Source organism: Nonomuraea longicatena, assembly GCF_039525605.1.
Classification (GTDB): Bacteria; Actinomycetota; Actinomycetes; order Streptosporangiales; family Streptosporangiaceae; genus Nonomuraea; species Nonomuraea longicatena.
In genome coordinates this window covers 117180-173922 of the sequence record NZ_BAAAHQ010000001.1, presented here as the reverse complement: position 1 = coordinate 173922, position 56743 = coordinate 117180, and the positions used below count along the sequence as shown (strand labels likewise).

Genomic DNA, 56743 nt, shown 5'->3' with positions numbered 1-56743 from the left:
GTCTGCAGGTCTCCTCGACGTCGGCGACCTGCACGTGGAAGATCGCGTGCGCCGGGAACCTGCCCCGGGTGTCGAACAGCCCGCCGGCGGGCCGCTCGGCACCTGGGTAGCCGATCAGGTGGTACCCCGTGCCCATGGCCGGTGCGGCGGCGAACGCCCAGCCGAACAGACCACCGTAGAACCGCTGCGCACGCCCGGGGTCGTCGGTGGCGATCTCGAACCAGGTGACGGTGTTGAGCACCACTTCTCCTCCTCATCTCTCGAACAAGGAGACGATAAAGGAGGCGACTGACAATTTTCGTCGCCCCGATCGAGAGGCTTGTCGAAAGCTCAGTCGACGGCCGTCTCTCGCATGATCATCTCGGGGACGTCGGCCGCGTAGCCCTCCAGCGGCCGGTCGGGCGCCCGCTCGCCGGTGGACTCGGCGGAGGCGATGCGGTCGAGCCGGAACACCCGCACGTCCTCGCGCAGCCTGCACCAGCCCACGAGGTACCAGAAGCCGCCGCGCCCGCCCAGGAACACGCCGGGCTCCACCGCGCGTGAGGTGGCCGCGCCCTTGCGGTCGACGTACTCAAGGCGCAGGACGCTGCGGCGCAGCAGCGCCTCCTCGATCGTGCGGGAGACCGCCGCTCCGCCGAGCGGCAGGGGCTGCCGCGGGGAGTCGCCGGGCAGCCGCATCCGCACCCGTCTGGCCAGCTCTCTGGCCAGTTCGCCCTCGGGGCCCGGCATGGCCGCCACGAGCTTGCGTAACGCGCTGCGCGCCTGCTCGGCGAAGGGCTGCTCGTCGCCCGCGCGGCTCAGCGCCAGCGCGATGGCCACGGCCTCGTGCGGGGTGAAACCGAGCGGCGGCAGGGACGGTGTCTCGTCGAGGGTGTAGCCGCCCTTGCGGCCGGGAGCGGCGCGGACGGGCACGCCGGACTCCTGCAAGGCCGAGACGTCGCGCTCGATGGTGCGGGCGCTCACCTCGAACCGCCTGGCCAGTTCGCGGGCGGACCGGCTCTTGGGGGCGGCGGCACGCAGTTCGTCGACGAGCGCGTGCAGCCGATCGGTCCGGTTCACGCCTTCGACGGTACGCTCCTGGACCGACAATCTCCCTAGCCGCGAGCGCCAGTGTCAGCGCGAGCCGGTCCACGCCAGCAGTTCCTCCACCGGCCAGGTGTTGACGACGCGCCCGGCCTCGATCCCGCACAGCGCCGCCCGCTCACAGCCGAGGCGCTGCCAGTCGAGTTGCCCCGGAGCGTGGGCGTCGGAGTCGATCGCGAACACGCACCCCCACTCGTAGGCCTGTCGCATGAGCCGTTTGGGCGGGTCCAGCCGGTCGGGCCGGGAGTTGATCTCGACGGCGACGCCGAAGCGGCGGCACGCCTCGAAGACGATCTCGGCGTCGAAGGCGGACTCCGGGCGCAACCCGCCCCTCTTGGTCCCGGCTTTGACGATCCGGCCGGTGCAGTGGCCCAGGACGTCCACGTTCGGGTCGGCGATGGCGGTGACCATCCGCCTGGTCATGTCCTCGGCGCCCATGCGCAGCCCCGAGTGCACGCTGGCGACGACCACGTCGAGCCGTTCGAGCAGCTCGGGCTCCTGGTCGAGGGTGCCGTCCGCGTTGACGTCCACCTCGATGCCGGTGAGGATCCGGAAGGGCGCGAGGTCGCGGTTGAGCCGTTCGACCAGGTCGAGCTGGTCGCGCAGCCGCTCCGCCGACAGCCCGCGTGCGACGGTGAGGCGGGGCGAGTGGTCGGTGAGGGCGAGGTAGTCGTGGCCGAGGGCGCGGGCCGCCGCCGCCATCTCCTCGACGGGCGAGCCGCCGTCCGACCAGTCCGAGTGGCTGTGCAGGTCGCCCTTGAGCGCCGCGCGCAGTTCCCCTGCCTCGGCGCCGAGGTCGGCGCCCGCCGTGGCCTGGAGGCGGCGCAGGTACGTCGGTGTCTGGCCGCCGAGCGCCTCGGTGACCGCCAGCGCGGTCACCTTTCCGATGCCGGGCAGGCCGGTCAGCCCGCCGGAGGCGGCGAGCCTGGTGAGTTCCTCGCGGGGCAGGTCGGCGACGACGGCCGCGGCCTTGCGGAAGGCCCGCACCCGGTAGGTGGGCTCGCCGGCCCGCTCCAGCAGGAAGGCGATGTCGCGCAGCGCCTGGTCGGGTTCCATGCTCAGAGGGATACCCAAGCAGCCGTCAAGTGATCGGCAAGTGGCTTCATGTACTGATTGTTCAGGACAAAAGCCACCGATAGGATGACCGGCCAGCACGACCCAGGAGCCCGATGAAGACCACCCCGCCCCCGAAGAAGATCAGCCGCACGGCCGTCTACAACATCGCGACGGTCGGGATCGTGGGCGCGCTCGTCGCGGGCTTCATCGCCGTGCAGTCGGACGACGAAGAGGTCACGGCGGACTGCGTCTACGCCGTCGAATCCGACCCCTTCGCCGACACCGGGCCCACCGCGCCCGCAGACGCACCCGTGGGCGTCGAGTCCGAGCGGCCCGCCGAGAACTCCTACGTGGTCGTGGACGACGACTACTGCGACGACGACGGCGGCAGCAGCAGTAGCGGCACCGGCGTCTACCGTGCCTACCACTGGTACTACGGCGGCGTCCGCAACGGCGGTCGCGTCAGCGGCGGAACCTCCGTACGCCCCTCCGGCGTCGAGATCAGCAGCCGCGACGGCAAGTCCATCCAGCGCGGCGGCTTCGGCAGGGGCTTCAGTGGCGGCGGATAGGGCGCGCTCGCGCGGAAGGACGGGACGACGCGGTGCGGCGTGAGACGGGGACACCCCGCGACGGCTGGGAGAAGACGGTCGAGGGCCAGGGGCTGGCCTTCCAGCGGGCGGTGCACCCGAAGGGGCTGCCCAGGCCGTACTGGGACGAGTCCGTCCACTACGTCTTCGGCATGGACGAGGTGCTCGCCCTGGAGGAGCAGGTCGAGGAGCTCCACTCGATGTGCCTGCGGGCGGTCCAGCACGTGGTCGAGACCGGCCGCTACGCCGACTTCGCCATCCCCGAGTGGGCGCGCGAGGACGTCGCCCGCTCGTGGGAGCGGCGCGACGGGCACCTCTACGGACGCTTCGACCTCAGGTACGACGGCACCGGCCCGGCCAAGCTGCTGGAGTACAACGCCGACACCCCGACCACGCTGGTCGAGGCGGCGATCGTGCAGTGGTTCTGGCTCCAGGACACCCACCCGGACGGCGACCAGTGGAACTCTCTGCACGAGCGGCTCATCGACCGCTGGCGCGCACTCGACCTGCCACCTGGCCCGACCCACTTCGCCTGGACGAGCGCGGACGAGAGCGGCGAGGACGCGACGACCCTCGCCTACCTCCAGGACACCGCCATGGAGGCCGGGCTGGCCACGACCGCCATCGCCATGGAGGACATCGGCTGGCACGAGGAGGACCGGCGCTTCGTCGACGTGGACGGCCGGTGGATCAGGTCGGTGTTCAAGCTGTACCCGTGGGAGTGGATGCTGGGCGACGCCTTCGGGCGCTCCGCCGTACGGCACGCGACCTGGATCGAGCCGCTGTGGAAGGCGCTGCTGTCGAACAAGGCGCTGCTCGCGGTCCTGTGGGAGCTGTATCCGGGGCACGACAACCTGCTGCCCGCCCACCTCGACGGCCCGCGCGGCATGTCCTCCTACATCGCCAAGCCGCTGCTGGGCCGTGAGGGTGCCTCCATGCGCATCGTCACCCCGTCCGGCACCCAGGAGACCCGAGGCTCCTACGGCGCCGAAGGCTACGTCTACCAGGGCTTCCAGGCCCTGCCCAGCTTCGACGGGCAGCGGCCGGTGCTGGGCGCGTGGGTGGTCGGCGACGAGTCGGCCGGCCTCGGCATCCGCGAGACCACCGGATACATCACCGACGACACCTCGTCGTTCGTTCCCCATCGAATAGAGCAACAATGAACCAGGCCCTCCTTGAGAACCTCGCCCGCGGCGCCGGATCCATCGCCTCCTACGCCGCTGTGGGGGTCGTCCTGATGGTCGTCGGCTTCTACGTCATCGACCTCGCCGTCCCCGGCAAGCTCAGCCACCTCATCAAGGCGGAGCGCAACCCCAACGCCACTCTGCTCGCCACCTCGGGACTCGCGGCGGTGAGCCTCATCGTGGCCGCCTCCATCTGGGGCTCCGGCGGCAGGCTCGCCGAAGGGCTCCTGGCCACGGCGGCGTTCGGGATCGTCGGCATCGCCGTACAGACCGCGGCGATGGTCGTCTTCGACCGCGTGGTCGGCATCTCGGTCCGCGACCTGGTCAAGGAGCCCGAGTTGCAGCCGGGCGCGCGCCTGCTGGCGGTCACCCACCTCGGCATCGGGCTCATCACCGCCGTCGCGGTCATCTGAGCCGACCTGGCACCCTAGAAGGGTGACCACCCGGGAAGACACGACACGGCGGCTCGAACGCGCGATGGGCGCGCTGGGCACCGCGGCCATGGCGCGCATGGACGAGCGGCTGCCCTGGTTCCGCGCGCTCAGCGCGGAGGACCGCTCCTGGGTGGGCCTGGTGGCGCAGGCGGGCATCGCGGCCTTCGTCGAGTGGTTCCAGCACGCCGACGAGAAGCGCCCGACGCCCAGCATCGAGTTCTTCGGCACCGCGCCGCGCGAGCTCAAGCGGGTCATCTCGCTGCAGCAGACCGTCGACATCATCCGCGCGGTCGTCGAGGTCGTCGAGACGCAGACCGACCAGCTCGCCGCACCGGGCGGCGAGGACCAGTTGCAGCAGGCCATGCTGCGCTACACCCGCGACGTCGCCTTCGCCGCCGCCCACGTCTACGCCCGCGAGGCCGAGGCGCGCGGCTCGTGGGACTCCCGGCTGGAGGCGCTGATCGTCGACGCGCTGGTGCGCGGCGAGGTCGACGACGGCCTGCACTCGTGGGCGGCGGCACTGGGCTGGACCTCCGCGCCCGTCGTGGTGATCGCCGGGCACGCCCCGGAGGGCGACCCGCGCGCCGTCATAGACGGGCTGCGCGAGAAGGGCCGCCGCATCGGCATGGACCTGCTGGCAGGGGTACAGGCCGACCGGCTGATCGTGATCGTCGGCGGCGCGGAGAGCGTCAACGACGCGGCCAAGCAGGTGGTCGCCCGCTTCGGCGAGGGCCCGATCGTGATCGGGCCCGAGGTGCCCGACCTGCACGCGGCCGCGCGTTCGGCGCGGGCCGCGCTCGCCGGGCTGAAGGCGGCCAACGGCTGGCCGGACGCGCCGCGCCCGGTCCACGCCGAGGATCTGCTGGCCGAGCGCGCCCTCGACGGCGACGACGACGCCCGGCGGCAGCTCGTCGAGAACGTCTACCTGCCGCTGGCCGGCACCCCCCTGCTCGACACGCTCGCGACCTACCTGGAGCAGGGCACCTCGCTGGAGGCCACCGCTCGGCTGCTGTTCGTCCACCCGAACACCGTTCGTTACCGGCTGAAGAAGATCACCGAGCTGACCGGCTACCAGCCCACGGAGGGGCGGTCGGCGTTCACGCTGCAGGTCGGGCTCATCCTCGGCAGGCTCACGGACAGCGCCGTCGAGTGGCGCGCTCTAACGTAACCGGCCCGAAACCATCATTGGAGGATTCCTACAAAGAGCCTAGGAAGAAGTTCGTACACATCTCCATCCGCGTGTGCAACCTCTACAGGGCATCGTGGAATTCGTGTTTGTACTCGTCGCGCCAGGCCAGGGCGCCCAGACTCCCGGCTTCCTGACACCGTGGCTTGAGCTGCCCGGTTTCGGCGAGCGCATGTCCGCGTGGTCCGACGTGGCCGGACTCGACCTGATCGCCTACGGCACCAAGGCCGGGGCCGACGAGATCCGCGACACCGCCGTCGCCCAGCCCCTGCTGGTGGCCGCCTCGCTGGCCGCCGCCGCGACGCTCGGCGACGGACGGCCCGACCTGCTGGCCGGTCACAGCGTCGGCGAGTTCGCCGCCGCAGCCCTGGCCGGGGTCCTGACCGACGAGCAGGCGCTGGCCCTCGTCCGCGAGCGCGCCCAGGCCATGGCCGAGGCCGCCGCCCTCACCCCGACCGGCATGACCGCCGTCCTCGGCGGCGTCGAGGACGACGTGCTCGCCGCCCTCGACAAGCACGGGCTCACCCCCGCCAACATCAACGGGGCGGGCCAGATCGTGGCGGGCGGCACCCTTGAGCAACTGGCCGCCTTCAAGGACGACGCGCCCGCGCGGGCCCGGCTCATCCCGCTTTCGGTCGCGGGCGCCTTCCACACCGCCCACATGGCCCCCGCCGTCGACCGCCTGCGCGCGGCGGCCGAGGCGATCACGCCCGCCGACCCGGCGACCAAGCTGCTGTCCAACGCCGACGGCCAGGTCGTGACCGGCGGCGCCGACTTCGTCGCCCGCCTGATCGCCCAGGTGAGCAACCCCGTCCGCTGGGACTCCTGCATGGCCGCCATGGCCGGGCTCGGCGTCACCCGCATGATCGAGTTGCTGCCCGGCGGCACCCTGACCGGTCTGGCCAAGCGCGGACTGCGCGGCGTCGAGACGGTCGCGCTCAAGACCCCGGACGACCTCGACGCTGCCAGGGAGTTGATGAAGTGAGGATCCCCGACGCCGCTCCCGGAGCGAAGGTGCTGGCCTTCGGCCACTACCAGCCCGCCAACGTCGTCACCAACGACGACCTGTCCAAGAACATGGACACCAACGACGAGTGGATCCAGTCGCGGGTGGGCATCAAGGAGCGCCGCGTCGCGCCCGCCACCGAGACGCTTGAGGACATGGCCGTCCAGGCGGGCGGCAAGGCCCTGGCCGCCAGCGGCCTGTCCCCCGCCGACGTCGACCTGGTGATCGTCGCCACCTGCACACTCGAGTCGCAGATCCCCAACGCCGCCGCCATCGTCGCCAACCGCCTCGGCATCCAGTCGCCCGGCGCCTTCGACGTCAACGCCGCGTGCGCGGGCTTCTGCTACGCGCTGGCCACCGCGAGCGCCGCCGTACGCGGTGGGGCCGCCAGGCACGTGCTCGTCATCGGCGCGGAGAAGCTGTCGCAGTGGGTCGACTGGACCGACCGCGCCACCGCCGTCATCTTCGCCGACGGCGCGGGCGCCGCGGTCGTCGGCCCCTCCGACGAGCCGCGCATCGGCCCCGTGGTGTGGGGCAGCTCGGGCGACAAGTCCGACGCGATCATCATCGACGACCGCCACAGCCACCTGCGCCAGGAGGGCCAGACGGTCTTCCGCTGGGCCACCACCGCCCTGCACCCGGTGGCCAGGGAGGCGTGCGAGCGCGCCGGGGTCGATCCCGCCGACCTGGCGGCCTTCGTCCCCCACCAGGCCAACCTGCGCATCATCGAGGCCATCGCCCGCAAGATCGGTGCCGACCAGGCGGTGGTCGCCCGTGACATCGTGCTGGCGGGCAACACCTCCGCCGCCTCGATCCCGCTCGCGCTCTCGCGCATGATCGAGCGCGGCGAGGTCCGCTCCGGTGGGCTGGCGCTGCTGCTCGGCTTCGGCGCCGGCCTCACCTACGCGGGTCAAGTGATCGAGATCCCGTAGGGTTCGGTACGGCTGCCGCCGTACCCCACAGCTTGTACGGCGCAAGCCGTGCAGATTCCAGAAGAAATCTTAAGGAGAAATACCGACATGGCGACCGAGCAGGAGATCCTCAGCGGCCTCGGCAAGATCATCAACGAGGTGACCGGCATTCCGGCCTCCGAGGTGACTCCCGAGAAGAGCTTCGTCGACGACCTCGACATCGACTCCCTGTCCATGGTCGAGATCGCCGTGGCAGCTCAGGACGAGTTCGGCGTGGAGATTCCCGACGACCAGCTCAAGAACCTGAAGACGGTCAAGGACGTCCTGGGCTTCATCCAGGGCTGATCTCCACCGCATCTGATCGACAAGGAGTGTGAACACGTGAGTGCGAACCGGGTACGTGTCGTCGTCACCGGGCTCGGCGCGACGACGCCCGTCGGTGGGGACGTCACCTCGACCTGGTCGGCGCTCCTCGCCGGTCAGTCTGGTGTGACGCCGCTCACCGAGGACTGGGTCGACGCGGTCCCCGTGAAGTTCGCGGGCCAGGCCGCCGTCGACCCGGTCGAGGTGCTGCCCAGACCGGAGTCCCGCCGCCTCGACCGCAGCGAGCAGTTCGCGCTGGTCGCCGCCCGCGAGGCATGGCAGGACGCCGGCGCCCCCGACATCGCGCCCGAGCGGCTCGGTGTCGTGGTCTCCAGCGGCATCGGCGGCATCAGCACCACGCTGTCCGCCTACGACACCTGGCGGGAGAAGGGCTGGAACCGGCTCTCCCCGTTCACCGTCCCGATGCTGATGCCCAACGGGCCCGCCGCCTGGATCGGGCTCGACCTCAAGGCTCAGGCGGGCGTGCACGCGACCGTCTCCGCCTGCGCGTCGGGTGCCGAGGCGATCGGCTACGCGATGGACATGATCAGGGCCGGCCGCGCCGACGTCGTCGTGGCCGGAGGCACCGAGGCCGCCATCCACGGCCTCAACATGGCGGCCTTCGCGGCCGCCCGTGCGATGTCCACCCGCAACGACGACCCACAGGGCGCCTCGCGGCCGTGGGACCGCTCCCGTGACGGCTTCGTGCTCGGCGAGGGCGCCGGCGTCGTCGTCCTGGAGTCCGAGGAGCACGCCCGCGCCCGTGGCGCGCGCGTCTACGCCTACGCGGCAGGGGTCGGCTACTCCGCCGACGGCCACCACATCACCCAGCCGGAGCCCGAGGGGCGCGGCATCATCATGGCGATGACGCAGGCGCTCAACGACTCCGGTGTCGGGGGAATCGACGTCAGGCACGTCAACGCCCACGCCACCTCGACGCCCGCGGGCGACGTCGGCGAGGCTCAGGCCATCGCCAAGGCGATCGGCACGCACCCGCTGGTCACCTCGACCAAGTCCATGACCGGGCACCTGCTCGGCGGGGCGGGCGGTATCGAGTCGGTCTTCACGATCAAGGCCATGCACCACCGGATCGTCCCGGCCACGATCAACCTCGACGACCTCGACGACGGCATCGACGTGGACATCGTCCACGGCGGCAACCGGACGCTCCCTGAGGGCGACCTCGCCGCGGTCAACAACTCCTTCGGGTTCGGCGGCCACAACGTGAGCGTCGTCTTCACCTCGCACTGAGAGCACCGAGGTCAGAGCCGGGCGCGGCAACCGCGTCCGGCTACAGTGCTGCGCTGTGGCCGTCTCACCGGTCAGCAGGAGGGCGCCCCAGTGGGCAACCGCCGCCACGATCTCAGGACCGCCCCGACCCACGCTTCGCGGCGGCACCGTCGGTGGCGCCGGACGTGGAACAGGAGCAGGCGGGCTGATCAGGCGCCTGTGATCAGGCGCCGTTCCAGGTCGATGATGGGCCCGAGGTTCTGCAGGTCGTAGTTGCACAGGACGACGGCCGTCCAGTCCATGTCAAGGTAGAGGGACCAACTGGTCGAGATGCCGCCCGCGCCGCCTCCGTGGGTGATGATGCGCTGGTTGTTGTAGACGGTGGCCACCGGCCCGTATGCCTGGAAGGTCTCCCCTCGAACCGGGCTGCCGGAGGTGTCCTCCCGCAGCGGTCTGGCGGAGATCTTCCCGTTCACGTACAACTCGGTGTGGGGCCGGGAGGCGAGTTTGCCACCTTGCAGGGCGAATGCGAATCGGACGAGGTCGGGGGCAGTGGAGAAGCCGTTGCCGCCACCGGTGCCCATCCATCCCCGGGCGGAGTTGCTGCCCTGGCCGGCGTCGCCGTAGACGGAGCCCTTGTCGAGGTTGCGGACGGCGTCGACCCGTGTACCGTCCTTCTGGTACATGTACGGATGGGCGATGCGCTCGTCGGCCAGCCACTGGCGGCGGTCGTAGTAGGCGGAGCTCCTCATACCGGCCGGAACGAAGATGTTCTGGCGGACGTAGTCCTGGAACGACATGCCGGAGACCCTCGCCACCAGTTCGCCGAGCAGGTTGTAGCCCATGCTGCTGTAGGCCTTCCTGGTCCCGGGGGCAAACTCCAGGTCGAAGGTCTTCAGGTTCGCCCAGAAGTCCGCCATCTGCTCCTCGTAGCTATTGTGGATCTTGTCTGGCGGCGGCTTCTCTCCCGGACGCCGGGCGTCGCCCAGGCCGCTGGTGTGTGTCAGAAGATGGTGGACGGTGATGTGCTGGGCCATCTGCGTGGGCAGGCCGTCCAGGTGCTTGCTCACCAGGTCGTAGAACCTGAGCTTGCCCTGCTGGGCGAGTTGCGTGACGGCCAGGCCGGTGAACAGCTTGGAGGTGGAGGCCAGGGCGTAGATGGTGTCGGTCTTGTTCGGCACCTTGTTCTCCCTGTCCGCCCAGCCGTACGCGCGGGCCAGGACCGGACGGCCGCGGTAGGCGACCATCACGGTCCCGGAGAACTCATCGTCGTCCGCCAATCCTTTGATGTGCCGGTCGAAGGCGCCTCCGGGGCGCAGGTCCTTCGGGACCGGGCTCGCCTCGGCGGTTCCCTGCACGGCTGCGAGACCACCGGCCGCCAGGGGGAGGGCACCCAGCACCCCGAGGGCCGAACGGCGGGAAGGGGCGTGGTCAGGTTTCGGCAACGCCATGGAGACTCCTGTCACGGGGAACGATTCAGCTGCGATGCCATCAGGGCATCTGTTTCCGTGACATAAAGAAGGCATCCCGCCGAACCACGCGGCCGCGCCGACAGGGTTGGCAAAGGCCCTTCCGGTCCGGCCGGAAGGGCCCGATCGCATGAGCAGGGCGAAAAGCGCCCGCGCGGTCAGACGGCGGCGTGGAGCCAGCGGACGGGCGCGCCGTCCCCCGCGTAGCGGAAGGGCTCCAGTTCCTCGTCCCACGGCCGTCCCAGCAGCAGGTCAAGCTCCTCCTCCAGGGAGCACCTGCCGGAGGCGGACTTCATCATGGCGGCCCGCAGCCGATCCTCGGGGATCATGATGTCGCCGGAGGCGCCGATCACGGCCGTGAAGGCGCCGAGCGTCGGCGTGTAGGCGTGGCGGGAGCCGTCCACACCCGGCGACGGGTCCTCGGTGATCTCGAAGCGCAGCCGCTGCCAGCCCATGAGCGAGGAGGCGATGGCCGCCGCGATGCCCGGGTGACCCTCCCATTCGGCCTGGGAGCGCACGACATTGGGCGCGGCGGATTGCGGCGTCCACGTCAGGTCTACGGGCACGCCGAGGACACCCGCGACCGCCCATTCGATATGTGGGCACAGCGCGGGCTGAGCCGAGTGGACGTACAGCACGCCACGAGCAGACACCGGACCTCCCGTTTCGGTACGAGGTGCGCCTTCCCCAACGGCCTCGCCCCAGGATGATCACAAGTGACTAGGGAGAGACTACCGTCGGTCGTCATCCGGCACCAGTGGGGGGCCATACCAATTCGCCTCGGCGATGTTGCCGATGTGGCACATGGTGAGCCCCAGGTCATGAAAAGGTAACGGCCCATGAATATGGAACCCGCTTCTGGAGCACTCATCCGGCCAGGTCAGCTGCTCGTCGACCGTGGCGCGGTGTCGGCCGCCGCCCGCTGGACCCAGGCGGTCGCCGAGGCCGACGGGGTCTGCGCGATCCGGCTGTCCCCGGGGGTGGACCCCTGCGAGCTCGCGACCGAGTTGCGCGAGCGGGGCCACCGCGCCTCCCCCAACCACGTCTTCACCGGGCAGCCGCTGTTCTTCGGCGGCCCGGCCTCTCGCCCGTTCCCCGCCGGACCCGTCCCCTATCGCGGCGGGCACGCTCGCTCGCCGGTGACGGTCGGGCTGCTCGACACCGGCGTGGCCGAGCATCCGTGGTGGAAGGACAGCGAGTGGTACGCGGAGCAGAGCGGGGACGGCGACGACGCCGCACGGGGCCATCAGGCGGGCCACGGCACGTTCATCGCGGGCCTGCTGGTACGGCACGCGCCCGGCGTGTCGGTGCGGGCCGTTCGGGTACTCGACGGCGAGGGCGTGGGCGACGAGGCCGGCATCGCGCGGGCCCTGCACCGGTTGCGCGAGCGGCCCGTCCAGGTGCTCAACCTGTCGTTCGGCGGCCACACCTTCGACGACGGTCCGCCGATGATGCTGGCCGACGCGCTGGGCGCGCTGAAGGACCGGGCGGGCACCGCGGTCGTCGCCTGCGCGGGCAACACCGCGGGCTCGCGGCCGGTCTGGCCGGCCGCGCTGCCGTCGGTGGTCGGGGTGGGGGCACTGGATGCCGCGCAGGAGCGCCGGGCGGCCTTCTCCGCCCATGGCCCCTGGGTGGACGCCTGCGCGCGGGGCGAGTGGCTGGAGAGCAGTTTCCCCGTGCGCGGCGACTTCGCCGGGTACGCCACCTGGAGCGGCACCTCCTTCGCGGCCGCTCTGGTCGCGGCGGCCGTGGCCGACCGGGCAAAGGATCTGCCCGTGGAGGAGGCGGTGCGGCAAGTCCTCTCCGGGGACAGGCAAATTCCCGATCTGGGCGTCGTGGTTCCCGCGAGCTTGTAGAGTTCACCTAATGTTCTCGGACAGTCACACGGAGCGACGTACCTGTTTCCCGTGTGGAGCGTTCTAACAGACGCGGCGAGCCCCGTCGCCTTGGACCACCGCCATATGCCACCAGGGCGGTCACCCCTAGATGAGAAGCTTGGGAGGGCGTGTGGCGGCAGATTCCGATCTGGTCCGCGCCGCGGCCGGCGGTGACCGGTCCGCATGGGATCGCCTCGAAACCCTGTACGGCCCCCGCATGTGGTCGGTCGCGCGCGCCTGCGGGCTGTCGTCCGACGACGCCGCGGATGCCGTGCAGGGGGCGTGGCTGCGGCTTCTCGAACGGATCACCACCATCAAGGACACGGAGCGCGTCGGCGCGTGGCTGGCGACCACGACACGGCGCGAGGCGCTGCTGATCCAGCGTAAGTCGCAGGTCCCTGCGCTGCCGGCCCCGGTGGAGGTGGCCGACCCCGCCGCGGCCTATCTGGAGAGCGAGCACCACACGTTGCTGTGGGAGGCGGTCTCCGCGTTGCGCGAGCCCTGCCGTTCCATCCTGCGCCTGGCCGCGGCCGCCGTCGGCAACCAGCAGGTGGCCACGCGGCTGGGCATCCCCGTGGGCAGTGTGGGGCCCACCCGGTCCCGGTGCCTGGACAAACTGCGCACCCGAATCCCGGAGGAGGCGGTGCTGTGAACGACGACGCCTATCTCATCGCGGCGCTGAGACTGGCCTCTGGCGACGATCCGATCCCCGCCCGGGTCAGCAGGGCCGCGCGCGAGCTGTACTCGCTGCGGGTCCCCGACGTGGTGACGGCCGACGACGTGGACACCACCGTCACGTGGAAGGTGCGCAGCGTCTCAGGGGACGACGGCATGCGGCTGCTGCGGTTCGCGGCGAAGGAGTACGTCCTCGACCTGGAGGTCAGCGCGGACGACGGGCTCATCAACGTCGCCGGACAGGTCACCCCGCACCCCGGTGCGGGCAGCCTGGTCGACGTCCGCACCCCGTCGGCGACCGCCAGCCGGGGGCTGAGCGCCACCGGGCAGTTCGCCTGCGCCGGGCTGCCGCCGGGCTGGGTGCACGTGATCTGCTATCGGCCAGGTCAGCCGCCGTTGGCGACAAGGTGGTTGCGCGTAAGACCGTGACCCGTACTCAGCCGAGGGTGGTACACACCGGCGACGTCGCTCACAATGTTCTCCGTTCACGTCAGCGGAGCCGGAGGACGAATCACGTGATCTGGTTCGACATTCGAGTGGTTCCTTCCCTGTCTCGATCACGCCTGGCCCACCGTTCCGGACCTGGCCGGAACCTGGCTGCTTCCCCAGCCCGTCCGGGACCGGGGGCGCACCGTTCGGCGTGACGGCGCGGCCGTACCGGGGCGGTGCCCCGGAGGGCGACCGGTGGAAGCGGAGAGCGCGGACGTACCTGGGAGGTGCCCGCCGGGCGGCCGGTGGAGGCGGAGGGCGCGACATGGGCGGCAGAGCAGGCCGGAGGCGGCGCGGCACACCACGCGTACCAGCTCGGATCAGGGAAGGACGGCCGGGGCGGCGCGGGTGCCCGGCGCAGGACGGATCCCGGCCGGTGTGAGCAGGGCCAGTCAAAGCAGAGGCGGTCAGGGCGACGACCAGTACGGCGGCAGCGACCGTGGCGTCGACCGTGACGGCGGTCATCGCCGGCCGGCAGGGCCGGCGGAGAGGCGGAGTGCGGCGATGGAGTTCGAGGTCAACGGGGCGAGCACACTGGTCCACGCGGCCGAGGAGGCGGTGGCCAGGTCCGTGGTCGATCCCGCCGGAGCGCTCGCGACGGGCCGGAGGCTGTTTCGCGCCGCCAAACGCGCCAGGACACCGGAGGCGGCCACCGTGGCGCTGCGGGCGATGGGGCTGGCCGCCCGCGAGCTGGGGGACCTGTCGGCCGCCGAGGTCCACCTCCGCCAGGCCATCACCCTGCCGGGTGCCCCCGGCGACCGGGTGGCGCAGGCGCGGCTGTCGCTGGTCACCGTGCGAACCGAGCGCGGCTACCCGCTGCAGGCGCTGCGGGTGGCGGCGCTGGCCTGGGCGTATCTGAGCCCGCTCGACCGGGCCAAGCTCGACACCCAGCGCGCGGTGGCGCTCGCCCGTCTGGGCCGCTACCAGGAGGCGATCGCGGCCTGCGACCGCTCGCTGGAGAAGTTGTCGGAGTCGCCGGGCACGCTCGACGACCGCCGGTTCCTGGCGGGCGGGCTGCTCAACCGGGGGCTGGCGCTGGCCTACCGGGGCGACTGGGTGCGGGCCGTCGAGGACCTCACCGCCTGCCAGGAGATCGCGCGCGGCGCGGGTCTGTCCCACCTGCACCGGCTGGCCGCCGCGAACCTGCCCTTCCTCGCCGTCCGGCGCGGCGACCTGGCCGCCGCCTTCGCCCACTACCGGGCCGCGCAGGAGACGCTGTTCGGCTTCCCTGAACGCCTGGCCACCATGCGGGCCGACTTCGCCGGCGCGCTCCTGGCCGCGCATCTGCCCGGTGAGGCGCGCGAGTTGCTCAGCCTGGCCGTACCGGAGCTGGAGTCAGCCGGGGCGCAGGTGGCGCTGGCGGAGGCGCGGCTGCGGCTGGCGCAGGTGGAGCTGCTGACCGGCGACCCGCGTGAGGCCGACGCGGTCGCGCGCCGCGCGGCCGAGGAACTGGTGGCGCAGGAGCGGGCGTCCTGGCTGCCGCTGGCCAGGGAGGTGGTGCTGCGGTCGCGGCTGGCGCTGGGGACGGCCGACGCGGACCTGGTCGCCGACCTGATCGCGTGCGCCGACGAGCTGGAGCGCGGGGCGGCCTCGCCGGAGGGGGCCGCGGACCTGCGGCTGGCGGCGGCGGAGGCGGCGCTGGCGATCGACGACCATCCGACGGCCTCGGCCCAGCTCGGCTGTCTGACGGCGCCGACTGGGCGGGTGAAGGCGGGCTGCGGAGTGCCGCTGGCGTCGGAGGCGCAGGCCGCCCATCTGGGGCGGGGTTCGCGGGTGCCGACGCTGGTGCGCCAGCACGCGCTGGCGCTGGAGGCGGCGCTGCAGGAGGACCTGCCGGCCGCGACGCAGGCGATCCGCGACGGGCTGGCCGAGGTGGGCGGGCAGGTGGAGGTGTTCGAGGACCCCGCGCTGCGGGCGCACGCGGCGCAGGCGGGCGAGCGGCTGGCGACGCTCGGGCTGTCACTGGCGGTGCGCGACGGGCGGGCCGAGGAGATCTTCGAGTGGGCGGAGCGCTGGCGGGCCGTCACCGAGCGCACCCCGCCGGCCGGGCGGGCCGCGCCGGAGGCGGCGCTGGCCGCGGTCCGGGCGGCGCTGGGCGAGGCCGCGCTGGTGGAGTACGTGGTCGAGGGCGACGGCATCCTGGCGCTGGTGGTGACGGGCGAGCGGATCGCGGTCCGCAGGCTCGGCGGAACGGCTCAGGTCGCGGAGGCGGTCGTCCGGCTGCGGTATGCGATGCGGCGGGCGGCGCTCGGCGACGGTCAGGGGGTCGGCGGCGAGGTGGGCGCGTGTGCGGAGGAGCTGGACCGGCTGCTGCTGCGCGGCCTCGCCGGGTGGCTGGGCGACCGGCCGCTGGTGCTGGTGCCCGCCGGGCCGCTCTACACGCTGCCGTGGGCGGCGTTGCCGTACCTTCGGGAGCGTCCGTTCACGGTGGCGGCGGGGGCGGCCTCGTGGCTGGCGGCACGCGAGCGGGCGGCGCTGCGGCGTCCGGCGCCCAGCGTGGCGGTGGCGGCGGGGCCCGGACTCGAACACGCGCCCACCGAGGTGGAGCGGGTTGCGGGCTGCCACGCGGGGGCGCTGCGGGTGCGGGGGCGGGTGCGGCCGGTGCTGGAGGCGCTCGGCCAGGTGGACGTCTTCCACCTGGCGGCGCACGGCATCTTCCACTCGCGCAGCCCGCTGCTGTCGAGCATCATGCTCGACGACGGCCCGCTGATGGCCTACGACCTGCTCGGCCTGCGGCGGAGCGCCGGGCTCGTCGTGCTTTCGTCGTGTGAGTCCGGTATGGCGCGCACGCCGTGCGACGGCGCCCCGCTCGGCCTGGCGGGCACCTTCCTCGCCAGGGGCACCGGGTGCGTGGTCGCCGGTCTCGTCCCCGTGCGCGACGACGAGACCGTGGCGATGATGGCGTCCTTCCACGAACTGCTGGCCTCGGGCCACAGCCCGGCGCGGGCGCTCGCGGACGCCTCCGCGAAGGCGGGGGTGTTCGGGTTCGCCTGCTTCGGCGCCGGTGATCAGCCGGTGGCGACGGGGCGGGAGGGGTCGGCCACCCAGTTGGACCACGAGCCGACGTAGAGCGCGGCGGGCACGCCCGCGAGTTCCAAGGCGAGCACCTCGTGGGCGGCGGTCACGCCGGAGCCGCAGTAGGCGCCCACGGCGACCCCGTCGCGGGCGCCCAGGGCGGCGAAGCGCGCGCGCAGGTCGGCCGGCGGGCGGAAGCGGCCGTCGGGGTCGACGTTGTCGGTGGTGGGGGCGCTGACCGCGCCGGGTACGTGTCCCGCCACCGGGTCGATCGGCTCGACTTCGCCCCGGTAGCGCGCGGCGGCGCGGGCGTCCAGCAGTACGCCGGAGGCGGCCAGCGCGGCCGCCTCGTCGGCGTCGAGCACCGGCAGTCCGCCGGGCACCGCCACGAAGTCGCCGGGGGCGGCCGAGGACTCCTCCTTGACGACCGGCAGACCGAGGTCCCGCCAGGCGGGCAGCCCGCCGTCGAGGACGCGCACGTCGGGGTGGCCGTGGTAGCGCAGGAGCCACCAGGCGCGGGCGGCGATGGTCGAACCGGCGTCGTCGTACACGACCACCGGGCGTCCGGCGGAGACGCCGAGGCGGCGCATGGCGGCCTGGAAGTGCGCGGCGGACGGCAGCGGGTGGCGGCCCTCGGGCCCAGGGGCGGCCGCCAGGTCGGCGTCGAGGTCGCAGAACAGCGCGCCGGGCAGGTGGCCTTCGGCGTACAGGACGCTGCCGGGCGGGCCGGTGATGCCGCCGCGCACGTCGAGGAGGGTGACCTCGCCGAGGTCCGCCAGTTCGGCCGGGGTGATGAGCGGGCTCATCGGGTGCTCGCCTCCAGGAGTGGGATGTGTTGTTCGGCCGAGGTGAGCGAGCCGTGGAAGCCGACGAAGAGGACCTCCGCCTTGATGCTCGACTGGATGATCACCACGTCGGAGTACGGCACGGCGACGACCTCGCCGATGCGCGGCAACCATCGGGCCTGCACCGTCGGGCCGAACCAGCCGGATTCGACCGCTTCCTGCCGGGACACCACCCAGGCCAGCCCGTCGAGTCTCTCGCGCCAGGCGTCGAGCACCGCCCGCGACGCGCCGGGACGGGTGTAGACGTGCCTGGCCCTGGCGTCGCCGCCGAGCAGGGCGACGCCCTCGCTGAGCGCGGGGTCGGTCTCGGCGTCGACGCGCTCGCCGGCGTTGATCATGCCGTGGTCGGCGACCACGTACAGCGCCGAGCCGGGTGGCAGGGCCTCGGCCAGCCGTTCGGCCAGGCCGTCGGCGACGGCGAGTTGGTCGAGCCACTCGGGGCTGCCCCAGCCGGTGAGGTGACCGGCCGCGTCGAGGTCGCCGAAGTAGACGGTGACGTGGGCGCGTGGCTCGGCCAGGGCGGTCTTGGCGGCGGCCACACGCTCGTCCACGGTGTCGGCGCCGTAATAGCGCAGGCCCCGGTGGACGGCGCCGGTCAGGCCCGTGTGCTCGAACAGCGAAGGGCCGACGTGCGCGCCCGCCACACCCCCGGCGGCGGCCCGCTCGTAGACGGTCGCGGCGGGCTGCCAGGTCAGCGGGTCGACGACCAGGCCGCCGGGGTGCGTCCAGCTCAGGCAGTTGAACAGCTCGTCGCTGCCGGGGACGGCCAGCAGCATGCCGAGCAGGCCGTGCTCGCCCGGCGTCAGGCCGGTGCCGAGGCTGCCCAGGCTCGTCACGGTGCTGGAGGGGAAGCCCGCCGTCAGCACCCGGCCGGACAGGCTCGACAGGAAGGGCGCGCGGTCGGCGTGGGCGCGCAGCAGCTCGTCGCCGAGGCCGTCCACGAGGAGGACGCAGACGCGTTCGGCGGGGCGCAGGCCCAGCGGGTTCGGCCCGTCGAGGCCGAGGGCGGCAAGGAGGGAGCCGGGCAGGTCGGCCAGCGACGATCCTCCGTACGAGGGCACTAACGGGGCGGTCATCCGCACTTCCTCACAGGGTCAGGTGGCTGAGCGGGCGGTCGCCTCCGACAGGGCCTTGGCGAAGGCGAGTACGTGGGTGACGGCCTCCGGGCCGTCCGCGGCCTCGCTGACGCGCAGCGACAGGTCGTCGGCCGTGATCGCGCCGGTGTAGCCGTGGTCGGCTTCGCAGTTCTCGTCGCCGCAGGTGGCGGGTTCGAGGTCGACGTGGGAGATCGCGCCCCAGCCGATCGTGAGGGTGACCTCGGTGGGGGGCACGCCGGGGGCGTAGGAGGCGGGGTCGGGGACGACCCGGGTGACGGCGACCGACTGGACGCGGCTCAGGCGCACGGCCTCGGTGGTGGTGGAGGCGTGGGCGGTGGAGACGCCTTCGACGGCGGGATGCTCGTCGGTGTGGCACACCAGCAGCCTCGTCGCGGACAGCACCAGGACGGTGACGTGCCTGCGGACCTCCATCGCCGGGTCGAACGTGGCCTCGTGGTGGACCACGAAGGCGGTCACGGCCTCCTTGCCCAGTGCGGACTCGACCGCATCCGTGACGAGGTCGGGGTAGTAGCCGCTGCGCTCTATGGCCTCGCGCAGCCCCGCAACGGAGACTCGGGTATCCCTCATGCCCCCATCCTGCCAGTGCCCACCCCTTTATCGGCACCACCCGATTCCCCGCTCGTGGTTCCGGCGTTCTTCGGGGAGCCGTCGCGCGCGGATTTCCAGCCTTCACGGCGAAGCCCGCCCACCGCCACCCGCCGTCGCCCCTCACGGCCTCCGGGCACGCTCCTCCTCTGCCGCACTCCCCGCCGTGACGCCGCCCTGTCGCCCGTATCCCGTGGCCCACCTGGCCTTCCGTGCCAGGGCGCCGAGCTCCGGGCGCCCCCCGTCCCGCCGCCCCGGCGCCCGGACCGTGCGGCTTCGCCCACGGCCGGTCGCCCGGGACTCCCCGCGAGTTCACGCCATGGGCCCCGAGATCCGGTGTTCGCCGAGAGCCCATCGATCACCCGTGTTCGCGGCGGGCGGGTCAGTACAGGCGGCGGGGGCCGGCGTCGAGCCTGGGCAGGGCCGGGGTGCGGAGGGTGGCGCGGGCCGACAGGACGAAGACCTCCGACTCGCCCACCAGAACTTGGTCGAGGGAGAGACGGGCCAGTTCCGGCAGGTCGTCGGACAGGCGGCCGACGCGGACCAGGAGGTCCTGGAGCGCGGCCACGGCGACGGGCGGGTAACCGTACTCGCCGAACAGCAGCGGTGCCGCCCGCACCGAGCGGATCAGCCCCGCCGCGTCCTCCGCCGTGAGCGGCGCGAGGCGGAAACCCTCGTCCTGGAGCAGTCGCGCGGTGACCTCGCCCAGCCCGAACGAGACGACCGGGCCGAAGCCGGGATCCTCCCTGACGCCCACCACGGTGGGGACGGCGGGCTGCGGCACCATGCGCTGCACGGCCAGTTCGACGTCGTCGCCGTACTGGGCAGTCAGCTCGGCGTGGGCGTGGCGGACGCTGTCGGGGCCGGTCAGCCCGAGCCGTACGGTCCCCGCCCGGCGGGCCGCCTCGGCACCCGCGACCTTGAGCACCACCGGCCAGCCCAGCGACTCGGCCACGGCGACCGCCTCGTCCGCGCAGGACACGGGGGGCGCGGGCCACACGGTGAGGCCGTAGCAGGCGAGCAGGGCGGCGGCGTCGGCCGCGACGGGCGGGCCCGCCTCGAAGCCGCGCGGATCCTCCTGGACGGCCGCCGCGAGTGTGTCCTCGACGAGGGCGCGGGCGGCCTCGGTGTCGATGCCGTGGACCTCGGCCTGCGGCGCGGGCGGATGCCGCAGCCAGGCCGCGTGGCGGACCACGTGGGCCAGCGCGCGCACGGCCTCCTCCGGCGCCGCGTAGGAGGGGATCGAACCGCGCTCGGGCGGGGACAGGACCGGCCGGGTGCCGCGCGGATCCGGGACGCGGGCGGGCGGTGAGAGCACGCGCAGGGCCGGGTGCATGCCGAGGTGGCCCTCGAACGTGGCCAGGACCGGCTTGGCGGAGCCCGCCGAGACCCGTACCAGCTCGGCCGCCACCCCCTCGGCGTCGCCGGGGATGGGCGGGGTGTAGACGACCACGGCGGCGTCCACCTCGGCGGTGGCCAGGACGTCGGCCAGCGCGGGGCCGTACTCGGCGGGCCCGGCGGAGGGGCCGAGGTTGACCGGCGGGCGCGGGGAGAGCCCGGCTGCCTCGCAGGCGCGGACGGCCAGCAGGCCGAGCGCGTCGGAGTTCGTGACCAGGCCGACCCTCGGCCCTGCGGGCAGCGGCTGGTAGGCGAGCAGCTGGCCCACGTCGAAGAGCTGGATGAGGTCGTCCACCCGGATCAGCCCGGCCTGCTCGAACAGCGACGACAGCGCCGTGTCCGGCAGCCGCAGTTCCTCGGCGGAGTGCCCGGCGGGGGTGCCGCCGCTCTTGACCACGACGATGGGTTTGCGGCGGGCGATGCGCCTGGCCAGGCGGGCGAACTTGCGCGGGTTCCCGAGCGATTCGAGGTACAGCAGGATGACCTCGGTGGCCTCGTCCTCCTCCCAGTACTGGAGCAGGTCGTTGCCGGAGACGTCGGCGCGGTTGCCCGCGGAGACGAAGCTGGAGATGCCCATGCCCCGCTGCGCCACCCGCTGGAGCAGGGCGGTGCCGAGCGCGCCCGACTGGCTGAAGAAGCCGACCCGCCCCCGGCCGGGGAGCGTGGCGGCGAGGGTGGCGTTCAGCCGGACGGCCGGATCGGTGTTGGCGATGCCGAGGCAGTTGGGGCCGACCACGCGCAGGCCGTACGAGCGGGCCAGCCTGGCCAGTTCGTCCTGGCGGGAGCGCCCGTCCGCGCCGGTCTCGCCGAACCCGGAGGAGACGACGACCAGCCCGTGCACGCCCTTGCGCGCGCACTCCTCGACCACGTCGAGCACGCCCCCGGCGGGGACGGCGACGACGGCGAGGTCCACGTCGCCGTCGATGGCGGCGAGGCTCGGGTAGGCGCGCACGCCCGCGACGGCCCGCACCTCGCGGTGGACCGGGTAGACGGGGCCGGTGAAGTCGGCGCCGAGCAGGTTGCGCAGCACGGTCTGGCCGACGCCGCCGGGCTCGCGCGAGGCGCCGATGACCGCGACCGAGCCCGGCGTGAGGAGGCGCGCGATCGAGCGGGACTCGGCGCGGTGCTCGCGGGCGGCCGTCACCTCCGCCGAGGTGTCGGTGGGGGTGAGGTCGAGGGTCATGCGGACGACGCCGTCGGCGAAGCGGCTCTGCGCGGTGTACCCGGCCTGGCGCAGCACGCCCATCATCTTCATGTTGGCGGGCAGGACGTCGGCGACGAAGTGCTCGATGCCGCGTTCGCGGGCGGTGGCGGCGAGGTGTTCGAGGAGGACGGAGGCGACGCCCCTGCCCTGGTGGGCGTCCTCGACGAGGAAGGCGACCTCGGCCTCTCCGGGGCCGGAGCGGTCGTAGCGGATCACGGCCACCATCTCGGCGCCGATGGTGGCGATCAGGGCGACCCGGTCGGTGTAGTCCACGTTGGTGAACCGTTCGACCTCCTTGTCGCTCAGCCGGGGGCGGGGGCCGAAGAAACGGAAGTAGATCGACTCGTCGGACAGGCGGGAGTAGAAGGCGCGCAGCCGGTCGGCGTCGGCCGGACGAATCGGGCGCACGTGCGCCGTTCCGCCGTCGGCGAGCACGACGTCGGCCTCCCAATGCGCCGGATACTGTCCCATAGCAGACTGACTCCCCTCCACAGTCCCGAGGGTAGACCTCTGTCCCAGATGCCAGGTGCATTGGGCAACGCTTGTGCATCGACTGACACCGGTGTCCGGTGTACGCCCCACGAGCAGGCTCGAAGCTGTTAGTTTTGCCGACGGCAGGCTCTTCGAGAACGCAGCAAGGTGGTGGCATCATGACGCGGGTCGTCGTGGTGGGCGATCTCATGACCGACGCGGTGGCGCGCGCCCGTTATGCGCTCGCCCGGGCCAGCGACACCCCGGCGATCGTGACGATGCACGGCGGCGGGTCCGGGGCCAACATCGCCTCATGGCTGGCGGTCGAAGGCGGCGAGGTGGCCTTCATCGGCCGCAGAGGCGCCGACATCACCGGCCGCAACCGCGACATGGAGCTCATGGGCTACGGCGTCGACGCCCGCCTGGTGATGGACCCTGAGCGGCCCACCGGCACCTGCGTCGTCCTGGTCACGCACAAGGGCGAGCGCACCATGCTGTCCGACCCCGGCGCCAACGCCGCCCTCTCCCCCGAGGACCTGCCCCGCGACCTGTTCGTCGGCGGCACCCATCTGCACCTGTCCGGCTACACGCTGATCAACGAGGGTTCCCGCGACGCGGGCCTGGCCGCCCTCGACATGGCCCGCCGGGCCGGGATGTCGATCTCGGTCGACTGCTCGTCGTCGGCGCCGCTGGAGCGCACCGGCGCCGAGCCGTTCCTCGAATGGACGGGCGGCGCCAAGCTGCTGTTCGCCAACACCGACCAGGCGCGGCTGCTGACCGGGCGCGAGGACGCCGAGGCCGCCGTCAAGGTGCTGACCGCGTGGTTCCCGCAGGTCGTCATCAAGATGAACGCCGACGGCGCGCTCTGGTACACCAACGGCCGCCCCGACCCGGTCCACGCCGAGGCCGACCCGGTCGACCGCATCATCGACGGCACCGGAGCGGGCGACGCGTTCTGCGCGGGCTTCCTGCCTCCGTGGCTGGAGGGCAAGCCCCCGGCCGAGGCGCTGGCCTCGGGCAACCGTCTGGCCGCCAAGGCCATCTCCCACCTGGGTGCCCGTCCGCGCCTCTAGGGTTCGTCACGGCGAGAGCGCCCCCACCCGCAGGAGCGTCTCCCTGGAGGCCGTCGGCCCCGTGCGGCGGGTGGGGTGAGGTGGGCTTCGCCGTGACCTCTACGAGCTGACCGCGAGCGCGAGCGGCAGCACGGCGGGCGCGCCCGCGTGGCGCACCAGTGCGGCGCCCAGCGTCATCGTCCAGCCCGTGTCGATCCGGTCGTCCACCAGCAGCACCGGACCGCCGCACGCGGCCACCGCCGCACCCAGCTCCGCCGGCATCGCCAGTGTCCCCCTGATCGCCTGCACCCGCTGCGCGCTGTTGAACTGGCTGCCCGGCGAGCCCGTCCGGTAGCCCAGCTCGCCCAGGTACGTCAGCCGCCCCACCTGGGCCAGCCGCTCGGCGAAGCCCCGCACCAGCCCCGGGCGCGAGCCCGAGGGCACGTTGACCACCGCCACCGGCCGCTCCCGCCACTCCCACGCGGCCAGCACCCTGATCACGGCCTTGAACATCTCGTCGGACACCTCGGCGTCGCCGCCCGTGAACAGCTCGCGCAGCCGGTTGCCCCACCCGATGTCGGTCAGCCGCCCCAGCGCCCGCCCCGGCTCGGCCCCGAGTTCCGGCTTGATCCGCCCGGACAGGTCGGCGAGCCCGGTCGGCCACTGCCTGCGGGCCTCGACCTCCACGCCCGGCCGGTCGAGCCGGGCGCGGGCGTCCGCGACGGCCTGCTCGGCGATCTCGGGCGAGCGGTGCCGCCCCGTGCAGTTGTCGCAGCGGCCGCACGGCCGCGCGGCCTCGTCGTCGAGCAGGCGCCGCAGGAACTCCTCGCGGCAGTCGCCGGTGCTCTGGTAGGCGAGCATGGCGTCCTGCTCGGCCTTGCGTTCGGCGGCGATACGGGCATAGCGCTCGGCGTCGTAGGCCCACGGCTCGCCGGTCGCCGTCCAGCCGCCCTTGACGCGGCGGACCGCGCCGTCGACGTCGAGGACCTTGAGCATCATCTCCAGCCTGCTGCGGCTGAGGTCGACCCGGCTCTCCAGCGCGGGGGTGGACAGCACACCGCCCTCTTCCAGCGCCCGCAGCGTCGTCTGGACGACGGGCTCGGGCGGGAAGGCGAGGGAGGCGAAGTACGCCCAGATGTCGCGGTCCTCGGTGCCGGGCAGCAGGATCACCTCGGCCCGCTCGACACCGCGCCCGGCCCGGCCGACCTGCTGGTAGTAGGCGACCGGCGACTGCGGGGCACCCACGTGGATGACGAAGCCGAGGTCGGGCTTGTCGAAGCCCATGCCGAGCGCGCTCGTGGCCACCAGCGCCTTGATCTTGTTGTTGAGCAGGGCGTCCTCGGCCGCCAGCCGCTCCGCCGGGTCGGTCTGACCGGAGTAGGCGGCGACCTCGAAGCCCTGCTCGCGCAGGTGCCCGGCGATCTCGTGGGCGGCGGCAACCGTGAGCGTGTAGACGATGCCGGAGCCGGGCAGCTCGGCGAGCTGCTGGGTCAGCCAGGCCAGCCGCTGCTCGGCCGACGGCAGCCGGACGACGCTCAGGTGCAGGCTCTCGCGTTCGAGCGGGCCGCGCAGCACCAGGGTGTCCTCGCCCATCTGCTCGGCGACGTCGCGGGTGACGCGGGCGTTGGCGGTGGCGGTCGTGGCGAGCACCGGGATGCCGGGCGGCAGCTCCTCGAACAGCCTGGCCAGCCGCCGGTAGTCGGGCCGGAAGTCGTGGCCCCAGTCGGAGATGCAGTGGGCCTCGTCCACGACCACGAGCCCGGCGCTCTCGGCGAGTTCGGGCAGGACGTTGTCGCGGAAGTCGGGGTTGTTGAGCCGCTCGGGGCTGACGAGGAGCACGTCGACCAGGCCGTCGGCGACGCGCTCGTAGACGTGGGCCCAGTCCTCCGGGTTCGCGGAGTTGATGGTGACGGCCCTGATGCCGGCGCGCTCGGCGGCGGCGATCTGGTTGCGCATCAGCGCCAGCAGCGGGGAGACGATGACGGTCGGCCCCTCGCCGAGGTCGCGCAGCAGGCCGGTGGCCACGAAGTACACGGCCGACTTGCCCCAGCCGGTGCGCTGCACGACGAGCACGCGGCTCCGCTGGACCACGAGCGCCTCGATCGCCGACCACTGGTCGTCACGCAGTCGCGCGTGCTCGCCCGCCAGTGCCCGCAGCCGCTCCTCTGCCTCGCCGCGCAGGGCCTCTACATCGAACATCCCCCTTTCATACCAGGTGTCGGAGGGGCAGGAGACGATCGAGGATCTCGTCTTCGGCCCGGTCGTCCTCCTCGCCCGGCGGCGGCGCGGTCCATCGGGTGATGTCCCGCGTCGCGTGCCCGGCGCGCACCGGAGGCGGCGCCGGGGCGACCGGGGTCCGCGGTGCGCCCTCCCGGCCGGGCCGTCAGAACTGGGCGCGCAGCCGCGTCTTGGCCTCCTCGCTCGCGCCGATCCGGTCCAGGGCGCTCAGCGCTGCGCCGACGATCGGCGGCTGCTCGGCCACGACCGGCTTGGCCTGGGGCGTACGGGTGCCGAAGCGCTCGTCGAGCAGCGCGGTCAGCAGCGGCTCCCTGGCGCGCAGGATGCCGCCGCCGAGCACCACCTCGGTCGGCACCTCCATGAGGCCGAGCCTGCGCAGGCAGACCTCCGCCATGACGACGACCTCGTCGGCCATCTGGGTCACCAGATCCAGCGCCACCCGGTCGCCCTCTGCGGCCTGCTCGAACAGGCCGACGGTCAGCTCCAGCAGCCTGCCCCGGTCCAGGCGGCCGAAGTGCAGGTCGAGCACGACCTCCTCGACGGTGTCCCTGCCGAAGTGCGTGGCGACCAGCCCGGCCAGGGCGGTCGGGCCGCCTCTGCCGTCCTCGGCCCTGATGGCGTGCCAGAGCGTCTCGTCGCCGAGGTCGAGGCCGCCGCCCCAGTCGCCGCTGATCTTGCCGAGAGACGGGAAGCGGGCCACCTGGCCGGTCGGCGAGACCCCCACCGCGTTGACGCCGGCGCCGCAGACGACGGCGACGCCCCAGGGCCCGGACGCTCCGGCGCGCAGCAGCGCGAAGGTGTCGTTGGCGACGACGACCTCGCCCGCGAGGTCCCTGGCCGCGAACTCGGCCGCCAGGGCTTCCTCCTCTGCGGGCAGGTCGGCCCCGGCGACGTAGGCGACGAGCAGGTCGGCGTACGGCGCCGCCGCCTCGGCGCCGAGCGCGTCCCTGACGCCCGCCTCGACGGTGTCGGCGGCGTGGCCGACGCCCGTGCTCTGCGGCGTGAACGGGCCGCTCCTGCCTCTGGCCAGGATGGTTCCGTCGACCGACAGCAGCAGCACGTCGGTCTTGCTGTTGCCGCCGTCCACGGCGACCACGGTGTCCACGGCGGCGCTCACCACGGCAGGTGAGCCGCGTTGGCCTCGATCAGCAGCCGGGTGAGATCGGCTGCGATCGCCTCCTGCCCGATGAGCGGATGGGCCAGCAGCGCGTTGCGCACCCGGTCCTCGCCGCCGTGCAGCGCGGCCTCCAGCGCGAGGGTCTCGTAGGCGGAGACGTTGGCGATCAGACCGGCGAACAGCGGCTCGACCGGCGCCACCGGCAGCGCCCGCGCGCCCTCGGCGGTGATGGTCGCGGGTACCTCGATGACGGCCTCGTCGGGCAGGAACGGCAGCGTGCCCTCGTTGCGCAGGTTGACGATCTGGGTGTCGCCCCGGTCGCCGAGCAGGGAGGCGATGAGCGCGACCGCCGCCTCCGAGTAGTAGGCGCCGCCGCGCTTGTCGAGGAGGTCGGGCTTGGTGTCGACGGCCGGGTCGGCGTACATCTCCAGCAGCCGGGTCTCCATCGCGGCGACCTCTTCGGCGCGCGAGGGCTTGGTGCGCTGCTCGGCCACGACGATGTCGTGTGCGTAGAAGTAGCGCAGGTAGTACGACGGGACGACGCCGAGCCGCCGGATGAGGTCCACAGGCAGGCCGGTCGCGTCGGCGAGCTCTTCGCCGCCCTCGGCGATGATCCGGGGAAGGACGTCCTCGCCGTCGAGGTAGGCGGCCCGCTCCCAGGTCAGGTGGTTGAGTCCGACGTGCCCGAGCGTGAGCCGGTCGGGGGTGACGCCGAGGGCCTTGGCCCAGCGGCGCTGGAAGCCGATGGCGACGTTGCACAGGCCGATCGCGCGGTGGCCGGCGTCGAGCAGGGCCCTGGTCACGATGCCGACGGGGTTGGTGAAGTCGACGATCCAGGCGTCGGGGGCGTGGGTGCGCACCTTTTCGGCCAGGTCGAGGACGACGGGGACCGTACGGAGGGCCTTGGCCAGGCCGCCCGCGCCCGTCGTCTCCTGGCCGACGCAGCCGCACTGCAGCGGCAGCGTCTCGTCCACCTCGCGTGCGGCCTGCCCGCCGACCCGCAGTTGGAAGAGCACGGCGTCCGCTCCCGCGACACCTTCCTCGACCGAGGCGGTGGCCAGCACCCGCGCCGGGTGACCGGCGCGGGCCAGCATGCGGCGGGAGACGCCCGCTACGAGGTCGAGGCGCTGCGCGCTGGGGTCGATGAGCGCGATCTCGGTCAGCGGGAGCTCGTCGCGCAATCTCGCGAAACCGTCGATCAGTTCCGGCGTGTACGTCGAGCCGCCCCCGACAACGGCGAGTTTCAACCTGCACTCCCAAGTGAGTTAGGAAAGTTTCCTAATTCACCTTAGAGTCAATCCCGGTGTTGAGGGAAGGCGTTGATGGTGACCCGATGCATCCTGCGCCTTTCCGTGTAGTCGGCCACCGCGTAGTGCTGGGTGGGGCGGTTGTCCCAGAACGCCATCGTGCCCGGCCGCCATTTGAGCCGCACCTGGAACTCGGGTGAGCGGATGTGGTCGTTCAGAAGGGGCAGGAGCGCCTCGTTCTCCCGGTCCGACAGCCCGACGAGCCGGGTGGTGGAGGCCCGGTTGACGAACAGGGCCCGCCTGCCGGTCTCGGGATGGACGCGGACGACCGGGCGTTCGAGGGGCGGCCACCTGGCCTGGACCTCCTCCAGGTCGAACGGGTGGCCCTTGGCGATGGCCTTCTTCATGGAGGAGGTGATGTCGTGGACGGCGGTCAGGTCGTCGCACAGCCGCCGCAGCGACGGCGAGAGCGTCTCGTAGGCGAGGTAGGTGTTGGCCCAGCAGGTGTCGCCGCCGACGTCGGGCAGTTGCACGCAGCGCAGCAGCGAGCCCATGGGCGGGGTGGGCTCGAAGGTGTTGTCGCTGTGCCACTCGTCGCCGCCCTCACCCTTGGGCGAGGTCTGGTCGAGGACGTGGATGGGGCTGGCGCCGTCCTTCTTGAAGGCGGGGTGGTTGAGGGTGCCGAAGCCGAGGGCGAAGCGCAGATGCTGCTCGTCGTCGAGGTGCTGATCGCGAAAGAACAGCACGAGATGGGTCAGCCAGCCCTGCCTCAGCGTGGCGACCTGTTCGGGTGACAGTGGTTCGCGCAGGTCGACCCCGGTCACCTCGGCGCCGATGTGCTTGGTCACAGGGTGGAACTCAATCATGAGCCGAACGTATGCGCCAAGCAATTGCTTGGTCAAGACACACTGTGGCCAACAGGTCGCGGACACCCCTGTGCGTCCGCCAAAATGTTCGACATGGCCCGACGTACCACAGCAGCCCCTCCAGAGGACTTCGAGGAGCGGATCGTCGACATCGACGTCTCCTCCGAGATGCGCACCAGCTTCCTCGAGTACGCCTACTCGGTGATCTACCAGCGCGCGCTGCCCGACGCGCGCGACGGTTTGAAGCCCGTGCAGCGCCGCATCCTCTACTCGATGAGCGAGATGGGGCTGCGCCCCGACCGGGGGCATGTCAAGTCCTCCCGCGTGGTCGGCGACGTCATGGGCAAGCTCCACCCCCACGGCGACACCGCCATCTACGACGCGCTGGTGCGCATGGCCCAGCCCTTCGCGATGCGGCTGCCCCTCGTCGACGGCCACGGCAACTTCGGCTCGCCCGACGACATGCCCGCCGCCATGCGCTACACCGAGGCGCGCCTGGCACCGGCCGCCATGCTCATGGTCGAGTCCCTCGACGAGGACACCGTCGACTTCAAGCCCAACTACGACGGCCAGGAGACCGAGCCGACGGTCATGCCGTCGGCCTTCCCCAACCTCCTGGTCAACGGCACCACCGGCATCGCCGTCGGCATGGCCACCAACATGGCCCCCCACAACCTCGGCGAGGTCGTCGCCGCCGCCCGCCTGCTGATCCGCAAGCCGAACGCCTCGCTCGACGAGTTGATGCGCCACATCCCCGGCCCCGACCTGCCCACCGGCGGCACGATCATCGGCCTGCAGGGCATCCGCGACGCCTACGAGAGCGGCCGGGGCACCTTCCGCATGCGGGCCCGCTGCACGATCGAGCAGATCACCCCCCGGCGCAAGGGCATCATCGTCACCGAACTCCCCTACGCCGTCGGCCCCGAGCGCGTGGTCACCAAGATCAAGGACCTGGTCACCAGCAAGAAGCTCCAGGGCATCGCCGACCTCAAGGACCTCACCGACCGGCACAAGGGCCTGCGCCTGGTCATCGAGATCAAGAACGGCTTCGTGCCCGAGGCCGTCCTCGACGAGCTCTACCGGCTCACGCCGATGGAGGAGACCTTCGGCATCAACAACGTCGCCCTGGTCGAGGGCGAGCCGCGCACGCTCGGTCTGCGCGAACTGCTCAAGGTCTACGTCGACCACCGCCTGGAGGTCGTGCGCCGCCGCTCGGAGTTCCGCCGCCGCAAGCGCGAGGAGCGCCTGCACCTGGTCGAGGGCCTCATCGTCGCCCTGCTCAACATCGACGAGGTCATCCAGGTCATCCGCTCCTCCGACGACTCCGCCCAGGCCCGCAGCCGCCTGATGGAGGTCTTCGACCTCACCGACATCCAGGCCGCCTACATCCTCGACACCCCGCTACGCCGCCTCACCCGCTTCGACAAGCTCGAACTCGACCGCGAGAAGCAGCAGCTCAGCGACGAGATCGCGGAGCTGACCGCGATCCTCGCCTCGCCCGAGCGCATGCGCCAGGTCGTCTCCGCCGAACTCGCCGAGGTCGCCAAGAAGTACGGCACGCCGCGCCGCACGATCCTCCTGGAGGCCTCCGGCACCCCCCGCACCGCCCCGACCTCGCTCATGATCGCCGACGACCCCTGCCTGGTTCTGCTGTCGTCCACCGGCCTGCTCGCCCGCACCACCGACGGCACCCCGCTGCCCGGCGAAGGCGAACGCGCCGCCCACGACGTGCTCACAGGGGCGGTGCGCACGACGGCGCGAGCCGAGGTCGGCCTGGTCACCTCGCACGGGCGGGCGATCCGCGTCTCCGTGGTCGACCTGCCCATCCTGCCGCCCTCCGCCAACCCGCCGTCGCTGTCCGGCGGACATCCGATCAGCGAGTTCGTCACGCTCAGCCCCGGTGAGAACGTGGTCGGCCTGTGCTCGCTGTCCCCCGACGCGCTGGGGCTGGCGATCGGCACCGCGCAGGGTGTGGTCAAGCGGGTGGTCCCCGACTATCCGCCCAACCGCGACGACTACGAGGTCATCGCGCTCAAGGACGGCGACACCGTCGTGGGCGCGGTCGAGCTCGAATCCGACGCCCACGACCTGGTGTTCGTCACCTCCGACGCGCAACTCCTGCGCTTCCCCGCCGCCAGCGTGCGCCCGCAGGGACGGCCCGCGGGCGGCATGGCGGGCATCCGGCTCGACGACGGCGCCCGGGTGATCTTCTTCGGCACCGTCGATCCGGCCCTGCCCGCGCAGGTCGTCACCGTCGCCGGATCGGCCACCGCGCTGCCCGGCACCCAGGTCGGCGGCGGCAAGGTCTCCGACTACACCGACTTCCCGCCGAAGGGCCGGGCGACCGGCGGCGTGCGCGCGCAGCGGTTCCTGAAGGGCGAGGACACCCTGCTGCTGGCCTGGGCGGGCCCTGCCCCCGCCAAGGCGGTCTCGGCGGCGGGCAAGCCGATTCCGCTGCCCGAGGAGATCAGCCGCCGCGACGCCTCCGGCCTGCGGCTGACCCACACCGTCGGCGCCGTCGGCGGCGCCCAGGGCACCGCCGAGCCCCCGGAGCGCCCCATGGTCGCCGAGCCGGAGGAGCCCGCCTGATCCTCGGTCCTGTCCCGCCCGGGGAACTCTCCCCGGGCGGGACAGGGGTTGCCAAATCCACCCAGTGGTCGATGATCGAGCGAGAGCGCTCTCACGCACCTGGGAGGCAGCACCCGTGTCCCGCACCCCGTTATGGGCGGCAGCCGCACTCCTCGCCTCGCTGTTCGCCGTACCGTCCGCGCAGGCGGCGGCCGCCCCGCTGACCGTCGCCGACTTCGAATCCGCCACCGTCCCCGCCGGGGTGTACCCCTGGGGGTCCGACTCCGCCTCGACCCCGCGACTGGACATCACGCCCGCCCCCGACCGGCCCGAGGCCCCTGCGGGCAACCGGGCGCTGCGCGCCGAGTACACCGTCGGCCAGTGGGGCGGCTGGTCGCACGACCTGAGCGCCGCCCAGGACTGGTCGGCGCACGAAGGGCTGTCCTTCTGGGTCCTCGGCGCCGCCACGGGCCGGCGAGTGTACTTCGAGGTCAGGGACGGCGGTGGCGGCGCGGGCAGCGCCGAGCTGTTCGAGTCCTCCTTCGTCGACGACACGGCCGGGTGGCGGCAGGTCCGTACCCCCTTCGCGGCCTTCGTCCGGCGCGCGGACTACCAGCCCGCAGGCGCCCCCACCGACGGCGAACTGGACCTGGTCGAGATGTGGGGGTACGCGCTCCGCTTCCCGGCCGCCTCGGGCACGCTGGGCTTCGACGACGTCCAGGTGTACGGCACCGCCCCCGCCCGGCCGGTGCGATTGTCCACCGACCGGCCGGTGTACGCCGTGGACGAGCGCGGCAGCGCCCGCGTCGCCGTCACGGTGACCACCGCCGACGGCCGGCCGCTGCCCGCCGACACCCGCGTCTCGTACGCGACGGGCACCGGCACGGCCACTCCCGGCGCCGACTACGTGCCGGTCGCAGGGACGCTCACCTTCCGCGCGGGCACCCCGTCCGGCGGCTCGCAGGCGTTCACGGTGAGGACCCTGCGCGACCGGGACGCGGAGGTCGCCGAGACCGTCCCGGTGGTGCTGTCCGGTGAGGGCGTCCGGCCGCCGGCCGACGAGCCCGCGATCGTGGTGAACGCCCACGGGCTGCCGTACCTCGACCGGTCCCGGCCCGTCCGCGACCGGGTCCGCGACCTGCTGTCGCGGATGACCGTCGCCGAGAAGGTCGGCCAGATGACGCAGGCCGAGCGTTCGGCGCTCGGCACCCCCGACGACCTGGCGACGTACCTGCTGGGCTCGGTGCTGTCCGGCGGCGGCTCGGCCCCGGCGGACAACACCCCGAAGGCGTGGGCCGACATGGTGGACGGCTTCCAGCTCAGGACGCGCCAGACCCGGCTGCAGATCCCGATCGTCTACGGCGTCGACGCCGTCCACGGCCACAACAACGTGGCCGGGGCGACGATCTTCCCGCACAACGTCGGCCTCGGCGCCACCCGCGACCCCGCACTCGTCAGGCGCATCGGCGCGGCCACCGCGAAGGAGGTCAAGGCGACCGGCATCCCGTGGAACTTCTCCCCCTGCCTGTGCGTGTCGCGCGACGAGCGGTGGGGCCGCGCCTACGAGTCCTTCGGCGAGGACCCCGCGCTGGTCGGCCGCATGAGCACGATCATCGACGGGCTCCAGGACCACGGGGTCCTGGCCACCGCCAAGCACTACGTCGCCGACGGCGGCACCGACTACGGCAGCTCCGGCACCGCGGACTACACGATCGACCAGGGCGTCTTCACCGGCTCCCGCGAGGAACTGGAGGCGGTGCACCTGGCGCCCTTCGCCCAGGCCGTACGGCGGGGCGTCGGCAGCGTGATGCCGTCCTTCTCCAGTGTCGGCCCCACCAAGATGCACGCCCACCGCGAACTGCTCACCGACGTGCTCAAGGGCCGGCTCGGCTTCACCGGCCTGGTCGTCAGCGACTGGCAGGCGATCGACCAGATCCCCGGCGACCACACCACCGACGTGCGCACCTCGATCAACGCCGGACTCGACATGATCATGGTGCCGTACGCGTTCCAGACCTTCGTCTCGACGCTGACCGCCGAGATCGAGGCCGGACGGGTCTCCATGGCACGCGTCGACGACGCGGTCAGCCGGATCCTGACGGCGAAGTTCCGGCTCGGCCTGTTCGAGCGGCCCTATGCCGACCGGTCCGGGCTGAGCACGGTCGGCTCGGCCCCGCACCGGGCACTGGCCAGGACCGCCGCCGCCCGCTCGCAGGTCCTGCTGAAGAACAGCGGGTCCGTGGTGCCGCTGCGGCCGTCCGCGCGCGTGTACGTGGCCGGGTCGAACGCCGACGACATCGGCAACCAGTCCGGCGGGTGGACGATCACCTGGCAGGGCTCGTCGGGGCCGATCACGCAGGGGACGACGATCCTGTCCGGGATCAGGGGGCGGGCGGCGTCCGTCACCCACTCGCCCGACGCCTCGGCGCCGACCGCCGGACACGACGTGGGGGTGGTCGTCGTGGGCGAGCGACCGTACGCCGAAGGCCAGGGCGACGTCGGACGGCAGGGCCGCACGATGGAGCTGTCGCCACAGGACCGGGCGGCGGTCGAGACCGTGTGCGGGGCGCTCGACTGCGTGGTGGTCGTCGTGTCCGGGCGGCCGCTGCTGCTGGGCGACCTGTCGCAGGTCGAGGCTGTGGTGGCGGCGTGGCTGCCGGGCAGTGAGGGCGCCGGGGTGTCCGATCCACTGTTCGGCGCGGTGCCGTACACGGGACGGCTGCCGTACACGTGGCCGCGCTCGATGGAGCAGTTGCCGATCAACGTGGGTGACGCCGCCTACGACCCGCTCTACCCATACGGATGGGGACTTTCCACGAAATCTGCCCCTAAGTCGGGAAATCTCATGACGGAGGCCCGGCGGCTGGAGCAGGCCGGAGGCGACACCTGGGCGGCGGCGGACGCTCTCGTCTCCTCGGCCCGTGAGCAGGCGCGGCGGACCGGGGTATCGGCCGCACGCTGGGCGCTGGCCGACCAGGCGCTCGCCTCCGGGGCGTACACGCGGGCGGTGGAGCTGCTGATCCGCTAGTCCACGACCAGGCAGAACGGGTGACCGGCCGGGTCGAGGAACACGCGGAAACCGTCGTCCTCGCCCGGCTGGTGCTCGTGCTTGCGCGCGCCCAGCGCCACCACCTGCGCCTCGGCCGCGTCGAGGTCGTCGACGGTGAGATCGAGGTGCAACTGCTGGGGACGGTCGGGGCGCGGCCATTCGGGCGCGTGGTAGTCGTCGGCCTTGTTGAACGCCAGCCGTCTCGGCGACCCGCCGTCGGAGACCACGACCCAGGTGTCCTCCTGGGTCACGATGGGCCAGTCGAGCACCTGGGAGTAGAAGCGGGCCAGCTCAAGCGGGTCGGGGCAGTCGAAGACCGTGGTGCGATAGCGCGCGATAGCCGTCATAGGAGATTTCTACCGCTTCAACCAGACATCAGCCTCAACCGCTGGAACCGACGGCGCCATGGACCCGCCCGCGCCGTCACGACCGCCCTCGCCGTTTAGGGCGGCCCTGCTGCTCAGCCCACCCTGCCGCCGAGGCCGACCCGCTCGGTGCGACCCTCGCCGTTACAGACGGCCGCCCTCAGTACGGCCCTCGCCGCCACGACCACCTGCCTTCAGCGCAGCCCTCACCATCACGGCCGGCCGCCCCACCCCCGCCCACCGTCACGCGCGGGCGGCCTCCAGGGGCACGCTCCTCGCCGCACCACGCCCCGCCGCGACGCCGCACGGTCACGGTCACGGATGAGGGGCCAGCACGCCGGGCAGGGCGAGCAGCAGTTCGTGAGGCTCGCCGCCCGCCCACATCCTGATCAGCCGGTCCCCCTTCTCGCCGGGGTCGAAGTCGTCGCAGCCGTGCGGACCGAAGCACCCCGACTTCTCCAGCCCGCACAGCAGCGGATCGTCATCGGGGAGGCTGGCGGCATAGGACGCGGCGTCGAGCAGCGCCAGTGCGCTCCGGGCGTTCCTGCCCTCGTCGTTGGACTCCACCCTGTCGAGCCGACGGCGCGCATGGGAACGCAGGTAGGCGGCGAGCGATTCTGACCTACTCACAGGCACCTTCTTCGATAACATACCGAGGGCAACGACATCATCACTCATTGTGAACGATGATGGTCGCACGTCGCCAGAAGTCCGCAACTGGACACCCCGAAAATCCTGATCATCCGGATATGGGGAATCATCTGTGGCATGAGTGAATTCGACGACCTGCTGACCGCCAACGCGCAGTATGCCGACGGCTTCACCGGCTCAGACCTCACCGGCCGAGCGGCCCGAGGTCTAGCCGTCGTCACGTGCATGGACTCCCGGATCGACCCTCTCGGACTCCTCGGACTCCAACCCGGCGACGCGAAAATCCTCCGCAACGCCGGGGCCAGGGTCACCGACGACGTGCTCCGTACGCTGGTGCTCGCCGTCTACCTCCTCGGCGTGGAACGCGTCATGGTCATGCCGCACACCGACTGCGGCATGGCCAAGGTCAGTGACCAGGATGTCCACGAGCTCACCCAGCGCCACGGGGTCGACACCCGCAGCCTGGAGTTCCATACCGTCCCCGACCAGGATGCCGCCCTGCGGCACGACCTCACCCGGATCCGCACCACCCCGTTCCTGCCCGAGGGGCTGCCTGTGGGCGGCGCCATCTACGACGTACGCACCGGGCGACTGCTGCCCATAGAGCTCTGACCCCAGCCCATCCCTCCCCCGGTGGCCGCGCGCCAGGCCGCCGGGCCCACCGCCCCACTGCACCGCACCGCCCTATCGCACGCACCACCGCGCCGCGCCGCACCATCGGACACATCCCCGCAACCCCGCAACCCCGCAACCCCGCAACCCCGCAACCCCGCAACCCCGCAACCCCGCAACCCCGCAACCCCGCAACCCCGCAACCCCGCAACAGCGTGCCGCTCTCCGCGCCCCACGGCCCTGCTGATGCGGCGTCCCGCACCGCCCTACCTTCTCCGCCTCACTCCACCGCGCTGCCGCTGCGGCGTGCCGTGACGGCCTGGCCGGGGGGATGCAGTGCAATAGGGATCATGTTCGACGCCGATCCCGTCATCATCGCGCACCGGGGTGCGCCCCAGCTCGCGCCGGAGAACACGCTGGCGGCCGTCCACGCCGCCTACGCGGCCGGTGCGGACATGTACGAGCTCGACGTCCACCAGACCAAGGACGGCCATCTCGTCGTCCTGCACGACTCCTCCCTGGCCAGGACCACCGACGCCGAGGACGTGTACCCCGGCCGGGCCCCGTGGCGGGTGCGCGACTTCACGCTGGCCGAGATCGACCGGCTGGACGCCGGGAGCTGGTTCGGCGCCGAGTACGCGGGAGAGCGGATACCCACCCTCAGCAGCGTCTTCCAGGCCATGAAGGGCGACCCCGGGCTGCTGCTGGAGGTCAAACACCCGTCCCGCTCCCCGGGGATCGCCGACCGGGTCTCCGAGCTGATGGCGCAGGCCCCGCCCACGACGATCGTGCACAGCTTCGACTGGGGGTTCATCAAGCAGTTGCGCTACCGGGGCACGCGGGCCGTGCTCGGCACCCCGCGACCGGCCGAACTGGGGGAGATAGCGACATACGCCAAGTACGTCAGCGTCAAGCATCGGCGGCTCGACACCGCCTACGTCCGCCGCGCCCACCGCCTGGGCCTCAAGGTCTTCGCCTACACGGTCGACACCCCTGCCGCCATGCGCCGCACCCTGCTGGCCGGAGTGGACGGTTTCATCACCAACCGCCCCCGCTTCCTGCGCCAGGCCCTCGACGCCAACCCTTGTTTCGGCTCGTCGCCGACTCTTTCCACCTTCCTGCAGACCACCAGGTTCCTGGACGGCGGCTCGGTCTGCCCTCCTTCGGCCTTCTCCCCCGCCCCGCGTCTGCCCGCCGCCGGAGGCTTGCTCCACTCCCCCACCGACCCGGCGCCGCCACCGGCCCAGACGCCCTCGCCACCCGGCGATCCGCAGCAGCTGTGACCGCTGCTTCCGCATGGCCAGCGGCGGTGACTCACCTGCGGCGGCGACATCACCGAGACCTACTTGCTCTCGCAGGCCGAAGCCACCGACTGACAGTGATGACGGAGATGAGCGCTTCCCGCCAGGGTTTGCCCACCGACTGTCTGACCTCCCGTTTCCGCCCGTGGTCCGGTCAGGTCAACTCACCGCCGGCCCGAACAGGCGGTCCAGTCGGTACTCGATGATCTCGATGGCGGCCTCGTGAGTGCGCTGCCGGCTGAGGACGCTGGAGGTCAGGCCGTTGGCGAGAGCCAGGAGGCCGGCGACCTCGATACGCGGGTCACAATCGGGAGCGATGTCGCCCGCCTCCTGTGCGGCGGTCAAGCGTGCGGTGAGGAAGTCCTCCAGCGCGTTGGGCAGGGTGAGCCCGACCTCGGCGAGCGCCGGGTCGGTGAGGGCGGCGGTGTAGTAGGCGGTCCAGGCCATGGAGTCCAGCCTGCTCTGCTCGTCGGAAGGCACGATCACGCCGAGGACGGCGGCGAAGACACCACGCGGTGTCAGCTTCCCCGCCGCAGTGGCGACCCGTTGCCTGACCCGTCGGTCCATACGGACGCCCAGCTCGTTGAGGCCGGACTCCAGCAGTGCCTGCTTGTTCGTGAAGTAGTACTGGACCACGCGCAGCGACACCTCCGCCTCGGCGGCGATCTCACGCATCGACACCGCCTGCAGGCCGCGGGTGCCGGCGATGCGCAGCAGCGCCTCGGTAAGCAGGTGCCGTCGCTCATCATGATCCACCGGTCGGGGCATGCTGCTTCCTAACTGTTGCCGGTGCTGTGCTTCGGCGTGGTCTGGCCGGGAAAGGCGAGGATCCGCTCGGCCACCAGTTCCGGAGCCTCGACGGGCAGCGAGTGCCCGGTGCCGGGCACGATCTCCACTCGCCATGAGGGCACGATGTCGGCCAGCCGGGCGGCCACCGCTTGCGCATCCAGCAACCTGCTTCGGGCGCCCAGCAGCACCTGCACGGGCACGGACAGCTCGCGTATCTGCTCGTCGGTGTAAGGGGGCGGGATGAGCACGCGCCGACGGAAGGACCACCCGGCCCGCATCAGCCTCACCAGCCGATCCTCGCGCAGCACCCCGTTGTCCACGACGTCGGCCATGCGGTGCCGCAACGGACGCGGGAGCATGGAGGCGACGGCTCCGGCGGCCGCCCACCGGACGAACCGGCCGGTTATCGGCGCGAATCCGCCCGGATCCACCAGCGTCAGCGCCGCGACGAGGCCGCCCTCACCGAACCGCTGTCCTGCCACGGCCCACACCGCGGTCCAGCCGCCAGCGGAGAAGCCGGCAACGTGCGCGCGCTCGGCGCCGACTACGGCCAGGACGTCGGTGAGCCAGCCGCCCACCTCGGCGCCGGTCGTGAGCGTGCGCCTCTGAACCGAGCGCCCCGGCTCGCCGAGCGGGTCGACGGCGAGAACCGGGCGAGTGCGCGCCAGCGGTTCGATGTAGCGGTACCAGCTCAGCGCGTTCCCTCCGGCACCGGCCACAAGGACCACGGGATCCCCCTTGGCGGGTCCGGCCCGGTGGATCCGCACGCTGCCGGCGCGGGTCTCCACGTCAACGGCGTCCACCGGTACGGGCCACAGTTCGCTGAGCACTCGGTCGTAGACGGCGTAGTACTTGTCGCGGGCGGAGTCACTGGTGAAGGCGGACGGCCGGTCAGGAATGCGCACGGTGACCCCCATCTCCTGAATGGATACAACTGTATCCTAACTGGCGACGGGCGAGTCCGTAAGCTCGGCGACGGAACGCGTTCCCGATCCGAGCGACTATCACCACCTCTCAGCGGATGGCGGCGCACGCCAGCCTGGCACGGGCCGAACAACCTCGATCTCTCCGGCGAAGAGGACCTGGGCCGTATCATCGCGAGGAAGCGACGAGGTCACCGGGAACGACGGCCGCCGCTCCCGGGCGGGTGTCAGGCGTCGATGTGGTCGCGGTCGACCTCGGCCGCGCTCTTCACGATGAACTCGCGGCGCGGCGCCACGTCGCTGCCCATCAGCAGGCTGAAGATGCTCTCCGCGGATTCGGCGTCCTCGATGCGCACCCTGCGCAGGATCCGGTGGCGCGGGTCCATCGTCGTCTCGGCGAGCTGGTCGGCGTCCATCTCACCCAGACCCTTGTAGCGCTGCACCGGGTCCTTCCACCGCTTGCCGCGCCGTTCGAGGTCGCGCAGCACCTTGTGGAGTTCGGCGTCGGTGTAGCAGTAGATGTACTTGTCCTGCCCCCGGCCGGGGTTGGTCAGCTCGATGCGGTGGAGCGGCGGCACGGCCGCGAAGACGCGCCCGGCCTCCACCATGGGCCGCATGTAGCGGTGGAAGAGCGTCAGGAGCAGGCAGCGGATGTGGGCGCCGTCGACATCGGCGTCGGCCATCAGGATGATCTTGCCGTAGCGGGCCGCGTCGATGTCGAAGGAGCGGCCGGAACCGGCGCCGACGACCTGGATGATGGCGGCGCACTCGGCGTTCTTGAGCATGTCGGCGACGGACGCCTTCTGCACGTTGAGGATCTTGCCTCGGATCGGCAGCAGCGCCTGGAACTCCGAGTCGCGGGCGAGCTTGGCGGTGCCGAGCGCGGAGTCTCCCTCGACGATGAACAGCTCGCTGCGGTCGATGTCGTCGCTGCGGCAGTCGACCAGCTTGGCGGGCAGCGCGGAGTTCTCCAGCGCGCTCTTGCGGCGCTGGTTGTCGCGGTGCTCGCGGGCGGCGATGCGCGCCTTGGCGGCGGCGGCGATCTTCTCCAGGACGGCGCGCAGTTGCTGCTTCATGCCACGCGGCGGGTTGGCGAACACCGCCTTGAGCTCGCGGGAGACCACGTGGGAGACGATGCGGGTGGCCGCGGAGGTGCCGAGGACCTCCTTGGTCTGGCCTTCGAACTGCGGTTCCGGCACCCGGACGGTGACGACGCCGGTCAGCCCTTCGAGGATGTCCTCCTTGGTGACGGGGTCGTCGCCGTTCTTGAGCAGGCGCGTCTCGCGCAGCAACTCGTTGAGGGTCTTGACCAGGGCGCGCTCGAAACCGGTGACGTGGGTGCCGCCCTTGGGCGTGGCGATGACGTTGACGAACGAGCGCACGGTCGAGTCGTAGCCCCTGCCCCAGCGGACCGCCACGTCGACCGAAAGCTCGCGCTCGACCTCGGTGGGCGTCATGTTGCCCTGATCGTCGAGCACGGGGACGGTCTCGTGGAAGTGGCCGACCCCCTGGAAGCGCAGGACCTCGCAGACGGCCTCGTCGCGGGCGAGGAAGTCGGTGAACTCGGAGATGCCGCCGTCGAAGCGGAACTCCTCGGTCCTGCCGTCGTGGATCAGGACGAGGGTGAGGCCGGGCACCAGGAAGGCGGTCTGGCGCAGGCGCACGTGGATCTCGTCGATGGAGAACTCGGCGTCGGGCAGGAAGATCTGCTTGTCGGCCCAGAACCGCACGCGGGTGCCGGTGACGCGCCGCTGGAGCTTGCCGCCGTCGCGCAGGCCGGACTTCTTCTTGAACTTGGCCGTGGGCCCGTCGCCGTCGAAGACGCCGGGGACACCGCGCCTGAAGCTGATGAGGTGGATCTTGCCGCCGAGGTCGACCTCGATGTCGATGCGCGCGGACAGGGCGTTGACCACGGAGGCGCCGACGCCGTGGAGGCCGCCGGAGGCGGCGTAGGCGCCGCCGCCGAACTTGCCGCCCGCGTGCAGCTTGGTGTAGACGAGTTCGACGCCGTGCAGGCCGCTCTTGGGCTCGATGTCGACAGGGATGCCCCGGCCGTTGTCACGGACCTCGACGGAGCCGTCGGCGAACAGTTCGACCTCGATGCGGTCGCAGTGTCCGGCCAGCGCCTCGTCGACGCCGTTGTCCACGATCTCCCAGAGGCAGTGCATGAGACCCCGGCTGTCGGTGGACCCGATGTACATGCCGGGGCGCTTGCGGACGGCCTCAAGGCCCTCAAGCACCGACAGGTGACGAGCTGTGTAACCCGCCTCCGCTACCGTCACTCCAGCTCCCCTGGTCTAGCCATCGAACACGTGTGCGTAGCTTACCGGTCTTCCCGTTCGCACGCGTACAACCTTGCCATCGCGTGGTGTTTGCCGTTACAAAGCGGCTGATCGTCATTACTTTGCGACACATTCCGCTCTCGGCGTAGCCGTGCGCCGGTTGGGAACGTCCACGTCCGGTTAGATGTTGTCTCAAGTGACTGCGCCAGATCCTCGCTTCGGCGGGGGTGACCAGAAAGGCGATACGTGACTGGAGCTCTCGCCCCCGTTAAGCCGCTGACGGCCCTCGACCGTTGTGACCGTTGCGGTGCCCAGGCCTACATTCGCGCGACCCTGCCCGTGGGCGGGGAGCTGCTGTTCTGCGCCCACCACGGGCGTCAGCACGTCGCAGCGCTGCGCGAAAAGGGTGCCGACATCCTGGACGAGTCGGCTCGGCTCAGTGAAACCCCTGTGACAGCCCCCAGCGACGAGCGCTGATCCTCAGGCGCTCGCCGCGTTGACATAACCACATATGCGGAAGCGGCCATCCCGATTGGACGGCCGCTTTCGCGGCTAGTATGCCCCGGATGAGACAACGGGCCTGGTTCTGGTTCGCCGCGATCGCCGCGGTGATCCTCCTGCCTGTGGCGATCGCCTGGCCGCTCGGCGGCCTGGCGGACGCCGCACGAGCGGAGCCTGCCCGCTACTCCCTGGGCCAGCCGATCAAGGGCCAGCGTCATCACCTGGTCCCGCGCAGGGCCGTGTTCACCACCAAGGACCCGAGCCCTGCTTTTGGCGTGCCCAGAAAGGGGCGCTTCGTGGTGCTCGACCTGGAGGTCACCAACGTCAGCTCGCTGCCGTCGCTGGTCTCCCAGCTGAGCGGCACCCTCGCGGTCGGCCTCGACGGCAGGCCCGCCGGTCCCGTCCTCGACCAGAGTGTCGTGCGCGCGGGCGGCCGAGCGGGCGACGTGCTCAACCCGGGGATCCCGGAGACCGTACGGCTGAGCTGGGAGGTCGATGAGGCGCCGGAGCGGATGAGCGTGGCCGTCACCGACGAGGTCCGCGAGCCGTCGTGGTCGCTGCTGGGCTACGCGTCGGGCACCTCGCTCTGGTACATGGGGGAAACGCCGATGGGCGTCCTGGAGACCCCGCTGGAGCGTGAATGAGGAAGGCCCTGCTCACGGTCGGCGCCTGTGCCGTCCTGCTGCCGCTCATCGGCGCCGTCCAGCGCCTGCAGCCCGACGCCGACCGCGTGTACCGTCCCATCGCCGCCACAGGCCGGATCGGGCAGGAGGTCCGCACCCCGCCGTACACCGTGAGGGTGGACGGCGTGGCCAGCGGCCGCGAGTTGCGGGTGGCGGGTTTCCTCGGCAAGACCTCCCGGCAGGCGGCCAAGGGCGTGTGGGTCGTGGTCGGGCTGACCGCGACCGCCACCCAGGAGGACGTCGCGCTCGGCCGGGTCACCCTGCGCGCGCCCGACGGCCGTACCTTCGCCGCCACCGACCGGTTCACGGGCCTCGACACGGTGACGCTGCGGCCGGGCATCCCCGTCTCGGGCCAGGTCGCCTTCGAGCTGCCCGCCGCCGCCGTGAAGGGGGCGGTGCTGGACATCTCCCGCCCGGCGTACGGCGATGTGTTCCGCCCGAGTGGGGCGCTCGGCCCGGCCGTCGAGATCGAGCTGCGGCTGGACGGCACGGCAGCCCCCACCGTCTCCATGACCGAGGCCGACACGTGAACCGCCGCGCGCCCAGGCGGCGGCTGTCCAGGCAGCTCTGGTACGCCCTCGGCCTGGTCCCCGCCGTCGCCGCTCTGGTGGCCGTCCAGGTGGTGCCCAAGCTGGAGCAGTACGACCTGGTCAGGGGCGGTACCCCGATCGTCCCGCAGCCGGGAGCGCCCGGCACGTTCGCCGGGTCGAGCTGGCGCCTGGCCGAGCTGACCTGGAGCGACGCCGAGGGGCTGCCGCCGGGCAGCAAAGCGGTCACCGCGGTCATCGGGGTCACGCCGGGCGACGAGGCGGCGGGCCGGGAGCTGATCAAGGGCTGCGCGGCCGCCGTCCGCGATGCCCGCGAGCGCCTGTGGAGCGCCGCCACCTCGGTCAAGGGCCGGGCGGACCTGCCCACGACGTGCGCGCCCTTCGACGAGAGCACCTTCACCGCGGTCCCCGCCGAACCGGGGACCGAGGTCCGCTGGCAGGCGTCGTTCGTGGTACCCGCCGACGCGGTCAGCTCTTTGCGGGTCGAGGTGCGGCTGGCTCAGCGGCGCGTGGACCACGTCCGTCTGACGCCGTCCGCAGCGCCATCTGCAGGGCCGAGGCCAGCAGGCTGAACCGCAGCACCTCGTAGACGGCCGTCACACCGAATCTCACCGGCCCGTGCCACACCGTCCACCAGGGTCCGTCGTGCGGGCCGACCAGCCGGGTCACGCCGATGAAGGCCCACTCGCGCCCGGCCTCCAGCAGTGCGTAGCACAGGCAGAAGACCAGGTAGAAGACCGGTCCGGCGCGCAGTACCAGGCGCAGGCCGTGCAGCATCGGCGTGTACTTGCCGCGCAGGTCGCGTGAGACGAACTCGGCGGCCTTCCGCACCGGTCCCGGCGCCGCGGCCCTGACCCGCCCGGCGCCCGGCTGAAGGCGGGTGCCCTCGATGAGCGCCTCCCCCGCGCCCATGTCGCGGCCGTAGACGACGGCCGCGATCGTGAGCCACACCAGGGGCAGCAGGAGGGCGTCGCGCAGGTCGGGCACGACGGCGGTGACGGCGTCGCCGACCGGGCCGAGGACCGTTCCCAGCAGGTCGGCGGCGCCCGCCCAGGCGGCCCGTGAGGTCAGCCACTCGACACGCGCCGAGATGAACGACTCGACGCTGATCACCGCGAAGAACATCCACAGCGCCTCGAACACGGTGACGAGCGGCCCCAGCCAGGTACGGCCCAGCCGCGTGTGCGCCGTGTCCACGCCGAGCTTGACGAGGAAGGCGCCGAGCGCGATCACCGAGGTCAGCAGCAGCGGATCGAAGGTGACGTTGTCGATCCGGTCGAGGCCGAACAGTTCCTGGGACAGGATGCTGTACTGGCGGACATCGTCGACGAACAGCCCCCACGCGCCGTAGAAGGCGAGGAACGGCAGCAGGGTGTGGGCGATGACGGTGGTGATCCGGCCGGTCCGGTTCCCCGGGCCGCCGGTCAGCGCGACCGAGCGGCGCAGGACCTGGAGCATGGCCACGTACGAAGCCAGCGTCGCGAGCACCGCCATGCTCATGACGGCGAAGCCGAGGTACTTCCGCGGCCCCGCGTCGGCTCCGGTGAAGGCCGCGCCGACCAGGATGAGGTCGTGCGCCACCCGGCCGACGGTGTAGAAGAAGGCCAGGGGCAGAAAGGAGCGGACTGCCAGGACGAGGGCGTCCAAAGGCAGCCATATCGGGGAGAAGGCCGCTTTCATCTCGATGGATCGTACCGGCCCTAAGCTGTCTGACGTGCTGATACTGTTGCCGCCGTCCGAGGGCAAGGCGTCCGAGGGCACCGGGCCCGCGCTCGGCGGGCTCTCCTTCCCCAAGCTCGACCGGCCTCGCAAGCGGGTGCGGACCGCGCTGGCCCGAGCCTCGAAGCGCCGAGACGCACTGGAGGTGCTGGGCCTCTCACCGGGCCTTTCGGGCGAACTCGACAAGAACCTGGTGCTGGAGTCGGCGCCGACGTTGTGCGCGAGCGAGCTGTACACCGGGGTGCTCTACGACAACCTGAGCCTGGCCACGCTCGACCCGGACGCGCGCGCTCGGGCCGAGGAGAGCGTGCTGATCTTCTCCGGGCTGTGGGGGGTGGTGCGGCTGTCCGACCGCATCCCGCCGTACCGGTTGTCGATGGGGGTGACGCTGCCGGTGCTCGGCGGGCTGGCGGCGTTCTGGCGCCCGCATCTCACCAAGGAGCTGGAGCGGCTGCCGGGGCTGGTGGTGGACATGCGCTCGGGCACATACGCGGGCGCGTGGAAGCCGGGCGAGCGCTCGGTGGGGGTGCGGGTCTTCCGTGACGGCAAGGTGGTCAGTCACATGGCCAAAGCGACGCGCGGCGAGGTCGCCCGGATCCTGCTGGAGTCGCCGGCCGCTCCGGAGTCACCGTCCGATCTGGAGAAGCTCCTCACCGCGCGGGGCTACCGCGTCACGCTCGACCGGTATCTGGACGTACATGTCTGATTCCAGGTAACGGCACAGCCCCGCCCACCCCGCCCCACCGCACCCGGTGACCGGCCTCGGGCGCCGCCACTCCCCGCACTCCGGCCCCTCACCGCGACGCCGCCCGTCAGGCCCTTCCCGGCGACCGGGCACCGCTCCACGACGGGAGCGGACGCCGTCGCGCAGGTCGGTGGACCTCCCGGCGACCGGGCACCGCTCCATGATCGGCCCCAGCGACGCCGATCACCCCACGAATCGTGTGCTTCGGGCGGCCGGGCGTGTCGCCGACCAGGCAACCCGGCGATTCGCCCGAGATTGTCGAGAAAATCGGGAAACGCGAAAGCCCCGCGCCCAGGATGGCCGGGCGCGGGGCTTTCGGTGTGTACGGCTAGTCGAGGTAGTCGCGAAGCACCTGCGAACGCGACGGGTGGCGCAGCTTGGACATCGTCTTCGACTCGATCTGCCGGATGCGCTCCCGCGTCACCCCGTAGACCTTGCCGATCTCGTCGAGCGTCTTGGGCTGGCCGTCGGTGAGACCGAACCGCATCGACACGACGCCCGCCTCGCGTTCCGACAGCGTGTCGAGAACGGAGTGCAGCTGCTCCTGCAGCAGCGTGAAGCTGACGGCGTCGGCCGGCACGATGGCCTCGGAGTCCTCGATGAGGTCACCGAACTCGCTGTCGCCCTCCTCGCCCAGCGGGGTGTGGAGGGAGATGGGCTCGCGCCCGTACTTCTGGACCTCGACCACCTTCTCGGGGGTCATGTCCAGCTCACGGGCGAGTTCTTCCGGCGTGGGCTCGCGGCCGAGGTCCTGCAGCATCTGCCGCTGGACCCGGGCCAGCTTGTTGATCACTTCGACCATGTGGACCGGGATGCGGATGGTCCGCGCCTGGTCGGCCATGGCCCGGGTGATCGCCTGCCGGATCCACCAGGTGGCGTAGGTGGAGAACTTGTAGCCCTTGGTGTAGTCGAACTTCTCGACCGCGCGGATCAGGCCGAGGTTGCCCTCCTGGATCAGGTCGAGGAAGAGCATGCCGCGGCCGGTGTAGCGCTTGGCCAGCGAGACGACCAGCCGGAGGTTGGCCTCCAGCAGGTGGTTCTTGGCCCGGCGGCCGTCCTCGGCGATCCACTCGAGCTCGGCCCGTACGTCGACGGGCAGGTTGTCGAGCTCGCCGCTGCCGAGCTGCTCCTCGGCGAACAGTCCGGCCTCGATGCGCTTGGCCAGCTCGACCTCCTGCTCGGCGTTGAGCAGGGGGACCTTGCCGATCTGCTTGAGGTAGTCCTTGACCGGGTCGGCGGTGGCTCCGGCGGCCGCCACCTGCGCCACCGGGGCGTCGTCGTCGTCGTCCGACAGGATGAGGACCTCGTCCTCGCCCTTGCCCGCCACCACGGTGGCGGGGGCGTCGGCCTTGGGCTCCTCGCCCTCTTCGTCGTCGGACTCGCCGTCTGTCTCGGACTCGGCCACGATGTCGTCGTCGCCGAGCTCGATGTCTTCGAGGTCTTCGAGATCGACTTCGCCCTCGAGGTCGATGTCCTCGTCGTCGGAGGCCCCCTCGGGACCCTTGGGCTTGGGCTCCGCCTTGGTGGCCGGACCGGCGGCGGGAGCCTCCGGCTTGGCCTTCTTGGCGGGTGCGGCCTTCTTGGCCGCGGGCGCGGCCTTCTTGGCAGGAGCAGCCTTCTTCGCCGGCTCGGCCTCAGCCGCGCCGACGACCGCGGTCACGGTCTCGGGCTGCTGCTCCTTGGCGGCCGCTGCGGTCTTCGTCTTGACGGGGGCGGTGGTGCGACGCTTTGCTGGACCCCGAGACCTTTTCGGTGCCGCCGAGTCCGCGGCGGTCACCACCACGGTCACACCCTCTTTGCTGAGGTTCCGCAGAAACGCGGCGGCGTGCGACATCGGGATGTCCGCCTCCTCGAAGGCCTGGCGGACATCCTCGGACTCGAGGAAACCCTGCGAGCGCCCACGCTCGAGCAGTCGCTGAATGACGGGCTCGTTCAGCTCTTGTGGCTTCGAGCGAGTCGAACTTGCAGGCGACACGAACACCTCTCGAACGAACGCGTGGCGACAATGGACCCAGATGCCCGCTGGGGGGCTATGCCTCTCTAGGAGATTGACGAGGCCGTGCGGAGCGCAAACGGACCATCCAGCATTCTGGCATGACCCGGCACCTCATACGGCCACCTCCCGGCGGTTGACCTCCACCCTAGGCCGACCCGGACAGTAGTGCGTACGTAAGCGCGGCACTGATACCCGAAAGCAACCCTTATGACTGTTTCATTCAGTCACTCTTCGTGGCCGGCGGAACGTGGATGGCCAGCACGGTAACGTCATCATCCTGTTCATATCCTGACAACATCCGGCTTACCAGAAAGTCCAGCAGCATGTGCGGACTACTGACCACCTCGGGTGGAGCCTCGGTCACGACAGAGCAAAGTTCTGCCAGACCGGCGTCCAGGCCGCGCTTCCTGTTCTCGACCAGACCGTCGGAGTAGAGCACCGCAGTGTGACCGGGAGGCACCACGAACCTGAACTGCCTTCGGCTGGTCGGCCAGCCTAGCGGAGTGCCGGGCTCGGCGTCGCACAGAATCGCCGTGCCCTGCGGTGAGACCAGGACGGGCGGCGGGTGACCGGCCAGCGCCAGGGTGCCCTCGCCGGTGACCGGTTCGACCACCATGTAGGCCAGCGTCGTGACCTGCTCCTCCTCTTCTGTGGCCTCGAACACCCGGTCGAGGCCGTTGAGCACGGCCGCGGGCGGCGGGTTGGTCAGCGCCAGTGCCCGCATGGCGTTGCGGATGCGGCCCATGCCCGCCGCGGCCTTGACGCCCTTGCCCATCACGTCGCCGACGACCGCCGCCACCCTGCCGTCCTGCAGTGAGAACGCGTCGTACCAGTCGCCGCCGACCTGCACGTGGCGGCTGCCCGAGCGGAAGCGCTGGGCCAGCTCCAGGCCCTTGACCACCGGCAGGCGGTCGGGCAGCAGGCTGCGCTGCAGCGTCTCGGCCGTCTTGTGCTCACGCTCGAACAACGTGGCCCGCTCGACGGCGAGCGCGCACTGCCCGGCCAGCGCCTCCAGGAAGACGCCGTCCTCCTGCGAGATCTTCTGCGGCCGCGTGAACGAGAAGCGCAGCGCGCCGAGCGCCCGGCCCGCCGCCAGCAGCGGCAGGCCCACCCAGGCCCGCTCGTCGCTGCTCTTCAGATAGTTGGTCAGCGCCTCGTCGTCGCCGCCCGCCTCAAGAAGCTGGGCCTTCAGGCTGACGGGCGACTCGGCGAAGACCGGGCGCCGGCTGTTGACCGCCATGGTCATGACGCTGGAGTGCGACAGCGGCACCTCCTCGCCGGAGACACCCGGTACCTCGGGGACGCCCTCGCCGTTGATGAGCTTCAGCGTGGCGCGGTCGGGGTCGAGCAGCGCCACGGCCGAGCGGTCGGCCGCCAGGGCGGTGCGGCCCACGTCGATGATGACCTGGATCACCTGCTCGACGGTGAGCGCCTCGGCGAGCTGGGCGGTGGCGCCCTGGAGCCGCGCGGTACGCAGCGCGGCCGCGCCGAGCTGGTCGGTCAGCCTGCCGCGCATCTCCTCGGCCTCGCGCTGCGGCGTGACGTCGGTGTTGGCGCCGACCCACTCGACGATGCGGCCGTGCCTGATGATCGGCACCGCGCGGACCTCGAAGTGGCGGTAGCCGCTGGCCCGGGTGCGCACCCGGTAGTTCCACTCGAACATGGTGCGGCCGCGCAGCGCCTCGCGCCAGGCCTCCTCGGTGTGCTGACGCTCGTCCGGGTGGACGACCTCCAGCCAGCCGTGCGCGAGGTACTCCTCCAGGCCCTGGCCGGTGATGGCCCGCCACTGCGGGGCGTCCTCGACCACCGCGCCGGTGGGCGAGGTGATCCACACGAGCTGCGACTGGGCCTCGACGAGCGAGCGGTAGCGTTCCTCGCTGCGGCGCAGTTCCTCCTCGGTCTGGCGGCTCTCGGTCACGTCGAGCCCGACCAGGGCGATCGCGTGGAGCTCGCCCGCCTCGTCGTGGATCGGCGAGAACGACAGCGACCACAGCCGGGGATCGCCGTCGGCCGTGCGCACGCGGACGCGGCCCTCGGTGACCGGCCCGTCACTCTCGATCACCCCCTGCACCGCGTGGGTGACCAACTGGCTCAGGTCGGCGGCCAGCGCCTCCATGGGCGTACGGCCCAGCAGCCGCTCGGCGGACACGCCGACGACGTCGCTGAACACGTCGTTGGCCCGCTGGAAGCGGCCGTCGACGTCGAAGAAGGCGAAGGCGAACTCCGCCTCGGACAACAGGCCCTTGAACAGGCCGGAGTCTGAGATGTCCACATCCGACTCCCGGGGACGGGGAACGGAGGTCTCGGCGCTCATGATCGGCACCTCCGTCGCGTGCCAGGGTCTCCCACGCGGCACATCTCCATAACTGTGTATCGGCGTAGCGCAGCTCCGGGCGACCGGATTCTGCTGTACATCATCGGTGATGGGCAGGCGCGGACGGAAGCCCCCGTCACCCGCCGGTCTCCACTATGGACAACGCATCCTGTCAAAGTCGCTCCACCTTACGGGGCAAGATCAGGCTACTTCGCCTTGGCCGCCTTTTTGGCCTCCTGCTTGGTCGCCCTGACCCTGCCCAGGCTGTCGGCGTCGACGACGTCCGCGACGGAGCGGTACGAGCCCTCCTCGCCGTAGGGACCGGCCGCCTCACGCCATCCGGACGGCCGGACGCCGAGCTGCTTGCCGAGCAGCGCCACGAAGATCTGTGCCTTCTGTTTGCCGTAGCCGGGAAGTTCGAGCAGCCGCTTGAGGAGTTCCGCGCCGTTCGCGGAATCCGCCCAGATCCTCTCGGGGGCGCCGTCATAGTGCTCGACGAGGTGGGCGGCGAGCTGCTGCACGCGGGCGGCCATGGACTTCGGGTAGCGGTGGACGGCGGGCTTGCCGGCCAGCAGGGCGGCGAACGCCTCCGGGTCGTAGGAGGCGATCTCCTCCGCCGTGAGGTCGTGACCCAGGCGCTCCGAGATGGTGTAGGGGCCGGTGAAGGCCCATTCCATCGGGATCTGCTGATCGAGCAGCATGCCGACGAGCAGGGCGAGCGGGCTGCGGCTGAGCAGTTCGTCGGCCTCGGCGCGCTGGGCGAGCTGGATGCGCATGGCACCAGCTTCGCATGAAAGCCTCCCTCACGTTCGGCGGTGGGCGAACCCGGGACCGGCGGGGGCGCCGCCGACCCGGAGACCGTACACGAAGGCGGGCCTGTCGGGTCAGGGAGTGAGGACGGGACGTGCGCACGCGGCGGGGAGGCTTGACACGCGTGGCAGAACGACTGGAATGGGATCTCAAGTCACCCGCGTCCGTCTCCGGGGGGTTTGCCCCTCGCCATCACGAGGGAATCTCACACGTATGCTCGCCCTGGCCGCCCGCCTTCGGCTGGCCGAAGAGTTCGTGACCGTCTCGGCTGACACGATCGGCCGGTGCGTCGCCGAGGTGTGCGCGTGCACCCGGCACCTGGGCATCGACGTCACCCCCGAGATCGTGGAGCGGATCACCCGGGAGCGGCTGCTCGCCATCGTCAACTCCTCGCCCCCGCCGCACGACGCCCGATAACATCGGGGTCACCAGGCAGCGCGAATCGCGCCGTTTGCGCCTGGAATGCGAGAGAGTGAGGGCGTGCGCCGACACCGAACCGACCCTGACGAGGTCTTCCAGGAGATGCTGCAGGCGGCGCGCGAACTCCTCGCCGTCCGCACTCCGCTCGACGCCGAACTGATGGTCTCCGACATGATCGGGGCCTGGTGGGGCAAGCGGGTCAAGGGCGGCGACGTCGAACAGGTGCTCGGCGAGGGCCTGGTCGACTACGCCGCCAAGGCCGGCACCCCGGCGTCGCTGACGTTGCTGATCTGCCTGGCCTACCTCGGCACCGCGCGCCAGGGCGCCAAGGCGGAGGGCGCCGCGCTGGCCATGATGGAGTCCGGGGTCGCCCGGCCGGGCTGGGCCGACCGGGTCGGCGCGGTCAAGCCGACCGGCTGCTTCGTCTCCCGCGACGCCTACGGCGACCAGGACACCGTGATCTGCACGTTCGGCTACCGCTGGACCGATCCCGCCGCAGGGGGCGTCACCCCCGACGCGCGCAACCAGGACCGTCACGCGCTGGTGCTGGTCGTCGACTACAACATGTCCGGGATGGCGCGCGACGCGTGGGTCTCCTCCCAGGTGGACAAACTGCTGGAGCAGGCGCGGGCCGAGGCCGCGGGCAATCCGATGCTGCTGTTCGAGGAGATCGAGCCGCAGCAGGCGCGGGCGCTGCTCGACTCGGCGATGCGGGCCACGCGCGAGCCCAAGACGCCGCCGCCGGTCAGCGACAGCTACAGCGCCTTCCACGCCTTCGCCCGCTCGCGGCTGAAGGCGCTGCCGCCGGGCCGCAAGCGCCCCGCCCCCCTGTACGTCGAGGCCCCCTACAGTCGCGAGCGCCGGGCCATGCTGGCGGCCGAGTTCCTGGCCTCCGACGCCGCCGAGCACCTGTCCGACCCGTCGGCGGCCTCGCGGTGCGCCGACCACATCATCGACTACGGCTGCGAGCACGACTTCAGCCGGCCGATGCGGATCAGCCCGACCAAGTGCGAGACGTTCCTGCTCGACTGGCTGCCGCGCAAGGTGATGCTGAGCACCGCCGAGCAGGAGGCGATGCCGCACGTGCTGTCGGCCTGGGTGCGCTTCGCCGCGGGCCGTACCGGTCTGCCGGAACCGGGGTTGCGCGAGACGCTCGACGCGGTGTGGGAGGCGACGGGCAAGTTCCCGACGGCCTACCGCGACCCGACCTCGTTCGGGCTCGACCGGCCGCTGCTGGAGCGGCTGCTGCCGGACGGCGACCTGTCCGCGCTGGCCAGGCGGGTGTTCGCGTTCCCGTTCCTGCAGGGTGTGCACGGCGGCGTCGATCTCGACGGGCTCGACCCGGCCGACGAGGGCGACCGCCGTACCCTGCTGCGCATCGACCACGTCGGCGAGATCGACGAGGAGCACCTGGCCTGGCACGAGGAGATCGCCGGGCGGCTGTGGGACGGCGACCCGCCGCAGCTGTGGGAGGCCGCGCAGCGGCTGCTCGACCTCGGTCACGACCGGCACGACGTGCTGCACGTGCTCATCGAGATCGTCGAGCGCATCGGCGGCGACCCGGAGGAACTGGCCGCCGCCCTCGACGACATCGCCGACATACCCGACGAGTTCTAGGCTTGCCCGGTGGTGCCGCGATAGAAGATGGATCCATGGTGATCGACCTGAACGCGGACCTCGGCGAGGGGTTCGGCATCTGGCGGCTCGGCGACGACCTGGCGCTGCTCGACATCGTCACGAGTGCCAACGTGGCCTGCGGGTTCCACGCGGGCGACCCGGTGACGATCCGACGCACCTGCGCCGCCGCCGTGGACCGGGGTGTCTCGATCGGCGCGCAGGTCTCCTACCGCGACATCGCCCACTTCGGCCGCAGGGAGATGGACGTCGAGCAGGAGGAGCTGTGCGCCGAGGTCCTCTACCAGCTCGCCGCCGTCGACGGCATCGCCCGCGCGATGGGCGGGCGCGTCTCCTACGTCAAGCCGCACGGCGCCCTCTACAACCGGATCTGCCGCGACCGCGACCAGGCGTCCGCGGTGATCGAGGCGGTCGCCGACTACGACCCCTCGCTGCCGGTGCTCACGCTGCCCGGCTCGGTGGTGCACGAGGTCGCCGCCGCTGCGGGGGTGCCGACGATCACCGAGGCGTTCGCCGACCGCGCCTACACGCCGCAGGGCACCCTGGTGCCGCGCCGCGAGCCGGGAGCGGTCGTGCACGACCCCGAGGAGGTCTCGGCGCGGGCGGTGCGCATGGCCGTGGACAAGAGCGTCGTGGCCGCCGACGGCAGCGTGGTCCCGGTCTCGCCGCGCTCCATCTGCCTGCACGGCGACACACCCGACGCGGTACGGCTGGCGCGCGGCGTGCGCGACGACCTGCTGGCCGCAGGTGTGGTCCTTCAGGCGTTCGCATGACGATCAGGACGGCGGGCGAGCACGGCCTGCTCGTCGAGACCGGGGCGCTCGCGGTCTCCCACCGGCTGGACGCCCTGCTCAGGGCCGAGCGGCCGGAAGGGGTCGCCGAGATCGTGCCGGGGCCGGAGAGCGTGCTGGTCGTCGCTCCCGGCGCCGACCCCGCCGCGCTGCGGGGTCTGCTGGAGGGCCTGCTGTCGGCCGCCACCGCCGCCGCGTCCGGCCCGTCCGCCGAGGGGGCGGTGGTCGTCGTGCCCGTGACGTACGACGGCGCCGACCTGGCCGCCGTCGCGCGGGAGACCGGGCTCGGCGTGGACGAGGTGGTCGCCAGGCACAGCGGGCGGGAACTCGTCGTCGGCTGGCTCGGGTTCGCGCCCGGGTTCGCCTATCTGACCGGGCTCGACCCGCTGCTGCACGTGCCGCGCCTGGCCACGCCGCGCACGTCGGTCCCCGCCGGGTCCGTCGCCGTCGCCGGGCCGTACTCCGCCGTCTACCCCAGCGCCTCGCCCGGAGGGTGGCGGCTGCTCGGGCGCACCTCCCTGCGGATCTGGGACGTCGCGGCCGAGCCGCCGTCGCTGTTTCGGCCGGGCACGCGCGTGCGGTTCGAGCCGACGTGATCGAGGTTCTCGCGCCCGGCCCCTACGCGAGCGTCCAGGATCTGGGGCGGCCCGGTTACGCGCACCTCGGCGTGCCCCGCTCCGGCGCCGCGGACACGGGCTCGCTGCGGCTGGCGAACCGGCTCGTCGGCAACCCCGAGGACGCGGCGGGGATCGAGCTCACGTACGGCGGCGCGCGGCTGCGCTTCCGCACCGGCGCCTGGGTGGCCGTGACCGGGGCGCCGTGCGTCGTGACCGGGGGTTCCGGGATGGGGGCGCCGTTCTGGGTGGCCGCAGGGGGCGAGGTGGCGTTCGGACTGCCCGACCGGGGGCTGCGGACGTACGTGGCCGTGCGCGGCGGGATCGCGGTCGCGCCGGTGCTCGGCAGCCGCTCCACCGATTCGCTGTCCGGGCTCGGGCCGCCGCCGCTGCGGGCGGGCGCGGTCCTGCCCGTCGGGGGTGGCCGGGCGCTTGCGGCGATCTCGGTCGATCTGGCGCCGCTGCCCGGGGTGGCGCCGGGGGTGCTGCGGGTGGTGCCGGGCCCGCGTGACGACTGGTTCGTGTCCGGGGCGCTGCGGGAGTTGTGCGCGGCGCCGTACGAGGTCAGTCAGGACAGCAACCGGGTCGGCGTGCGGCTCGCCGGCCGCGAGCTGGTGCGCGCCCGCGCCGGAGAACTGCCCAGCGAGGGTACGGTCGCCGGGGCGGTGCAGGTGCCGCCGAGCGGGCAGCCGATCGTCTTCCTCGCCGACCATCCGCCGACCGGCGGGTACCCGGTGATCGGCGTGGTGGTCGGCGCCGACCTGGCCGTCGCCGCGCAGCTGCGTCCCGGCGAGCGGGTGCGATTCTCCTGCTGAGCGCCGGAGACCTCGACCCGGCTCACCGGCGCCGGCCCCCGGGCTGAGCGCCGGGAGCCGCGCCGACGTGCACGGGAGGCCGTCAGAGGCGTTCTGAGCGGACCGGGAGTGCGCACAGGCGGGATTCACCCGGCCCGGCGGTTCGGACCGTCACCGTCCCCGTGAGGACCGCCGACGGTCACGCCTGGTGTTGACGTGTCCGGGGGCTCTTCCCGGGCGTGGGGAACGGCAGCGACGCGTCCGGGCGCTCCGTCCTCAGAGGGCGACGGTGCCGTTGACGCAGGTGACGGCCGAGCCGCCCACCCAGACGGTGCCGTCGTGGTCGTCGCGGGAGATCAGGACCCGGCCCTGGCGGCCCAGCACCGTGCCCTGGGCGGCGACGTACGGGGCAGAAGCCCGTCCCGAGCCCAGCAGCCACTGGGCCACGGAGGCGTTCAGGCTGCCCGTGACCGGGTCCTCGCCCTCCGGGGGGAAGAAGGCCCGAACCTCGAACGCGTTCGGTGACCCGTCGGGGTGCGGCCCCACCACGCCGATCTTGTAGTCGCTGGGCGCGGGACGCAGCGCGAGCACCTCCTCGGCGCTGCCGAGCAGTACGGCCACCCAGCCGGGACCGTTGTCGGCCCACTGCGCGTCGACGATCGCCGGCCGCTCGACGCCGAGCGCGGCCGCGATCCGCGTCAGCTCGGCCTCGTCCACGGGACCGCCTCTGAGCAGCGGGGGCGCGGCGAAGGCCAGGCTCGCGCCGTCCTGCTTCACCTTGACCAGGCCGATCCCGCACTCCTGCACCACCACCCCGTCTGAGGCGGGCCGCCCGCCCGCCTCCAGCCAGGCGTGGCAGGTGCCGATCGTGGGGTGTCCGGCGAACGGCAGTTCGGTGGCGGTCGTGAAGATCCGTACGCGGTAGTCGGCTTCAGGGGTGGTCGGCGGCAGCACGAACGTGGTCTCCGAAAGGTTCGTCCAGTTGGCGAACCGCTGCATCTCCTCCGTGCTCAGGCCCTCCGCTCCCAGCACCACGGCCAGCGGATTGCCCAGGTACGGCGTGTCGGTGAACACATCCACCTGCCGAAAGTCCCGCATCATCCATTCCCTCCCCGGCGTCCCTCGGACACCGGCAGTCACGACCCGACGTCGAACCCCGGTCGGCCGGGGCACCCGGCCGCCACTCCCGATTCTCACCCATCCGCCACTTCCGCCCGCCGCGCCCCACCCTCGAAGGAGGCACCGCGAGATCAGGTCAGGGCTCGGTGGTCGCGGGCTGGGCAAGGAGGTGTTCCACACGGGACACGGCCGCCGCGAGAGGCCGGTCGGGGACGGACTCGAAGAGGTCGAGCCGGATGCCGTCCTTGTGGTCCCAGACGCCGACGACCCGGCCCTCGTGGACGACCACCGGGGAGATCCAGCCTGCCTGGCGGCTCACCTTGGGGCGGGCCTCGGCGGGCAGGAGGGCCGTGAGGGCGCGAGGAGCGGCCAGAACGTACTGGTCGAAGCCCGGCAGCAGGTGGACCTCGCGGGACGGACGGGTGGCGGCCAGGTCGTCCAGGTGTTCCTTGAGGGCGAGCAGGGGCTGCCCGTCGACCGTCACCTCGGTCAGTTCGGGCGCCAGGTCGCGGAACCAGGATTTCAGCGGCCTCCTGGGGGCGACGCCGCGAAACAGCCAGGCGTCGAACATGTCCGGTGAGGCCGGGCCGTGCGCGGACAGGTAGGCGCGGGCCAGCCGTACCCCTGCCTCCTCGTGGGGCGGGAGGTCGGCGGGATGGCCGGGCAGCCAGCGGCGCGGCGTGGTGAAGGTGACCTTGCCGTCGCGCGGCGGACCGTAGCAGAGCTCGCCGAGGCGGCTGAGCGGCTTCAGGAGCGCGCCCCAGCCCGAGTTGAGCGCCTCGCGGAGGTGATCGTCGCCGGTGAGGGC

51 protein-coding genes (1 of these 51 running past the window's edge) are annotated in these 56743 nt (G+C 72.0%); 27 read left to right on the top strand and 24 right to left on the bottom strand.

Annotated elements, in window-relative coordinates:
• The 3 genes from ABD120_RS00805 to ABD120_RS00795 form a co-directional block, all read right to left on the bottom strand.
• Positions 1-244, bottom strand: partial view of a VOC family protein gene (locus ABD120_RS00805; RefSeq protein ID WP_343947664.1) — the 5' portion only. The gene continues 116 nt to the left of window position 1, outside the view; 244 of the gene's 360 nt are visible here — the first part of the coding sequence; it begins with the start codon at positions 242-244; the stop codon falls past the left edge of the window.
• Positions 245-330: 86 nt separating this feature from the next.
• The gene (locus ABD120_RS00800; RefSeq protein ID WP_343947663.1) at positions 331-1059 is read right to left on the bottom strand and encodes a helix-turn-helix transcriptional regulator; all 729 of its coding nucleotides are present in this window, start codon (positions 1057-1059) and stop codon (positions 331-333) included.
• 54 nt (positions 1060-1113) lie between these two features.
• Positions 1114-2139: a PHP domain-containing protein gene (locus ABD120_RS00795; protein WP_343947662.1), complete on the bottom strand. Its 1026-nt coding sequence runs from the start codon at positions 2137-2139 to the stop codon at positions 1114-1116.
• 113 nt (positions 2140-2252) lie between these two features.
• On the opposite strand from ABD120_RS00795, the gene ABD120_RS00790 reads away from it, so the two are divergent.
• The 8 genes from ABD120_RS00790 to ABD120_RS00755 all read left to right on the top strand — a co-directional run bounded on the left by ABD120_RS00790 (position 2253) and on the right by ABD120_RS00755 (position 9061).
• Positions 2253-2708 (top strand): hypothetical protein, encoded by a 456-nt coding sequence (locus ABD120_RS00790; RefSeq protein WP_343947661.1) that lies wholly within the window; start codon positions 2253-2255, stop codon positions 2706-2708.
• Positions 2709-2740: 32 nt separating this feature from the next.
• Positions 2741-3889, top strand: coding sequence for a glutathionylspermidine synthase family protein (locus ABD120_RS00785; protein ID WP_343947660.1), 1149 nt, complete (start codon positions 2741-2743; stop codon positions 3887-3889).
• Positions 3886-4323: a DUF350 domain-containing protein gene (locus ABD120_RS00780; RefSeq protein ID WP_343947659.1), complete on the top strand. Its 438-nt coding sequence runs from the start codon at positions 3886-3888 to the stop codon at positions 4321-4323. Before ABD120_RS00785 ends, ABD120_RS00780 begins: the two co-directional genes overlap by 4 nt.
• 64 nt (positions 4324-4387) lie before the next feature.
• Entirely contained in the window at positions 4388-5512 is a 1125-nt protein-coding gene (locus tag ABD120_RS00775) for a PucR family transcriptional regulator (RefSeq protein ID WP_343948235.1), read from the top strand.
• A 103-nt stretch (positions 5513-5615) separates the two neighbouring features.
• Complete coding sequence (locus ABD120_RS00770; RefSeq protein WP_343948234.1) at positions 5616-6515, top strand: ACP S-malonyltransferase; 900 nt, start codon at positions 5616-5618, stop codon at positions 6513-6515.
• A complete protein-coding gene (locus ABD120_RS00765) occupies positions 6512-7468 on the top strand; it encodes a beta-ketoacyl-ACP synthase III (RefSeq protein ID WP_343947658.1) in 957 nt (318 codons plus the stop codon). The genes ABD120_RS00770 and ABD120_RS00765 overlap by 4 nt, the downstream gene beginning before the upstream one ends.
• 87 nt (positions 7469-7555) lie before the next feature.
• Entirely contained in the window at positions 7556-7792 is a 237-nt protein-coding gene (locus ABD120_RS00760) for an acyl carrier protein (protein WP_343947657.1), read from the top strand.
• A gap of 36 nt (positions 7793-7828) precedes the next feature.
• Positions 7829-9061 carry a beta-ketoacyl-[acyl-carrier-protein] synthase family protein gene (locus ABD120_RS00755; protein ID WP_343947656.1) on the top strand — a complete coding sequence of 411 codons (1233 nt, stop codon included), beginning with the start codon at positions 7829-7831 and terminating at the stop codon, positions 9059-9061.
• A gap of 188 nt (positions 9062-9249) precedes the next feature.
• Here ABD120_RS00755 and ABD120_RS00750 read toward each other — a convergent pair whose 3' ends face one another.
• Both ABD120_RS00750 and ABD120_RS00745 read right to left on the bottom strand, forming a co-directional pair.
• Complete coding sequence (locus ABD120_RS00750; protein WP_343947655.1) at positions 9250-10491, bottom strand: serine hydrolase domain-containing protein; 1242 nt, start codon at positions 10489-10491, stop codon at positions 9250-9252.
• A gap of 176 nt (positions 10492-10667) precedes the next feature.
• The gene (locus ABD120_RS00745; protein ID WP_343947654.1) at positions 10668-11162 is read right to left on the bottom strand and encodes a DUF3145 domain-containing protein; all 495 of its coding nucleotides are present in this window, start codon (positions 11160-11162) and stop codon (positions 10668-10670) included.
• 186 nt (positions 11163-11348) lie between these two features.
• Here ABD120_RS00745 and ABD120_RS00740 point away from each other — a divergent pair, with 186 nt between their 5' ends.
• The 4 genes from ABD120_RS00740 to ABD120_RS00725 all read left to right on the top strand — a co-directional run bounded on the left by ABD120_RS00740 (position 11349) and on the right by ABD120_RS00725 (position 16619).
• Positions 11349-12365 (top strand): S8 family peptidase, encoded by a 1017-nt coding sequence (locus tag ABD120_RS00740; protein ID WP_343947653.1) that lies wholly within the window; start codon positions 11349-11351, stop codon positions 12363-12365.
• A 151-nt stretch (positions 12366-12516) separates the two neighbouring features.
• Positions 12517-13038 carry an RNA polymerase sigma factor gene (locus ABD120_RS00735; RefSeq protein ID WP_343947652.1) on the top strand — a complete coding sequence of 174 codons (522 nt, stop codon included), beginning with the start codon at positions 12517-12519 and terminating at the stop codon, positions 13036-13038.
• Positions 13035-13490: a hypothetical protein gene (locus ABD120_RS00730; RefSeq protein ID WP_343947651.1), complete on the top strand. Its 456-nt coding sequence runs from the start codon at positions 13035-13037 to the stop codon at positions 13488-13490. The genes ABD120_RS00735 and ABD120_RS00730 overlap by 4 nt, the downstream gene beginning before the upstream one ends.
• A 564-nt stretch (positions 13491-14054) precedes the next feature.
• Entirely contained in the window at positions 14055-16619 is a 2565-nt protein-coding gene (locus tag ABD120_RS00725) for a CHAT domain-containing protein (protein ID WP_343947650.1), read from the top strand.
• Here ABD120_RS00725 and ABD120_RS00720 read toward each other — a convergent pair.
• The 4 genes from ABD120_RS00720 to ABD120_RS00705 form a co-directional block, all read right to left on the bottom strand.
• Positions 16559-17371 carry a sulfurtransferase gene (locus tag ABD120_RS00720; protein ID WP_343947649.1) on the bottom strand — a complete coding sequence of 271 codons (813 nt, stop codon included), beginning with the start codon at positions 17369-17371 and terminating at the stop codon, positions 16559-16561. The two genes, ABD120_RS00725 and ABD120_RS00720, sit on opposite strands and share 61 nt — an antisense overlap.
• A complete protein-coding gene (locus tag ABD120_RS00715; protein WP_343947648.1) occupies positions 17368-18486 on the bottom strand; it encodes an alkaline phosphatase family protein in 1119 nt (372 codons plus the stop codon). The genes ABD120_RS00720 and ABD120_RS00715 overlap by 4 nt, the downstream gene beginning before the upstream one ends.
• An 18-nt stretch (positions 18487-18504) precedes the next feature.
• Entirely contained in the window at positions 18505-19095 is a 591-nt protein-coding gene (locus ABD120_RS00710) for a DUF5998 family protein (protein ID WP_343947647.1), read from the bottom strand.
• Between the two features lie 400 nt (positions 19096-19495).
• Positions 19496-22186, bottom strand: coding sequence for a bifunctional acetate--CoA ligase family protein/GNAT family N-acetyltransferase (locus tag ABD120_RS00705; RefSeq protein ID WP_343947646.1), 2691 nt, complete (start codon positions 22184-22186; stop codon positions 19496-19498).
• Positions 22187-22365: 179 nt separating this feature from the next.
• On the opposite strand from ABD120_RS00705, the gene ABD120_RS00700 reads away from it, so the two are divergent.
• Positions 22366-23259: a carbohydrate kinase family protein gene (locus tag ABD120_RS00700; RefSeq protein WP_343947645.1), complete on the top strand. Its 894-nt coding sequence runs from the start codon at positions 22366-22368 to the stop codon at positions 23257-23259.
• A 99-nt stretch (positions 23260-23358) separates the two neighbouring features.
• Here the strand turns inward: ABD120_RS00700 and ABD120_RS00695 are convergent, their stop codons facing one another.
• From ABD120_RS00695 to ABD120_RS00680, 4 genes are all read right to left on the bottom strand, one after another.
• Positions 23359-25437 (bottom strand): RecQ family ATP-dependent DNA helicase, encoded by a 2079-nt coding sequence (locus ABD120_RS00695; RefSeq protein ID WP_343947644.1) that lies wholly within the window; start codon positions 25435-25437, stop codon positions 23359-23361.
• A 184-nt stretch (positions 25438-25621) separates the two neighbouring features.
• Entirely contained in the window at positions 25622-26593 is a 972-nt protein-coding gene (locus ABD120_RS00690) for an N-acetylglucosamine kinase (RefSeq protein ID WP_343947643.1), read from the bottom strand.
• Positions 26590-27840 carry a 6-phospho-beta-glucosidase gene (locus ABD120_RS00685; RefSeq protein ID WP_343947642.1) on the bottom strand — a complete coding sequence of 417 codons (1251 nt, stop codon included), beginning with the start codon at positions 27838-27840 and terminating at the stop codon, positions 26590-26592. Before ABD120_RS00685 ends, ABD120_RS00690 begins: the two co-directional genes overlap by 4 nt.
• A gap of 47 nt (positions 27841-27887) precedes the next feature.
• Positions 27888-28706, bottom strand: a complete 819-nt coding sequence (locus ABD120_RS00680) for a TauD/TfdA dioxygenase family protein (protein WP_343947641.1) — start codon at positions 28704-28706, stop codon at positions 27888-27890.
• A gap of 84 nt (positions 28707-28790) precedes the next feature.
• Here ABD120_RS00680 and ABD120_RS00675 point away from each other — a divergent pair, with 84 nt between their 5' ends.
• Both ABD120_RS00675 and ABD120_RS00670 read left to right on the top strand, forming a co-directional pair.
• Positions 28791-31295 carry a DNA gyrase/topoisomerase IV subunit A gene (locus tag ABD120_RS00675; protein WP_343947639.1) on the top strand — a complete coding sequence of 835 codons (2505 nt, stop codon included), beginning with the start codon at positions 28791-28793 and terminating at the stop codon, positions 31293-31295.
• Between the two features lie 115 nt (positions 31296-31410).
• A complete protein-coding gene (locus tag ABD120_RS00670) occupies positions 31411-34302 on the top strand; it encodes a glycoside hydrolase family 3 N-terminal domain-containing protein (RefSeq protein ID WP_343947638.1) in 2892 nt (963 codons plus the stop codon).
• Here the strand turns inward: ABD120_RS00670 and ABD120_RS00665 are convergent.
• Together ABD120_RS00665 and ABD120_RS00660 are read right to left on the bottom strand one after the other, a co-directional pair.
• Complete coding sequence (locus ABD120_RS00665) at positions 34299-34670, bottom strand: VOC family protein (RefSeq protein ID WP_343947637.1); 372 nt, start codon at positions 34668-34670, stop codon at positions 34299-34301. The genes ABD120_RS00670 and ABD120_RS00665 overlap by 4 nt on opposite strands.
• Positions 34671-35003: 333 nt before the next feature.
• On the bottom strand, positions 35004-35318 hold the full coding sequence (locus tag ABD120_RS00660) for a hypothetical protein (RefSeq protein ID WP_343947635.1): 315 nt from the start codon (positions 35316-35318) through the stop codon (positions 35004-35006).
• A gap of 138 nt (positions 35319-35456) precedes the next feature.
• Between ABD120_RS00660 and ABD120_RS00655 the strand changes: the two genes are divergently transcribed.
• The gene (locus ABD120_RS00655) at positions 35457-35951 is read left to right on the top strand and encodes a beta-class carbonic anhydrase (RefSeq protein WP_343947634.1); all 495 of its coding nucleotides are present in this window, start codon (positions 35457-35459) and stop codon (positions 35949-35951) included.
• Between the two features lie 350 nt (positions 35952-36301).
• Positions 36302-37234 carry a glycerophosphodiester phosphodiesterase gene (locus tag ABD120_RS00650; protein ID WP_343947633.1) on the top strand — a complete coding sequence of 311 codons (933 nt, stop codon included), beginning with the start codon at positions 36302-36304 and terminating at the stop codon, positions 37232-37234.
• A gap of 177 nt (positions 37235-37411) precedes the next feature.
• Here the strand turns inward: ABD120_RS00650 and ABD120_RS00645 are convergent, their stop codons facing one another.
• The 3 genes from ABD120_RS00645 to ABD120_RS00635 all read right to left on the bottom strand — a co-directional run bounded on the left by ABD120_RS00645 (position 37412) and on the right by ABD120_RS00635 (position 41246).
• Complete coding sequence (locus ABD120_RS00645; protein WP_343947632.1) at positions 37412-38020, bottom strand: TetR/AcrR family transcriptional regulator; 609 nt, start codon at positions 38018-38020, stop codon at positions 37412-37414.
• 8 nt (positions 38021-38028) lie between these two features.
• Positions 38029-38946 carry an alpha/beta fold hydrolase gene (locus ABD120_RS00640; RefSeq protein WP_343947631.1) on the bottom strand — a complete coding sequence of 306 codons (918 nt, stop codon included), beginning with the start codon at positions 38944-38946 and terminating at the stop codon, positions 38029-38031.
• 245 nt (positions 38947-39191) lie between these two features.
• Positions 39192-41246, bottom strand: coding sequence for a DNA gyrase/topoisomerase IV subunit B (locus tag ABD120_RS00635; protein WP_343947630.1), 2055 nt, complete (start codon positions 41244-41246; stop codon positions 39192-39194).
• A gap of 246 nt (positions 41247-41492) precedes the next feature.
• Between ABD120_RS00635 and ABD120_RS00630 the strand changes: the two genes are divergently transcribed.
• The 4 genes from ABD120_RS00630 to ABD120_RS00615 all read left to right on the top strand — a co-directional run bounded on the left by ABD120_RS00630 (position 41493) and on the right by ABD120_RS00615 (position 43550).
• On the top strand, positions 41493-41723 hold the full coding sequence (locus tag ABD120_RS00630) for a DUF7455 domain-containing protein (protein ID WP_343947629.1): 231 nt from the start codon (positions 41493-41495) through the stop codon (positions 41721-41723).
• 89 nt (positions 41724-41812) lie between these two features.
• The gene (locus ABD120_RS00625) at positions 41813-42391 is read left to right on the top strand and encodes a hypothetical protein (protein WP_343947628.1); all 579 of its coding nucleotides are present in this window, start codon (positions 41813-41815) and stop codon (positions 42389-42391) included.
• Positions 42388-42960, top strand: coding sequence for a hypothetical protein (locus ABD120_RS00620; RefSeq protein ID WP_343947627.1), 573 nt, complete (start codon positions 42388-42390; stop codon positions 42958-42960). Before ABD120_RS00625 ends, ABD120_RS00620 begins: the two co-directional genes overlap by 4 nt.
• Complete coding sequence (locus tag ABD120_RS00615; protein WP_343947626.1) at positions 42957-43550, top strand: hypothetical protein; 594 nt, start codon at positions 42957-42959, stop codon at positions 43548-43550. The genes ABD120_RS00620 and ABD120_RS00615 overlap by 4 nt, the downstream gene beginning before the upstream one ends.
• On the opposite strand, the gene ABD120_RS00610 is transcribed toward ABD120_RS00615, so the two are convergent.
• Positions 43447-44658: a hypothetical protein gene (locus ABD120_RS00610; RefSeq protein WP_343947625.1), complete on the bottom strand. Its 1212-nt coding sequence runs from the start codon at positions 44656-44658 to the stop codon at positions 43447-43449. The two genes, ABD120_RS00615 and ABD120_RS00610, sit on opposite strands and share 104 nt — an antisense overlap.
• Before the next feature lie 34 nt (positions 44659-44692).
• Here ABD120_RS00610 and ABD120_RS00605 point away from each other — a divergent pair, with 34 nt between their 5' ends.
• Entirely contained in the window at positions 44693-45403 is a 711-nt protein-coding gene (locus tag ABD120_RS00605; RefSeq protein ID WP_343947624.1) for a YaaA family protein, read from the top strand.
• Positions 45404-45770: 367 nt separating this feature from the next.
• Here the strand turns inward: ABD120_RS00605 and ABD120_RS00600 are convergent, their stop codons facing one another.
• The 3 genes from ABD120_RS00600 to ABD120_RS00590 all read right to left on the bottom strand — a co-directional run bounded on the left by ABD120_RS00600 (position 45771) and on the right by ABD120_RS00590 (position 50528).
• Positions 45771-47417: an RNA polymerase sigma factor gene (locus ABD120_RS00600; RefSeq protein ID WP_343947623.1), complete on the bottom strand. Its 1647-nt coding sequence runs from the start codon at positions 47415-47417 to the stop codon at positions 45771-45773.
• 241 nt (positions 47418-47658) lie between these two features.
• Positions 47659-49752: a SpoIIE family protein phosphatase gene (locus ABD120_RS00595; protein WP_343947621.1), complete on the bottom strand. Its 2094-nt coding sequence runs from the start codon at positions 49750-49752 to the stop codon at positions 47659-47661.
• Between the two features lie 206 nt (positions 49753-49958).
• A complete protein-coding gene (locus ABD120_RS00590) occupies positions 49959-50528 on the bottom strand; it encodes an HhH-GPD-type base excision DNA repair protein (protein ID WP_343947620.1) in 570 nt (189 codons plus the stop codon).
• Positions 50529-50775: 247 nt separating this feature from the next.
• Here ABD120_RS00590 and ABD120_RS00585 point away from each other — a divergent pair, with 247 nt between their 5' ends.
• From ABD120_RS00585 to ABD120_RS00565, 5 genes are all read left to right on the top strand, one after another.
• The gene (locus ABD120_RS00585; protein ID WP_343947618.1) at positions 50776-50979 is read left to right on the top strand and encodes a hypothetical protein; all 204 of its coding nucleotides are present in this window, start codon (positions 50776-50778) and stop codon (positions 50977-50979) included.
• A gap of 105 nt (positions 50980-51084) precedes the next feature.
• Positions 51085-52599 carry a hypothetical protein gene (locus tag ABD120_RS00580; protein ID WP_343948233.1) on the top strand — a complete coding sequence of 505 codons (1515 nt, stop codon included), beginning with the start codon at positions 51085-51087 and terminating at the stop codon, positions 52597-52599.
• A gap of 35 nt (positions 52600-52634) precedes the next feature.
• A complete protein-coding gene (locus ABD120_RS00575; RefSeq protein WP_343947617.1) occupies positions 52635-53390 on the top strand; it encodes a LamB/YcsF family protein in 756 nt (251 codons plus the stop codon).
• Positions 53387-54004 carry a 5-oxoprolinase subunit B family protein gene (locus ABD120_RS00570; RefSeq protein ID WP_343947616.1) on the top strand — a complete coding sequence of 206 codons (618 nt, stop codon included), beginning with the start codon at positions 53387-53389 and terminating at the stop codon, positions 54002-54004. Before ABD120_RS00575 ends, ABD120_RS00570 begins: the two co-directional genes overlap by 4 nt.
• On the top strand, positions 54001-54837 hold the full coding sequence (locus tag ABD120_RS00565) for a 5-oxoprolinase subunit C family protein (RefSeq protein ID WP_343947615.1): 837 nt from the start codon (positions 54001-54003) through the stop codon (positions 54835-54837). The genes ABD120_RS00570 and ABD120_RS00565 overlap by 4 nt, the downstream gene beginning before the upstream one ends.
• Positions 54838-55092: 255 nt before the next feature.
• On the opposite strand, the gene ABD120_RS00560 is transcribed toward ABD120_RS00565, so the two are convergent.
• The gene (locus ABD120_RS00560) at positions 55093-55917 is read right to left on the bottom strand and encodes a PhzF family phenazine biosynthesis protein (protein ID WP_343947614.1); all 825 of its coding nucleotides are present in this window, start codon (positions 55915-55917) and stop codon (positions 55093-55095) included.
• Between the two features lie 154 nt (positions 55918-56071).
• A partial coding sequence (locus ABD120_RS00555; RefSeq protein ID WP_343947613.1) for a DNA glycosylase AlkZ-like family protein occupies positions 56072-56743 on the bottom strand: 672 nt, incomplete at its 5' end.

Bases quoted from the DNA above. Each gene is read 5' to 3' on its own strand.
- ABD120_RS00795 (WP_343947662.1), bottom strand. From the start codon at position 2,139: ATGGAACCCGACCAGGCGCTGCGCGACATCGCCTTCCTGCTGGAGCGG.
- ABD120_RS00790 (WP_343947661.1), top strand. From the start codon at position 2,253: ATGAAGACCACCCCGCCCCCGAAGAAGATCAGCCGCACGGCCGTCTAC.
- ABD120_RS00780 (WP_343947659.1), top strand. From the start codon at position 3,886: ATGAACCAGGCCCTCCTTGAGAACCTCGCCCGCGGCGCCGGATCCATC.
- ABD120_RS00775 (WP_343948235.1), top strand. From the start codon at position 4,388: ATGGGCGCGCTGGGCACCGCGGCCATGGCGCGCATGGACGAGCGGCTG.
- ABD120_RS00760 (WP_343947657.1), top strand. From the start codon at position 7,556: ATGGCGACCGAGCAGGAGATCCTCAGCGGCCTCGGCAAGATCATCAAC.
- ABD120_RS00750 (WP_343947655.1), bottom strand. From the start codon at position 10,491: ATGGCGTTGCCGAAACCTGACCACGCCCCTTCCCGCCGTTCGGCCCTC.
- ABD120_RS00740 (WP_343947653.1), top strand. From the start codon at position 11,349: ATGAATATGGAACCCGCTTCTGGAGCACTCATCCGGCCAGGTCAGCTG.
- ABD120_RS00725 (WP_343947650.1), top strand. From the start codon at position 14,055: ATGGAGTTCGAGGTCAACGGGGCGAGCACACTGGTCCACGCGGCCGAG.
- ABD120_RS00720 (WP_343947649.1), bottom strand. From the start codon at position 17,371: ATGAGCCCGCTCATCACCCCGGCCGAACTGGCGGACCTCGGCGAGGTC.
- ABD120_RS00715 (WP_343947648.1), bottom strand. From the start codon at position 18,486: ATGACCGCCCCGTTAGTGCCCTCGTACGGAGGATCGTCGCTGGCCGAC.
- ABD120_RS00710 (WP_343947647.1), bottom strand. From the start codon at position 19,095: ATGAGGGATACCCGAGTCTCCGTTGCGGGGCTGCGCGAGGCCATAGAG.
- ABD120_RS00705 (WP_343947646.1), bottom strand. From the start codon at position 22,186: ATGGGACAGTATCCGGCGCATTGGGAGGCCGACGTCGTGCTCGCCGAC.
- ABD120_RS00700 (WP_343947645.1), top strand. From the start codon at position 22,366: ATGACGCGGGTCGTCGTGGTGGGCGATCTCATGACCGACGCGGTGGCG.
- ABD120_RS00695 (WP_343947644.1), bottom strand. From the start codon at position 25,437: ATGTTCGATGTAGAGGCCCTGCGCGGCGAGGCAGAGGAGCGGCTGCGG.
- ABD120_RS00680 (WP_343947641.1), bottom strand. From the start codon at position 28,706: ATGATTGAGTTCCACCCTGTGACCAAGCACATCGGCGCCGAGGTGACC.
- ABD120_RS00675 (WP_343947639.1), top strand. From the start codon at position 28,791: ATGTTCGACATGGCCCGACGTACCACAGCAGCCCCTCCAGAGGACTTC.
- ABD120_RS00665 (WP_343947637.1), bottom strand. From the start codon at position 34,670: ATGACGGCTATCGCGCGCTATCGCACCACGGTCTTCGACTGCCCCGAC.
- ABD120_RS00655 (WP_343947634.1), top strand. From the start codon at position 35,457: ATGAGTGAATTCGACGACCTGCTGACCGCCAACGCGCAGTATGCCGAC.
- ABD120_RS00650 (WP_343947633.1), top strand. From the start codon at position 36,302: ATGTTCGACGCCGATCCCGTCATCATCGCGCACCGGGGTGCGCCCCAG.
- ABD120_RS00645 (WP_343947632.1), bottom strand. From the start codon at position 38,020: ATGCCCCGACCGGTGGATCATGATGAGCGACGGCACCTGCTTACCGAG.
- ABD120_RS00625 (WP_343947628.1), top strand. From the start codon at position 41,813: ATGAGACAACGGGCCTGGTTCTGGTTCGCCGCGATCGCCGCGGTGATC.
- ABD120_RS00620 (WP_343947627.1), top strand. From the start codon at position 42,388: ATGAGGAAGGCCCTGCTCACGGTCGGCGCCTGTGCCGTCCTGCTGCCG.
- ABD120_RS00610 (WP_343947625.1), bottom strand. From the start codon at position 44,658: ATGAAAGCGGCCTTCTCCCCGATATGGCTGCCTTTGGACGCCCTCGTC.
- ABD120_RS00595 (WP_343947621.1), bottom strand. From the start codon at position 49,752: ATGAGCGCCGAGACCTCCGTTCCCCGTCCCCGGGAGTCGGATGTGGAC.
- ABD120_RS00590 (WP_343947620.1), bottom strand. From the start codon at position 50,528: ATGCGCATCCAGCTCGCCCAGCGCGCCGAGGCCGACGAACTGCTCAGC.
- ABD120_RS00585 (WP_343947618.1), top strand. From the start codon at position 50,776: ATGCTCGCCCTGGCCGCCCGCCTTCGGCTGGCCGAAGAGTTCGTGACC.
- ABD120_RS00580 (WP_343948233.1), top strand. From the start codon at position 51,085: ATGCTGCAGGCGGCGCGCGAACTCCTCGCCGTCCGCACTCCGCTCGAC.
- ABD120_RS00575 (WP_343947617.1), top strand. From the start codon at position 52,635: ATGGTGATCGACCTGAACGCGGACCTCGGCGAGGGGTTCGGCATCTGG.
- ABD120_RS00570 (WP_343947616.1), top strand. From the start codon at position 53,387: ATGACGATCAGGACGGCGGGCGAGCACGGCCTGCTCGTCGAGACCGGG.
- ABD120_RS00560 (WP_343947614.1), bottom strand. From the start codon at position 55,917: ATGATGCGGGACTTTCGGCAGGTGGATGTGTTCACCGACACGCCGTAC.